The following is a 55,961-nucleotide window of genomic DNA, read 5'->3' on the forward strand; positions in this document are numbered from 1 at the left end:
CAGCAGGCGCTTGAGGGAAGCGAGGATATTCGGCTCGTCATCGACCAGCAGCAAGGTGCGCCGCTGCGCCGCAGGCTGCTGTACGGCATCCGCCGCCAGCACCGCAGTACCCGGCATACCATGCTCGTCGTGCAAATCCATCGGACCATCCTCTCATCGCCAAGGCGATATGGACGCTTGCCTGGAGCGGGAATCTGCCGCGCAGCATCATCTTGCGCGGCAATCGGCTTGCGCTAAAATTATACGACTAAATATTCCCGTATGACACTAATCCCGCACTTATCCGGCACTTATTCGGCACTTATTCGGCACTTATCCGTGCCGCGCCGGGCAAGGCGTGTCGCGGTAAAACACAAAGCCGCCCAGACCGATGGCCTTGGTGTCGGCATTCACGCCATAGACCAGCGTATTCTTGTCCGCCTCGATGCGCAGCAGATTCTGGTGCTGCACGATTTGCGCGTGCGACAGCTCCAACGAGGGCGTCGGCGCCAGCGCCAGGCGCAATTCGCCCCTGCCGGCGTCATACGCCCAACGGCCGGGGTTATAGAAAGCGAAGCCGCCGTCGAAACGCAGGCTGCCATCCTTGAACTGGGTCAGGCAAATACCGGGAAATTCGCTGGGCGGGTTGTACCAGGTGGCGGCCACGGCGGCATCAGCCGCTGTCTTGCCCGGCATCTGCATGCCGTTCGTGCCATTGTTCCCGCCCATGCCGGCGCAAGCAGTCAGCGCCAGCGCGCAAGCCAGTGCGCCCGCGCGCGTGATGAATGTCATGTGCATTCCCATCCCCTTGCTTTATAGAAACACAATCTTAGTCCGGGAAACCTGGCTGTTCAAGCGGCCAGCGCACATAAGGGGGATTTAATTGCCCCCGACCGCTTTTGCCGCCATGGCAGCCGCTTCGCGCAATTTATCCTTTTTGCTTTTGCGCGCGCCCTTCACGCCGCCGTTCACCGTGTCCGTGACGGCGCTTACCGGCGCGGGCAGTTCCGTCGGTTCGAAACCGGCCACCACTTCGCGCACGATGCGCAAGTCATTGCGGTTTTCGATCAGGCGGAAATGCGCTTCCGTATCGGCCGTGACGAAACTGATGGCCGTGCCGCTTTCGCCCGCGCGGCCCGTGCGGCCGATGCGGTGCGTGTAGTCGACGGCCGAGCGGGGCAAGTCGTAATTGACGACGGCCGGCAGGCCGGCGATGTCGATGCCGCGCGCGGCCACGTCGGTGGCGACCAGCACCTGCAAGCGTCCCGCCTTGAAGTCGGCCAGCAGCTGGCTGCGCGTACCCTGGCTGAATTCGCCGTGGAAGGCGCCCACATGCAGGCCCGCGCGCTGCAGCTTGTCGGCCACATGTTCGGCCGCATACTTGGTGGCGACGAACACCAGCACGCGATCCCACTGCTGCTGCAGGATCAGGTAGCGCAGCAGCTGCGTGCGGCGCGGCACGTCGACCGTGATGGCGCGCTGCACGATGTCGGGCTTGTCCTGCGGTTCGGACGCCACTTCGATGCGCACGGGTTCCTTGAGCAGGCTGTCGGCCAGCGCCTGCACACTGTCGGGAAAGGTGGCGGAAAAGAACAGGTTTTGCCGCTTCGCCGGCAGCAGCGCCAGGATGGCGTTGATTTCTTCGCTAAAACCCATGTCGAGCAAACGATCGGCCTCGTCGAGCACGCACAGCGACACACCGCCCAGTTTCACGGCATTTTGCCGCACCAGGTCCAGCAAGCGGCCCGGCGTAGCGACGACGATATCGGCGCCGCCGCGCAAGTCCATCATCTGCGGATTGATCGAGACGCCGCCGAACAGCACGGAAATCTTCAGTTTGATCGGCAACGGCTTGGCCAGCGCGTGCACCGTCTGCCCCACTTGCGCGGCCAGCTCGCGCGTGGGCACGAGGATCAGCGCGCGCACCTGGCGCGGGCCGGCAGCGGGTGCCATCAGCGCCTGCAGCAGCGGCAGCGCGTAGGCGGCCGTCTTGCCGGAACCCGTCTGCGCCGCGCCCAGCACGTCGCTGCCGCGCAGGATGGCGGGAATGGCGGCAGCCTGGATGGCCGTCGGCGCGGCATAGCCGGCCTTGTCAACGGCACGGACCAGGGCGGGAATCAGACCCAGTGAGGAAAATGGCATAGCGGGCCTTCTTTATTCGTAAAGTGAGACCGGCCGCGAAAGGCGGCCGGTCGGAATTGCGACAGTATAAGGCAGACCGCTACTGGCGTGGCATTTGCAGCTTCGGATGGCCCGTTTCATCGTAGCCCGGCATGCCACGGCGGATCGCGTGCGAAAAGTCCGCATCGTCATTCGCCGCCCGCGCACGCGCCGTGACGTGGCCCCCTGTACGCAGCTGCTCGAAGCTCTGGCCGGGCACCAGGCCCTTGACGTCGAACAGATAGCGGTCCAGGTAGCCCGAGGCCAGCAGGCGGTAGTCGAACGGCAGGCCCGGCACGATGCGGCGCACCATCTCGAAGACGATGGTGGTGCAGTTGGCCGTCAGGGTGTTGTAGAACTGCGGCTTGGCCTTCAGCGCCTGCGCTTCGTCCAGGTAGGCCAGGAACAGCGAACGCATGGCCGCTTTCGGCATCATCACGCGGTACAGATGCATGTCCTCGCCGCGCGCATTCGTGCGCACGCGCAGGATGTCGCGCTCGTCGGCGGCGATCAGACTCATCTCGAAATGCTTGAAGAAGCCGCCGATGGCGGAAAAGCTCTCGCCCTTTTCCTTGCGGATCTCGATGGAAAACGTCAAAAAGCGCCCGTCGGCAAAGCCGAAGGAAATCAGGGTATGCGCGATGTAGGGCCCCGTCCAGTACGACAGCGCCGTGTCCACCGTGCGCAGCTCGTCGAGGTCGTAGCTGCGCTGTTCCCACTTGACCGTGTAATCGTCATCGCTGCGCCAGTCGAAATTGCGCACATTGTCCAGCGTGACCCGATTGCCCGCCACCTTGCCCGTGACATTGCGCGCCACGTCGTCGGCCCACACGCGCTGCTGCTTCGGCGTGATCAGGCTCCACCACAGGAGCAGCAGGATAAAACCGGCCGCATACGGCAGCAGCACGCGCACATCGCCGCGCGTCCACCACAGCACCACGCTGGCCACGCCCAGCGCGCCCCACAGCAGCGCGCCGATGGCTTGCGCCGCCGTGCCGCCGGACAGCTGGTACCACAGCGCCAGCGCGCCCCACAGTGCGGTCAACAGAAGAATCAGGGAAACGGCCATTTTGCCGAGGGTGGCCAGCACGGAGCGGGCACGCAGTGATAAGAAAGTCATGCCCTGATTATAAGGGCTAGCGCAGGAACAGGTGCGTCCGAGCAAGTACTGCTGCAACAGGCCGTGGCAGCAAAAGCATTGCTTGCCTGTCAATTTACTTCATGAGAGCATGTTGTCCAAATAAATTGTATAGGCAAGGCGCCCTGTTACCACAGCGATGCCTTGCCATCCCAGGAGATGCCTTGCAGCCCCCTTCCCTCTACGCCCTCGCCGGCAGCCTCAATACCCTCTTCATCGTCGTCAGCTTGTACGGCTTGTGGTCGCAGTTGCAAAAGATCTGGCCTGCGCGCTGCTGCTGTGCGCCGGTGTGGCGGGGCTGGCGTTCGGCCCCACCTTCAGCGATGAAAAGCGCGTGATCTCGCAAAGCCTGATCGTCGCCGTCACCGTGCTGCTGGCGCAGGGCTATGCGCACCAGATCCGATTGATCTGGCGCTCGGGCAAGACGGGCGCCGTGTCGCTGAAAATGAGCCAGTTCATCCTGGCGATGGATGTCAGCACCATCTTCTTTGCCTGCGTCATGGGGCTGAAAACAGGCTGGCCCCTGCTGCTGCTGGCCTGCGTCAGCGCCACGACCAAATTGATCATCATGTGGCTGTTCCGCTGGGAGAAAATCAGTACTGCCGCGCGCATCAAGCGGCAGGCGCCGGCCTGACGCTAGAATGGCGGAATCGCCACCATGTTGAAAGCGCCGCCATGCATGCTCCCATCCCCATCCTGCGCAGCTTTTCCGAAGCCAAGACGCGCGAGTTCTACCTCGATTTTCTCGGTTTTACCCTGGACTGGGAACACCGCTTCGAGCCCACGGCGCCGCTGTACCTGCAGGTGACGCGGGGCGAGCTGGTGCTGCACCTGAGCGAGCACTACGGCGACGCCACGCCAGGTGCGGCGCTGCTGATCCCCGTCGACGACGTCGCCGCCCTGCACGCGGAGCTGCAGGCCAAGGATTACCCGTATGCGCGGCCCGGCATCCGCGACGAGGACTGGGGCCGCATCCTGGAAGTGGCGGACCCGTTCGGCAACCGGCTGCGCTTCTGGCAGCGCAGCGCATAACGCTTACTGATCGCTCAGCGCGCGCATTTCCGCATACAGATTCGCCTTGCCCTCGAAGCCGATGCCGACCAGATCGGGCATGGTGATGTGGCCGTTTTCCACGCGCACGCCATCGGGGAAGCCGCCGAACGGCTGGAATAAGTCCGGATACGATTCATTGCCGCCCAGGCCCAGGCCCGCCGCGATATTCAGGGACATCTGGTGGCCGCCGTGCGGGATGCAGCGGCTGCGCGACCAGCCGTGCTGGTGCAGCATGTCCAGCGTGCGCAGGTATTCCACCAGGCCGTAGCTGAGGGCGCAGTCGAACTGCAGCCAGTCGCGGTCGGCGCGCATGCCGCCGTAGCGGATCAGATTGCGCGCATCCTGCATGGAAAACAGGTTCTCGCCCGTCGCCATCGGCTTGTCGTAGTAGCTGCGCAGGGTGGCTTGCAACTCGAAATCGAGCGGATCGCCCGCCTCCTCGTACCAGAACAGGTCATATTCACGCAGCGCCTTGGCGTAGGCGATCGAGGTGTCGAGGTCGAAGCGGCCGTTGGCATCCACGCACAGCTTCTGCCCGTCCTGCAGCACTTCCATGATGGCGTCGATGCGGCGCAAGTCTTCGTCCAGCGAGGCGCCGCCGATCTTCTTCTTGACCACCGTATAGCCGCGGTCGATATAGCTGCGCATCTCATCCTGCAGCGCAGACAGGCTCTGGCCCGGATAGTAATAGCCGCCCGCCGCATACACGAAGACTTTTTTTTCCGGCGCACCCGCGCCATGGCGTTCGGCCAGCAACTGGAACAGCGGCTTGTTCTCGATCTTCGCCACGGCGTCCCAGATGGCCATGTCGATGGTGCCGATGGCCACCGAGCGCTCGCCGTGGCCGCCCGGCTTTTCATTGGTATACATGCAATCCCACACCTTGTGCGGGTCGAGGTTGCTGCCGTCCTCCGTCACGAGGCTGGCCGGATCGGCATCGAGGATGCGGGGAATGAAACGCTCGCGCATCAGCATGCCCTGGCCGTAGCGGCCATTCGAATTGAAACCATAGCCGACGACGGGCTTGCCGTCACGCATCACATCCGTGACGACAGCCACCAGGCTCAATGTCATCTTCGTGAAATCGATGTAGGCATTGCGGATGGGCGATGAGATGGGGATGGTCTTTTCGCGGATATCGACGATTTTCATGTGGCTCTCCTGTGGGTGAAAACAATGACGCCAGCTTACGCGCGATTTTGAGCCGTATAATCAATAGCAATTTAAACCATTCTTCACTTTAAGTTAATAATGAAAAGCGACGTCACCACGGAAATGGCCTTCTTTGTGCTGCTGGCCAAGCTGGGCAGCCTGTCGGCCACGGCGCGTGAGCTGGACATCACGCCACCCGCTGTCAGCAAGCGCCTGCAGTTGATGGAGCAGCGCCTGGGCGTGCGTTTGCTGAACCGCAGCACGCGGCGCATCAGCCTGACGGGCGACGGCGAAAGCTATCTGCAGCAGGCGCGGCAAATCCTCGACGATATCCGCGCCATGGAAGAATCCCTGGCCAGCGGCAGCGCGGCACCGCGCGGGCTGCTGCGCGTGAACGCCACCCTGGGCTTCGGGCGCACGGTGATCGCGCCCCTGCTGTCGCAATTCGCGCTGCGCCACCCGCAGCTGGAAGTGCAGCTGCAGCTGACGGACAGCCCCATCAACCTGGTCGAGCAGGCATATGACCTGGGCATCCGCTTCGGCGACTTGCCCGACACGCGCCTTTCCGCGCGCAAGATCATGTCGAACCGGCGTTTCCTGTGCGCTTCGCCCGCCTACCTGCAGGCGCATGGCACGCCGCAAACGCCCGACGACCTGGCGCGGCACCGCTGCATCGTGCACCGGCAGAACGACGACGCCTACGGCATCTGGCGTTTGAGTCGTGGCCGCGCCACGCACACGGTGAAGGTGCGCGGCACCGTGGCCAGCAACGATGGCGACGTGGTACTGGGCTGGGCGCTGGACGGGCACGGCATCCTGCTGCGCTCGGAATGGGATTTGACCCGCTACCTCGACAGTGGCCGCCTGCGCGTGGTGCTGGAAGACTACGCACTGGCGCCTGCCGACCTGTACGCCTACTACCCCAGCCGCCACCAGTTGCCCGCCAAAGTGCGCGCTTTTATCAATTTTCTCGGCCAGCAGTTGCAGCCGGAAGCGGCCACGGCGGCGGAATCAGGTTAAACTACAATATTGCGATATGGCAATATTATGAAGGAGTAAGTTTTGCTAGTCATACTCGGATTTCTCGTCGTGCTGTTTTCCGTCTTCGGCGGCTTCGCCATGCAGGGCGGCCACCTGGCGGCCCTGTTCCAGCCGCTGGAACTGCTGATGATCGGCGGCGCCGCGCTGGGCACTTTCTTTGTCGGCAACGACGCCAAGGCCATCCGCGCCACGTTCGCCGCCCTGCCCACCCTGTTCCACAGTTCGCAATACACGAAAGCGCGCTATATGGAGCTGATGGGGCTGATGTATGAAATCCTCAGCAAGATCCGCAAGGAAGGCCTGATGTCGGTCGAGGACGATATCGACGACCCGTACCGCAGCGCCATCTTCGTGAAATATCCGTACACGCTCGGTGACGAGCACATCCTGGAATTCATCACCGATTATTTGCGCCTGATGGTGTCGGGCAATATGGATGCTTACCAGATCGAAAACCTGATGGATAACGAGATCGAGACGCACCATGAAGATGCGGAAATGCCGATCCAGACGATTTCGCAGCTGGCCGACGCCATGCCCGCCTTCGGCATCGTGGCCGCCGTGATGGGCGTGGTGCATACCATGGCGTCCGTCGGCTTGCCGCCGGCCGAGCTGGGCGTGCTGATCGCGCAGGCGCTGGTGGGCACCTTCATCGGCATCCTGCTGGCCTATGGCTTCATCGCCCCGCTGGCCAGTCTGCTGCGCCGCAAGCACCATGAAACGGCGAAGATGTACCAGTGCGTGAAAGTGACCCTGCTGGCCAGCCTGAACGGCTATGCGCCGGCGCTGGCCGTGGAATTCGGCCGCAAGGTCATTTCCGCCACGGAACGCCCTTCGTTCAGCGAACTGGAAAACCACGTACGCCAGGTGCGCACGAAGAACTGATCCGGCCTGTTTCGCTTGCCCGGCGCGTCAGGCTTCCGGCGACGCCAGCGGATACGCCTGTGCGCTTCTGGCGGCTTGCTGTCATTGGCGCGATGACCTTGTAACCAGCAGCCCGCGTAGCAGCAATTCCAAGGCAGCAATTCCCTCGCTCAATCGCGCCGCGCCTTCGTCACCGTCTGCGATCCAGAACGCCGCTTCTGCCAGACTGCCATAAATCAGCGAAGCCAGTGCCCTCGGGCTGGCGTCCGCCACGATGCCTTGATGAATCAGCTCCTGAATAATGCCCTGCATCGACGCGACGCAATGGCGCTGCGAGTCCGGTGAGGCACCGCCGAGGACCGCCCTGGCATCGCGTAAAACGATGCGCTGAATTTCCGGCTCCAGGGCCATCTCCAGATAGGCACGGCAGCGGCTGCGAAAACCGTCCCACAGATCGTCGGCGCGTTCGGAGATGGTTTGCAGGCGGTCATCCATTTCCGCGTCGATCTGTTCCACCACCGCGAGCAGCAAGCCCTTCTTGTCGCCAAAGTGGTGATACAGCGCACCACGCGTCAGCCCTGCCTGCGCGGTGAGGTCATCCATTGATGTGTCGGCATAACCGCGCTCGCTGAACACTTTGCGAGCAGTGGCCAGCAGCGATGCACGGGTTTCTTCCATTTCGGCACGGGTGCGGCGAACCATTGTTTCCTCCTTACATACGTAGCGCATGATTATTTACATACAGTGCGTATGAATATATACTTATTCATACGCACTGTATGTATTATCACTGCGACGTGTCTCCATTGCAAGCTGGGTATGCCATTACATCACAGCGACCCGACGCCGCATGATGCCGGCACAAGCCATTTATCGAATGAAGGATATGAAGCATGAATACGTCTCCCTGCGCTGCAGCAGAAACCGCTGTCCGTCACCCATGGCTGGCGGTCACCGCCGTAGGCATGGCCACCTTTTCAGTCGTGACGACGGAAATGCTGCCGGTCGGCCTGTTGACGCCGATTGCTGACACCCTGGACACCTCCACCGGAACCGCCGGCCTGATGATCTCGCTGCCAGCATTGCTGGCGGCCTTGTTCGCTCCGCTGCTGGTGATCGCAGCGGGAAGCCTGGACAGGCGCAAAATTCTCTGTGGTTTGCTGAGTCTATTGGTGATCGCGAACATTGCCTCGGCATTGGCACAAAACATGGCGTGGATGCTGGCTGCACGTGTTCTCGTCGGTTTTTGCATGGGCGGCATCTGGGCCATTGCCGGTGGTCTGGCTGCCCGCCTTGTTCCGGCTCCCTCCATCGGCATGGCAACGTCGATTATCTTCGGCGGAGTAGCGATCGCTTCCGTGCTGGGCGTGCCGCTAGGCGCACAAATCGGCGACGTTGCAGGATGGCGCTGGGCCTTTGGCGCCATGGCGCTGTTGAGCGGCCTGGTGCTGGCACTGCATCTGGCCGTCATGCCAGCGCTGCCTGCTGCCAGTGCGGCGACCTTGCGCCAATTCGGCAAGCAGTTGCGCAACCGGCAATTGCAAGCGGGGCTGCTACTGACCCTGTTGCTGGTGACGAGCCATTTCATGGCCTTCACCTTTGTGCGTCCGTTGTTGCTGTCAGTATCGGGGTTTGATGCGCAATGGCTGGGCGCACTGCTGTTTTTCTATGGCTTCGCTGGCATCATTGGAAACTTCCTGGCCGGTGCCGTTGCGGTGCGGCGCACGGTGCCAACCATCATCGCTATCTCGATTGGCTTGCTGCTCACGCCGCTACTCTTCCTGGCAGTCGGCGACTCCAGCATCGGCGGCGGCGTGGTGTTGCTGGCCTGGGGACTAGCCTACGGTGGCGTATCGGTCGGCCTGATGACCTTGATGATGAAGGCGGCGCCCCGGGCCGTGGAGATAGTCGCCGCGCTGTATGTGGGCGTATTCAACGTTGCCATTGCGCTCGGGGCATGGGCCGGTGGACAGGCCGTCGACGGGCTAGGCCTCTGCGCCAACCTCTGGCTCGCCGCAGGATTCGCCGCTGCTGCCTTGCTGCTGTCGTTGAAGATCGGCTTTGTTGAACACGCCATGAAGGCTGCCGACAAGCAGCTTGGCTCGGCAACGGATTGAGGCAATACAGTCTGTCATGAAAGCTTCTGGCTGCTTGCAGTCGTTGACCGATTGAATCCGCAGCAGAAAGCAGATCAGGCCTTCTTCAATTTCAACGGAGTTCAATAGATCCTGGCCAAAACCGTCGCCGGCGCGGGCGGTTCGGCCGCGCCGGAAGCAATCGCCGGGTTCTAGGCGAAATCGCTTAAAATGAGGGTTCAATTGTGCCGAGTGATTATGTCCAAAGATCCCAAAGACCGACCCTACCTGACCCCCACCGAAGTGGCCAACTGGATGATGGTGTCGCCCATCACCGTGCGCGGCTGGGCGCAACGCAATCTGTTGCAGGCCGAGGTGACGCCGGGCGGCCACCGCCGGTTCCGCCGCGAAGAAGTCGAGCGCTTCGCGCGCCAGTGGAATCCGGCTGGCAACAAGGGGCCGCTGCGCGTACTGATCGTCGACGACGACATGGGCGTGGTGGGTTTCCTGCGCGAACTGATCGGCGGTGGTGACTACGACGTCGTGGTCGAGACGGCGCACAACGGTTTCGACGCCGGCTGCCTGGCGCAGAGTTTCATCCCAGACGTGATGTTGCTGGACCTGATGATGCCGGGCCTGAGCGGCACCGAGGTGTGCCGCCAGATCAAGCAAAGCGCGGGGCTGGACAGTGTGCGCGTGATCGCCATGAGCGGTTACTTGACGGCCGAGAACGAAGGCGAGCTGTTGGCGGCCGGGGCCGAGCACTGCATCGCCAAACCCATAGACGGGGTGGCCTTGCTCAAGGCAATGGGCCTGGAGGTCTGACCGTCCAGCACCGCACGGCGCCCGCCGTGCTGTCGGCAGACCAGACGCAACGATGAATGGCGCGATAGGAGAACATGGTTAAGTACATCAGGCCGGCGCCGGCTCGGCACGATGGCCTCGCCGTGGCGCTGGCGCTGCTGGTGGCGCTGCTGATGCTGCTGCCCTGGGGCCAGGTTGACATTCCCTTCCGTCACTACCTGCCCCTGCATACGCTGCTTGAGTTCGCCTCCATCGTCGTCGCCTTTCTCGTCTTCGCCACGCTCTGGTACACCCCGTCCAACGCCGTTTCGGCTTCCTGGCTGCTGATCGCCGTCGCGCTATTTTCGGCCGGCTGGCTGGACCTGGCCCATGCGCTGTCGTTCCGCGGCATGCCGGACCTGATCACGCCGTCGACGGCGAAAAAATCCACGGCGTTCTGGCTGGCGGCCCGCCTCATCGTGGCGCTGACGCTGCTGGGCGTGAGTTTTTATCCGCATCTGCGGCGTCCCAGCCGGCTTGGCCGCTACGGCTTGCTGGCCGGCGCTGCCGCGCTCAACCTGCTGTTGCTGTGGGGCGTGTTCTGGCACGAGGCCAAGCTGCCCGGCGGAGGCGGCGCGATGGACTATTTCAGCCTGAAAAATATCCTGGAAGGCCTGGCGGCGGCGCTGCTGCTGCACAGTGCCTGGCGCTACCGGCGGCTGGCGCGCGGCGCCGGCGCCGACAGCCTGCGGCCGTTGTTCCTCGCCGCGTTGGCAGGGGCGCTAAGCGGGTTGCTGCTGATCAATCATGAAATCATGGCCGACCTGCGCAATCTGTTCGGCCACCTGTACAAGCTGCTCAGCTACGGCTTGCTGTTCCAGGCCATGTTCGTCGCCAGCGTGCGCAAGCCCTACCACCAGTTGTCGCTGCAGGCCCATGCCCTGACCGAGACCAACGCCCAATTGCGCACACGCTCGCTGGCCTTGTCCTCGACAGCGATGCCGGTCTTCGTGACTGACCTGGCCGGCCGGGTGCAATGGCGCAACCGCGCCGCCTACGCACTGCTGCGCCAGGCCTTTCCAGGGCGCGCCGCGCGCCAGCAGTTCAAGTCGGCCTTGCTGGACAGTGATCCAGCCGCGCTGGCTGGCATGCGCGCTGCGCTCGCCAACGGCGTGCTCTGGCGCGGCCAAGTGCGGCTGGGCCAGGACGGCGGGCCGCGCCTGATCCTGGACTGTACGGCGACGCCGCTGCGCAACGACGGGGGCGCGGTGTACGGCTCGGTCATTACCGCCGAGGACGTCACCGAGCGCATCGCGGCGCGGCAGCGCTACAAGCGCGTGCTCGACACTGCCTTGGACGGCTTCTGGATTATCGGCGCGGACGGCTGGCTGCTGGAGGTCAACCAGGGTTACGCCAAGATGTCGGGCTACACGGTGGCGCAGCTTCTGCGGATGAACGTGGACCAACTGGAAGCGGCCGCCTTCACCCGCGACATCCCGCTGCGCATGACGCATCTCGCCAGCCAGGGGCAGTTGCGCTTGCAGAGCCGTCACCGCCACGCCGACGGCCACGAGTTCGTCGTCGAGATGTCGGCCACCCACGACCCCGCGACGGGCCACGTCTTCGTGTTCCTGCACGACCGCAGCGAGTACGAGGCGGCCGCCGCCGCCCGCTACGACCTGGAGCGGCAGCTGCTGCAGTCGCAGAAGATGCAGTCGCTCGGCCAGTTGACCGGCGGCATCGCGCATGATTTCAACAACGCGCTGACGGCCATTCTCGGCTACGCCAACCTGGCCCTGCGCCGCTGCCTGCCGGCCCAGCCAGGCAAGCTCGGCCCCTACCTGCGCGAAATCGTCGGCGCCAGCGAACGGGCCAGCGAACTGGTGGCCAAGATGCTGACCTTCGCGCGCATGCAGCCGGGCGCGCCAGCCGGACCGCTGGCGCCAGCCGGGGTGATCGCCGAGGTGCTGGCGATGCTGCGCCCGTCCATCCCGTCCGGCATCGCCCTGCACAGCCGCGTCGACGATCCGGCCTGCGTGCTGATGGCGGCCGGCGAGCTGCATCAGGTGCTGGTCAACCTGATCATCAATGCGCGCGACGCGATCGGCGAGCACGGCAGTATCGAGGTGCGGGTGCGCCGCCGCCTTCTCGACGGCCAGTTGTGCGCCGTCAGCCGGCGCCGGCTGGTGGGGGACTACCTGGCCATCGAGGTGCGCGACGACGGCTGCGGCATCGCCGCCGAGCATGTCGGGCGCCTGTTCGACCCCTTCTTCACCACCAAGGAGGTGGGCAAGGGCACCGGGCTGGGCCTGGCCATGCTGCAAAGCATACTGCGGCGCGCAGGCGGCCACGTGCTGGTCGAGACGGCGCCCGGCCGGGGCAGTTGCTTCCAGCTATTGTTTCCGGTCGCGGCGGCCACCGCCGGCGAGGCCGCCGTGGCCGGGCCGGCCGCCGTGTTCGACGGCGTGGCCGGGGCCGGCCAGCAGATATGGGTGGTCGACGACACGCCGGCCGTGGCCCGCTACATCGCCGAACTGCTGGGCGACTGGGGCTACCGGGTGCGCCGTTTCGACGATCCGCTGCAGTTGCTGGCCGCCTTCCAAGCCACGCCGATGGCGGTCGACCTGGTGCTGACCGACCAGACGATGCCGGGCATCGGCGGCTTGGCGCTGGCCGCCGCGCTGCACCGCCTGCGTCCCGGCCTGCCGATCTTCCTGTGCACTGGCCAGTGCGCTGGCCTGGACGAGGCGGCGCTGTCGCGCTGCGGGATCCAGCGCTGCTTCGACAAGCCCATTTCCGGCGGCGCGCTGCTTCGGGCGGTCGCGCTGGCGCTGGTTTGAACGGCGGTGGCGCGCTGTCGCATCGGCGGGACATTAGTGATTAAACCGATTAAACCGCTCAAAACGATTGACTTGCCTCAAGCTCCGCTATATATTTCCATCGGGAATCAAGTTGTTCCGTGCCTCATTTCGTGATGCCCGCGCGACCTGTATTGCCCGCGCCGCCAGTCCAGGCCGCCGGCGTCGCCTTCCCTCCCGCTGCGCCCGCGCGCCGACTACCGGTCGATGCCGGCAAACTGGCGGGACCCCACCGCAACTGGAGAGCTTGAATGAATATGAATGTGGGTACCCGGCTGAGCGCCGCCTTCTTGCTGGTGATTGTTTTGCTGCTGGGCATCACCCTGCAGGGGATCGCCGGCATGAGTTCCGTCAACGACAGCAGCGAATTGATCGTCAATGACCGCTACCGCAAGGTGACGATCGCCAACGCCGTCCTCGACGGCATCAACAGCACTGCGGTGGAGATGCGCAACCTGCTGATCCTCGAGGACAAGGCGCAGGCTGCCCAGGCGCTGGAACGGATGGCGCTCGCGCGCAAGCAGGTCACGGGCCAGTTGGCCACGCTGGAACGGGAACTGTCGACCGAGCAGGGCCGCCAGAGCCTCAAACGCATCCTCGACGCGCGGGCCCGCTACGCCGCCGGGCAACAGCGCTTCCTCGCGCTGCTGGCGGCGGACGACAAGGCGCAGGCCAGCGCCTTGCTGCTGTCGAGCGTGATGCGCGACCAGCAAGCCTACTTCGACGAGGTGCGCAGCCTGGTCAACCTGGTCGGTCAGCTGATGGAGAAGGCCGGCGAGCACTCGGTGCTGACCTACCACGCCAGCCGCAACTGGATGCTCGGCCTGGCGGCGCTGGCCACGCTGCTGGCCTGCGGCCTGGGCGTCTGGATCACGCGCGGCATCACCGGCCCGCTGCGCGGTGCCATGGCCGTCGCCCAAGCCATCGCCGGCGGCGACCTGCGCAGCCACATCAGGGTCAGCGGCGACGATGAGACGGCGCGCCTGCTCAAGGCGCTGCAGGAAATGAACGACAGCCTGCAACGCATCGTCGGGCAGGTGCGCAGCGGCACCGACACCATCAACGCCGCCGCCAGCGAGATCGCCGACGGCAACCTGGACCTGTCGGCGCGCACCGAGCAGCAGGCCAGTTCGCTGGAGGAGACGGCAGCCGCGATGGAGCAGCTGACCAGCACGGTGCAGCAAAACGCCGACAGCGCGCGCCAGGCGAGCGCGCTGGCCGCCGGCGCCAGCGCGGTGGCCAGCAAGGGCGGCGCCGAGGTGGCCCGGGTGGTCGACACGATGGCTTCGATCAACGCCTCGTCGCAGAAGATCGTCGACATCATCAGCGTCATCGAGGCGATTGCCTTCCAGACCAACATCCTGGCGCTGAACGCCGCTGTCGAGGCGGCGCGCGCCGGCGAACAGGGCCGCGGCTTCGCCGTGGTGGCAGCGGAGGTGCGCGGCCTGGCCCAGCGCAGCACGGCGGCGGCCAAGGAGATCGAGTTGCTGATCCGCGACTCGGTCGAGCAGGTCGAATGCGGCAACCGCCTGGTCAGCGACGCCGGCCGCACCATGGCCGAGGTGGTGGCCAGCGTGCACCGGGTCAGCGACATTATGGGCAAGATCAGCGCCGCCGGCGTCGAACAAAGCGCCGGCATCGCCCAAGTCAACGAGGCGATCGCCCAGATGGATGCGGTGACCCAGCAGAACGCCGCGCTGGTGGAGGAGGCGGCTGCCGCCGCCGCCAGCCTGCAGCAACAGGCGCGCGGCCTGTCCGCGACGGTTGGCGTGTTCCGCACCGAGGACGGTACGCTGGCGCCCCTTGCCACAGCCCCGGTTCCGGCGCGCCGCCACAGCACAGGGTTCGCGCCGGCCGCCGTCAAGGCCCGTTTGCGCCGGTCCGCCGCCGTCGACGAGTGGGAAGCATTCTGAGTCCGGTCTGAACGGATCGCCTGCGGCGCCGGTGCCGGCGCGGCCAACTGGAACAATGGGAACGAGCATGGTCGCTAGGGGCGCCATCAATCAATCGGGGATGCCGGCTGCGCCGGCCATGGACTGGCTCGGCTGCGCCGCGAGCATACTCGACCAACTGTGTGTGGGCGTGGTCGTGACCGACGGTGCGCTGCGGGTGCTGGCCATCAACGGGCGCGGCCGCGCCATCTGCGGCCTGGCCGGCGCGCTGGAGCCGGCCGGCCTGGCGCTGGCCACCCTGCTGCCCAGCGCACCGCTGTGCGCGCGCGCGCAGGTTTTGCTGGCCGGCGGTGCCGCGCCGTCTGCCATGGCCGTGGTCGTCGGCGGGCGCTGCCTGAACGCCAGCTTCGCCGTGGTCGATATCGGCGCCATCGGCGCGCGACTGCTGCTCAGCTTGGACGACGGCATCCGTGGCGAGGAGCAGTGCCAGGAGTCGTGTTCGCCGGCGGCGCATTACCGCAACCAGGCCGCACTACTCGACAAGGCCACCGACGCCATCATAGTGCGCGACATGGACGACCGCGTGGTGTTCTGGAACATGGGCGCGCAGCGCCTGTACGGTTGGCGCGCCGCCGAGGTGCTGGGCGCGCCGGGCGCCGCCGCGATGTACGACGATCCGGCCGAGCTGCAGGAGATCAAGCGGCAAGTGCTGGCGCAGGGCAGCTGGCGTGGCGAGCTGGTGCAACTGCGCCGCGACGGCGGCCGCTTCACCGTCGAGAGCCAGCGCACGCTGGTGCGCGACGGCGCCGGCCGGGCCCAGTCCGTGTTCATCATCAACACCGACATCAGCCAGCGCAAGGAGCAGGAGGCGCGGATCCGCACGATGGCCCTGTACGACAGTATGACCGGGCTACCCAACCGGCGCATGTTCATGCAGCACATGCGCCAGGCCCTGGCCGATGGCGCGCGCAACGACGATACCCTGGCCCTGTTGTTCCTGGACCTGAACCGCTTCAAGGAAATCAACGACACGCTGGGCCACGACGTCGGCGACCAGGTGCTGATCGGCGTGGCGCAGCGCTTCCAGGCGGCCCTGCCGGGCGAGCAGTTGCTGGCCCGGCTGGCCGGCGACGAGTTCGTCGTCATCGCCGGCTCGGCCAACGCGGCCACAGCGGCCCGCCTGGCCGGCCGCCTGCTCGACGCCTTGCGCCTGCCGGTGGCGGCGAGGGGCCACAGCTTCCCGCTCAGCGTGAGCATCGGCACCGCCCTGTTCCCCGAGGACGGGCGCAGCGTGGAGGAACTGCTCAAGCACGCCGACCTGGCGATGTACCGCGCCAAGGCCCAGGGCGGCGGCCACCAGGCTTACCGGCCCGACATGAGCGCCGGCCTGGACAAGCGCATTGAAATGGCCAGGCGGCTCGGCCTGGCCATTGAGGCCGGCACGCTGGAACTGTACTACCAGCCCAAGGTACGGCTCAACAGCGGCGCCGTCGACGGCGCCGAGGCGCTGCTGCGGTGGCACGACGCGGACTGGGGCGCGGTCAGTCCGGCCACCTTCATCCCCATCGCCGAGGCGCGCGGTATGATAGTGGCGCTGGGCAATTGGGTGTTGCGCGCCGCCTGCCGCCAGATGGCCGCCTGGCGTGCTGCCGGCCTGGTGTTTCCGGGCCGCTTGGCGGTCAACCTGGCGGCCCGGCAGCTGGCCGGCGCCGACGCGGCCGGGCAGATCCTGGCCATCGTCGAGCAGGCCGGCCTGAGTCCCGACTGCTTCGAACTGGAACTGACCGAAAGCGGCCTGATGGACAACGTCGAGCACGCCATCGGCGTGATGGCGACCCTGAAGGCGGCCGGATTCACCGTGTCGATCGACGATTTCGGCACCGGCTACTCCTCGCTATCCTACCTGAAGCGGCTGCCGGCCGACACGCTCAAGATCGACATCTCTTTCGTGCGCGACATGCTCAGCGACCGCCAGGACTACACCATCGTCACTACCATCATCGGCATGGCCCGCAACCTGCAACTGCGCACCGTGGCCGAGGGCGTGGAGCACGCGGCCCAGGCCGAGGCGCTGCTGGCGCTGGGCTGCGACGATGCGCAGGGCTACTATTTTTGCCGGCCGCTGCCGGCCGCCGCGTTCGCCGAGCAGTGGTTGGGGCACCCCCGCGCCTGAGCGGTGCCACGCCGGTGCCTCCGCCGTCGACGCCTAAATAAGCAGATTCTGGAGGAAGGGAGGACCTAGCATGGGCGCCGGCTCCGCTCCTTGACTTTTGCACCTGCCTGCCACGAAGCGGTGGCGAGCGCACCGCCACTATTTACTCGCTGATCGGTACGGCCAAGTTCTACGGGGGTTGACTCCGAGGCTTGGCTGCGCCACGTGCTGACTAATTTCGCTGATTCCCCGGTCAATCGGGTTGGCGACTTCCTGGCCTGGAACTGCGCCGCGCAGCTTTCCTCGTCTTAAACAACACGCAGCATCCCATAGTTGTGATGCCATCGTCTAGCAAATCAAGGCGAGGCTCGAGATGGCTTTGGCTTTACACTTACCAGGATCACGCTTGTCATCATTGTTCCTGGTCGACGATGGTGCTGCGATCAATGTCGCGTCGACGCTGGTTTCTTGGCTTCGTCTAGTATCCATTGAGCAAACGCTTTTATTGGCTCCCCGCTCAATCCGATCGACTCAGGAAGCACGAGACAGAAGGTTTTGGAAATTGCTTTTCCCTCTGGCCATGGAGCGACCAACCGTCCTTGAGCAAGTTCGGTTTCAACGTAGAGGCGCGGTACTAACGCAACACCGAGGCCAGCCAACGCTGCTTCGATCAACATCGCATGAAGATCGTAGCGTGCACCAATCGCTGGATTGGTCAGAGGGATTCCAGTCTCTTCGGAGTAGCGTTGCCAAGCCTCGGGGTTCTGTCGCCGGTGCAGGCGCGGCAGGTTATCCAGTACGGTTGTGCCTTCGTTTTCTGTCAGAATTTCTGGATGGCAAATCGGAACCAACACCTCATCCAAAAGGTGGTGAGTCCTCATTCCCGTCCAGGCCGGATGCTCGAAATGGATTGCGGCATCGAACCCGCTGCCGGCAAGTACGAAGGGTTCCATGCGTTCGGCAAGATGCACAGTGATGTTCGGATGCTTCTGCTGGAATTGTGACAAGCGAGGAATGAGCCACCGCATCGCGAAAGTCGGGATGACGGCTATGTCGAGGCTTGCACCATCGACTGGCTGGCCCATCAGGTACTGGCTGTCTCGTTCCAGCCGGTCAAGCGACTCGCGCACTTGCGCCGCATAGCGTTCCCCGTTGGGCAACAGCCGGACGCGATTTCCGACTCGCTCAAACAACAGCACGCCGAGAAAGGCTTCCAGTCGGCCAATCTGACGGCTGATGGCCCCTTCCGTCAGTGACAACTCCGCCGCCGCTCGGGCGAAACTGCCATGGCGGGCGGCGGCCTCGAATGCCATCAGTGCAGCGTTGCTGGGGATCTTCCTGCGCATGAGAGTTCCTGATACAGAGCCAGGCATTGGCTCACCTTGATTTTTAATCATGGAAGCATACCAAAAAATCGATTTATACGGCGAAATTCAAGTCGCATAATGACTGAACATCAACAAGGAACACCGGCGCGCAACGCTGCCGGTCACGAATGATCTTATGATTTATACAGTCGAATGCAGCTTTGCCGATCCAGCCAGTGAAGCAGAGTGGAATCATTTCTACAGTCTGGAAAAACTGCCCGCGCTCATTTCAGTGAGCGGGTTCCATACCTCGCAGCGCTTCAAGGCCTTGAGCGCCGGATGCCCTGTCTACCTCGCCATGCATACGATCGACGATCTCGATGTACTTCATGGAGATGAGTATCGCCGGAAAGGCGGTGGCAATTTCGCGCGCTGGCAGCAGCACATCAGCGACTGGCACCGCAATCTCTATGGCGGCCTTGACCGCGCACCGGCCATCGGTCAAGACGAACATCTGGTGACGAGTACAGTCGGCCCGGCGCCGCTTATCGAAATGGGCCTCATTCCTTATCGGATGCAAGCTGTCGCATTGGACAGGTTCCCTGAACATCGATGGATCGCGAAGATGGGGCCCTCTGTTGACCTCGGCACGGAACATCTTCCGAAAGGCGTCCATCTGTATGCGCCTATGACCGGCCAATTGACGAGTGGCAGTGACATCGTTCTCCAAATCTCGCGGTAGAGCCAAATGCCCAACGTTACGATTTTCATACCAAGCGAAAAGATGCCGTCGGATGGAAATCTGGAGGAACTCACCGATCAATGCACCCAGCTTTGCACAGAGATGCTTCAAGCTGCGCTGGCGAACGTACACATCATCTATGTTGGAGTCCGTCATGGCCGGGGGAATTATCAGGCATATGCAGAAATCAAATACCGCCTTGAGCCGTTCAGGACGAAACCCGTCATGGATTTCTTTATGAAAAAACTGGATGGCATCATCAAAGGAAATACCGGCCTTACTGCACGCATCCGTTGCTTTGGCTACGCGGCCCCGGCCATTCATGCACGCAACTGATTATTAGTAGATAGGAGTACGGCAATGAATCACACGCAATTTCCAAGCCAGCAGATTGGGGAGTTTTCGATCACGGCCATCAGTGACGGATACCTTTCCGCCAGTCTCGATTTACTCTCCAATATCGATTTATTGGATGCGTCAAAGTTGCAGCAAGACGCAGGTGTGAACGACCCCTCTTCCATTCATATCAACTGCTATTTGGTTCGCGGCCGGGGCCGCACAATTTTGATTGATGCAGGTGCAGGTGGATTCAAGCAATGGGGTGGCAAGCTGAAAGTGAATCTTGCACTGGCTGGTGTACAACCCTCCGACATCGACACGATTCTTCTGACACATGCACATCCCGATCACGTCGGGGGGCTGCTTGATTCGTCAGGAGAAGCAGCCTTTCCCGATGCGGAGTTAGTGATCCACCAGCATGAGGTTTCTTTCTGGGAAGACGATAGCAATCTCAGCCGAGCCAGTGAGCGTGCTCGCGGAAACTTTCTGTTTGCTCGGAAGGTGTTTGACCAGTATAGGGAAAAAATGCGCCTGTTTACCGATAATGAAGTTCTCCCAGGTATTATTGCCATGCCCCTACTGGGGCATACCGCAGGGCATTCTGGTTATCGCATCGAATCCGCTGATCGCAGCCTGTTGATCTGGGGGGATATTGTTCATTTCCCTCAAATCCAGATTGCGCGTCCCGACGTATCCATTGCATTCGATCAAGATCCGCTTCTTTCAGCCAAAACACGTTCAAAACTGCTGGATGTGGTCAGCTCGGACAACATCCTCATCGCCGGCATGCACCTTGGCGAACTCGGCTTCGCGCGCATTCAACGCAAAGGCAATCTCTACAGGATAGCCTACGAAGCTTAGCGGCCAGTACAGATGCCTGCGATGCGCCAAGCCGTCCATTGTCAAAATACAATGTCCATTCCACATTCAGCGGCCAGAAAAGATATCTTGTGACAATGGGCACAGTACGGGGTAGAAGTTTGCGGAGCGCATCGCTTATCGTTCCCGCTATCGGTTCCTCAGTAAGCCGCATGCCGCGCTCTGGCAGGAACGTCATTTGCCAGTCGAGAAAACCTTGCGACAGCATTTCACAACCTCCTTTAATGAGGCCAAATTGCTTACCAAATGTTCCAAATTGACGTACATGCATCAGGCGGCTCTCAAGAGCGGTTATGGAATCATGCAAAAGGTCCGCTTTTGGCCGGTAGTGGCCTATTGACGTTGCTTCAAATTGTCAGCCGATACCAGTTAGCAATATTTTTTAACTCGTTAGCAGCTCCAAATTTCTTTGCTGCTGGTTGCAGTGAAATCAACACTTCCGCCACACCCGATGGAGGCTCGGTCGTATCACTGAGTCTCACCAAATCCATCGCAAACCAACAGCAGGATACGAAAGCATATTCGTCTGGCTGCTTGCCTGCTAAATTCAAAACCCCGGAAATGCTACCGAATGCGTCGTTTGGGGCCACGCCAATAAGCGCGCGCTCTCTGATCTTCGTGACAGACCACTCATCATCGCTGAGTTCGGCCATCCCCCTATCCAGTGCCTTGCAAAACTCATCTGCGACTGACACACCACCTCCTTATTTCAATTGACTTGGTCCGCTTTTGGCTGCGGACTGTCGGAATGGCTCAGCGCACAAAATTGTTGCCCTCATGGCAGGATGAAGGTTTTGTTCGCCGCGCCAAGTCTTCTCTCTGCCGTTTACGGTGACGGCACCGTCTCATCCGGGCAGCTGACCTCATCCTCTGGCGTATATAAAGTCATCGGCACGCGCTGGCCGTCGACTTCCAGTTCGCGCACCTTCGGCGGCACCAGCTGGAACTCGCCGGCCTGCAGTTTCTCGCGCAGCGGTTTGCAGCGCAGGGCATCGGTGGGGATTTGCCCGCGCGCGGTCCAGCTGCCGTCTTCCTTTTCCGCCAGCAATACCGACGAGGCGCGCGGGTCATTGCTGATCAGCAACACGTCCTCTTTGCCATCGCCGTCGAAATCAAGCAGGTAGGCATCGCACTGGGGCCCTGCCCGCTTCAAGCAGGCGGGCAGGCGCCAGGCCGGGCTCACTTGTGTCCAGTCCTGGCGCAGGAAACTGTCCGGCAACTTCGCCGTGCCCGGGCGCAGGGTCAGGTTGATCGACACGTCGCTCAGCGCGCCCGTCTCGTCGAGGCGGTTCTGGCGCTTGAGCATGGCCTCGGCGCGGGCCCGCACGATGGCCGCATCCGGCCCCGTCGTGCGTTTCGTCAATTCCTGCAGGGCCGCCTGGCCATAGCGCGCGCCCTGGAAGCGCAGGTATTCGAAATCGAACTTGTCCACGCTCACTTTACCGCTGTCGAGGCGCGCCATCTGGCTGGCCACGGAAATGCGCGCCGGGTCCGCCAGCGGCGAGAACAGGGCGAACAGCACCAGCAGGGTGACAAAGGCGGTGGCCACGTTGACGTTGGCGATCAGGTGCAGCCAGTCGCCATACTTGCTGGCCGCCCAGGCATAGCCGGCGGCGTAGCAGGTGGCCACCAGCAGGCAGGCGGCAGCGATCAGGCGGTCGGCCGTCCAGCCATGCGACATCACGCGCAGCGTCAGTGCATAGATGGCGATGCCCACCACCCACGGCAGCAGCAGACAGGCCAGGCGCGTGCCCAGGCGGATGCCGCGCGCCACGCCATGGCCCACTTCGCCATTCTGGAAGGCGGCATTGATCAGCACCACCAGCACGCCGGCCATGCCCAGCAGCACGGACGCCGCATGGCGCGTGGCCCACAGGCGCTCGAAGCCGATGAAGGGCAGGGTCAGCAGGAAACCGGAAACGAGCACGGCGGCAATCGGCATCAGCCACGACAGCAGCACCAGCAGCAGGGTGCGGATGCCGCGCACGATGGATGGGCGCACGTCGGTGATGTGGATGGCGAACGAGAACGCGAAGCAGATGACGGGAATCACGAACCAGGCCTGGCCCAGTAATTTTTTCAGGAAACTGAGCTTGATCAGCAGGAACAACTGTCCGCCCAGCCACAGCACCAGCCACAGACCCAGCACGAACAGCAGGGAAAACAGCAACTGGATGCCCAGCTTCCAGGCGATTTCAAAATACGTGGGATAGCGGGCGATGCGCTGGCCATCCTGGGCGCTGGCCAGCACCAGCGCGTGGGCGATATAGAAACCGACCACGCAAAAACCGAACAGCTGGGCGGAAATGACGCGCAGCGGCGCACCGGGCTTGTAATTGCCCCAGATCACGTGCTCGGCGCCGCGCGCCACGTCATGCCAGGCCAGCACGGCCAGCACGACGGCCGCGCCGGCCATCCACAGGCCGATGCGCTTCGCCGACATGTGGCCCAGGCTGGACACCAGCAGGATGGGCAACAGCAGGCTGATCAGCATCAACGGGCCCAGCAGGTAGGCTTCCGTGGCAGGCCACACCTTGTCTTGCGCCGTGCTGTACAGCCAGTACAGCAGCAAGCCTTGCAGCAGGCCCGTCACCAGGCGCGTCACCGCGATGCGCGGCGCCACCACCGGATCGAGCAACGCCATGTTTTTTCCTGCGGCATCCTGCTGCATAGTCATCCCTTAGAGTCGTTTATTGCTGTAAAGCACGGCCATTATTGCATTTCGTTATAGTCATCTCAACAGCGATTCGTGCGGCCGCCCTCCCCCCGTGCCTACGCCGGGGTGCAATGGCAGGCTTTGCGCCAGGCCCCAGGCCAGTTCCGGCACGATGAACAGCCACAGCACGGGCTGGCCCGTGACCAGCAACGCCCACGCCATCCAGGTGGAAAACAGGTAGCGCGCCGCCGCGTCATAGCGGCCGAAGCGCGGCTGCGGGTCGAGCATGCGCAGCACCGACCAGACCATCACCACGCTGCCAAACAAGCTGCTGATGAGCAGATGAAACGGTCCGAAGACGGGTAACGGCACGCCGCCCAGGTCCACGTTGAGGGCGCTCAAGTGCTCGCGCAGCAGCAAAAACGTCCACGGCGTGGTAAACGGGGCCGTCATGAGCACATCATAAATGGCGCTGGCGCGCACCAGGCGGCGGAAAGCGGAAACGGACAACATGGCAACTCCTATCGATGGAAAGCGCCCATGATCAAGGTTGGAGTACACTCCATGGTCAAGCATTTTATGAAAGAAAATCCATGCAGATCGGCGAGATGGCGCAGGCGACGGGCTTGAGCCGCGATACCCTGCGCTTCTATGAAAAACGGGGCTTGCTGCGCGCGCGGCGCGGCGCGAATGGCTACCGCGACTACCCGCCCGAGGCGGCCGACTGGCTGCGCTACCTGCGCACGGCGCAGCAGCTGGGCTTTACCCTGGCCGAAATCGAAGCGGACATGCCGCTGCTGGCGGCCGCCGGCGATCCCGCCACAGCGGAACTGCTGCGTGCGGCGCTGGCGCGCAAGCTGGGTGAAATCGATGCGCGCATCGCGGGATTGACGCAGTTGCGCAGCGAATTGGCGCGGCGGCTGGAGCCGGAGGCGGCGGCGTGTCCGTTGCGGGGAGAGGCCGATGCAGCGCAACTAAACCTGGCGTAAAAAAACCGCCTGTGCATGGCAGCAGGCGGTTTGATCTCGGACAAAACCAGGCTTACTTGGCGGCCTTGCGGCGGCGCAGGAAACCCATCAGGCCCAGGCCAGCGAGCAGCATGGCGTAGGTTTCCGGTTCCGGCACGGCGGCCATCACGGACACGTTGTCGATCACGGCGCCCGAGAAATTGTCGAACGGCGTGCCGGCCTTGGCGGCGCTGGCAAACGACAGGGTCGCCAGGCCGGTGGAAGCGGCCGTGAAGCTCAGCGTGTTGCTGGACAAGGTGTTCGAGGCGGCAGCCGTCGAGTAGAAATTACCGGCCACGCCACCGAAGCTGACCGCCACGCCCTGGCCTGCGGGGCCGCTGGAATTGCGCGCCATGTCAAAGCTCAGGTTATACCTCTGACCGGCAACGACACTGAAACTTTGCGAGAGGAAACCTGGACCAGGTGTGCCCAGCATGTCGATGCTGTAACCATCGATGGCATTGTAGGCATTGCGGATAAGGTCGACGGAACTGGCGCCCACAGTCCAGCCCGTAAGGGCCGACGAACCGTTGTTGATGACTTTAAAACCGCTGTTAAAGGTATAGCCGTCAGCGACCGTTTCAAAATTGCCATTCGTGATCAGGTTGACGGGGCCGGCGCTGGCGGTGCCTGCTGCAAACAGAGCGACAACTGCTGCGATGGTGGCGATTTTCATGGTCTGATTTCCTTGCTCTGTTGATATTAAAGTTACCTTAAGTGAAATCATATCTCAGTCATGATGAAAAACAAAGAACTTTGCAAAAATATATTTAACGTGGACAATATGCAACATTTTCAACACACGCCCCCCTCCCGGAAGAGAACAGTTCAATCGAGTTCCTGGCGCGCCACCAGGATGCCATCCGCGTCGGCGTAGATCCAGTCGCCCGGATGCACGGCCACGCCGCTGAGCTGCACGCGCACGTCGCGCTGGCCGGCGCCCGTCTTGTTGCTCTTGCGCGGATGCGTGCCCAGCGCGCGTACGCCAATTTGGCAGACATTGATTTCTTCGCTGTCGCGGATGCAACCATCGACGACGATGCCTGCCCAGCCGTTGCTCTCCGCCAGCACGCCCAGCTGGCCGCCCACCAGCGCGCGGCGCAGGCTGCCGCCGCCATCGATCACCAGCACATGGCCCTGGCCCGGCGTTTCCAGGGTGCTGCGCACGAGGGCATTGTCTTCGAACACTTGCAAGGTGGTGGCCGGGCCGCTGAAGCGCACGCGCTGGCCGAAAGCGCGGTACACGGGCGGCAGCACGGCCAGGGTGCCATCGTCCAGCATGGCTGCATGGTCGTCGCACAAATCGGTGGTGGCAAAGGTCATGGGAACTCCTTGAGTGGCAGATGGCAACGATTCTATGCCTTTTGCAGCGCCGCGGCGCGTGTTTTACCGCCCACGCCAACGGCCGTGGCAATCGCCAGCGCCTGGAACACGCCGATGAAGACGAACAGCAAGGCCGGATGGTCGCCATCCATCAGCGTGCCAAAGAACAGTGGCCCCACGGCCAGGCCGCTGTCGAGGCCCGAATACACGACGCCATACACGCGCCCGGTGGCATTCTTCGGCGCCGCCGCGCGTATCATCAGGTCGCGCGACGGTCCCGCCACACCCGACGTCAGGCCGATGGCGCCCATCAGCACCACCGCGCCCCAGGCCGGCACGACTGCCATGGCCAGCAGCACGGCCAGCAGAGCGGCGGCGGAAAAGGCGATCGCCACGTTGCGGTCCGGCTGCGTGCTGCGCGCGCCCACCACGCCGCCGGCCAGCATGCCCACGGCCGAAGCCAGCATGTAGGCCGTGTAGGCGCTGGTGGCCAGCGCCAGGCTCATGCCGTACAGCTTGACCAGAGCCACGCTGGCAAAGCTCTGGATGCCACCCAGGGCGATGGCGGTAATGAAGAAGAAGGCAAAACACATCCACACGGCCGGCAAACGCAAAAAGTCCAGCGTGCCTTCGCCGCCGCCCGCCTGGCCCGGCGCGGCCTGCTTGACAGGCTCGGGACGGATGGCGTGGCGGTTCAAAAACAGGATCAGCAGCACGCCGAACGGCAGCACGGCCGCGCATTGCAGCGCGATTCTCCAGTCATACTGGGTGGCAACGTACGTCATGAACAGAGGCGCCAGAGCCCAGCCGATGTTGCCGCTGATGCCATGCACGGAAAAGCCGTAGGCCACGCGGGCCGCCGAGACGCGCTGGTTGAGGATCGTATAGTCGGCCGGATGGAACACGCTGTTACCCATGCCGGCGAGCATGGCGCCCAGCATCAGCGCAGCATAGCTGTGCGCGGTGGACAGGGCCAGCGCCGACACACCCAGCAAGAATATGCCGGAAAACAGCACGGCACGCGCGCCGAAGCGGTCGACGACAAAGCCGGCCAGCGCCTGCCCCACGCCCGAGATGATGAAAAACACCGTCATCAGCAGGCCCAGTTCCGCATACGACAGGCCGAAGGCGGGCTTCAGCCAGACGAACAGGGCCGCGAGGATCAGGTGGTAGAAGTGCGAAATGCCATGCGCCAGCCCCACCAGGGCGATGACGCGCGCGTCGCTGCGCAAGGTTGGCGGGGACTGCGGTGGCAAGTGCCTTGCCGAGTTAGTTGTTATCATGTCATACCCTGTCTTATACTGGTGAAGCTCAAGTGTATGCAAAATACCATCGTCTGTTTTCCGACAGAACGACATAATTTATCGAATTAAGGCCAAGCTGATGGGTGTACCTATCCTCCACCATACCCGCATGTGTCCGCCAAGGGAGGCGCCCAGTGCGACCATCCCCGTGACCATGGTCGCGCGCGACCTGCAACCCGATGAATTTTTATTACCGCACAGCCACCCCTGGGGCCAGGTCACCATGGCGCTCGAAGGCGTGCTGCGCATTACCGCCAACAACAGCAGCTGGGTGCTGCCGCCCATGCGCGCGATCTGGATCGCGCCGAACGTGGAGCATGCCGTCACGATACTGGAAAAAACCCGCTTGCGCCCCCTGTGCATCCATGCCGCGCGCGCGCCGTTCGCGGGCCGCGATTGCAAGGTGCTGGAAGTGTCGAACCTGCTGCGCCAGCTGATCATGGCGCTGGAACAGCTGGACCCGGGCCAGGAGCCGGCGCGCGAGGCGCTGCTGGCCGAACTGATCCTTGACGAGCTGAAACGCTCGGACACGCGTCCCATCCGCGTGCCCTTGCCCAGCGACAAGCGCCTGAAGACCCTGTGCGACAGCCTGATCGACAAGCCCGGCTTGAACCAGACGCTGGAACACTGGGCGCAGCAGGTCGGCGCCTCGGAGCGTACCCTGGCGCGACTGTTCGAACGGGAATTGGGCATGAGTTTTGGCCAGTGGCGCCAGCAGGTGCGCCTGGCGCACGCGGCGCCCCTGATCGCGCGCGGCGTGCCGCTGTCGCAGGTGGCCGAAGAACTGGGCTACGCCAGCCAGTCGGCCTTTTCCGCCATGTTCAAGAAGACTTTCGGCAGTTCGCCATCGGCCTTCTTTGCGCAGGGCGACAGAATCTAGCCAACTGGAAAGCACGCCGATACAGCGCTCAGGGCAAGGCGCAGCGCCGCAGGCAGTACGCTAGTACGGCAAGGCGGTGCAACGCCGCCATGGGCGCTGTAGCGGTGCGCTCTTAAGCCATGAAGTCGAAGAGGGAATTCTTGCCCGTATAGCCCGGAAGGGCCGAGTTCGTGCCCATCTGCTCCTGAGCCGAATACGCCTTCACCAGTGCCTGCGCCTGCGCCGTCAGCGCCTTGGCCAGCACGGCTTTCTTGTTGTTCAGCGTCGTGATGTCCTTGCCCACCGATTGCACTTCCTTGCGGATGATGCTCGTTTCGCCCGTCAGTTCACCGATCTTGCTGGAAAACTGGTCCGCCACGCCCTTGCCGTTATTCGTAAACAGCTTGCTGACGGCGTCCGGATCGGCGGCGATGGCGGCCTTGAGTTTTTTATCGTCGAGTACCAGCTCGCCGCCCTTGCCCAGGGTCACGCCAGCGCTGGCCAGGATGGAAGCGGGCACGCCCGTGCTGGCAGTGCGCAGCACTTGCTCCATCTGCGAACGCACCTGGCCCAGGGCCGTATCGGATTTCAAATCGCCCTGCTGCAGGCTCTGCAGCTTGCTGTTGAGCTCATTGTAAGACGTGACGAAGCTGGCCACGTTGCTGGCGATCTGGCTGCTGTCCTTGGCGATGACGAGGTCCGTCGTGCCTGTTTTCTTCAATTCGATGGTGACGCCCTCGACGGCAGTCGTCAGGGTATTCGTGGCGCTTTTGATTTCCTTGCCGTCGACGGTGAGCAGCGCATCCTGCGCGGCGGCCGTCTGTTGCAGGCCCTTGCCGGCACCTGGCGCATAGCTGAGCAGGTTGCTGACGGCTGCGTCGCCGGACACGCTGATGCGCATGCTGCTGTCGGCGCCGCTCTTGCCGTTCAGGGCCAGCGCATAGCCATCCGGACCCTTCACCACGCTGGCGTCGATGCCCTGCTGCTTGAGCGCGTCGGCGATGCCGTCGAGGCTATTGTTGCTGCTGTCAATCGTCAGCGAAATGACCTTGCCGCTGCCGGGGGTAAATTGCTTGCCGTCGGTCGCGCCCACTTCGATCTTGACCAGCGCGGGCGCCCCCGTGCCGATCGCCGCGCTCGAGGTTTTCTGCGCGCCGCTCTGCAGGGTCTGTCCCTGTGCCAGCTGCTTGACGTCCAAGGCATGGCTGCCGCTGACAGCCTTGTCGGTGGTGGTGGCGCTCAGCACATCCTTGCTGCTGGACGTGGCCGAGGTGGCCAGGCCGCTGCCGGCCATGTTCTTGGCCACGGTCTGGAATTTCGCCAGCGCCGATTGCAACTGGCCCAGGCCGGAGAATTTGGCCTGGTCGCGCGCCAGGCTGGCATTGAGCTTGACGACACCCGTGTTCTGCGACTGCATCTGGCGCTCCACCTTCGCATACACATCGGCCGAGATACTGCCCTGCGTCGTCTGCTGCGCGTTGTTGGTGTAAGCCTTGCTGTTGATGGTCGAATTAAACATGGTGGGCATTCCCGTCGGGTGTAAGGTCATGGCACACGGTTCAGGTCATGACCGCGCGCTGCGCTGGAAACGGACGGCAAGCGCGCGTGGCGCGGCAAGGTCCTTCTTCTGGTTGATAATTATGCAGTATTACCGGAATATCAAAACAGCGAACAGAACAAGTTTTTCCTGACTGCAAACCCATATGCACCATGATAGCGCATTTCATGTGCCGCCCCTCTGCGGGCATGCCTCAACGCATAAATTTCGAAATGGCACTGCTGACAGCCATGTCCAGCTGCGGGAAAGTGAGTCCCACCTTGAAACCTGCACTGCTGAAAATGCAGTGCGAGACGGACACGCGCGCCTCGATAATGTGTGCCGAGCCATCGTAAAACAACTCGAACAGCACCTTGCCCTGCTTGCCTGTCGGCACCGGTTCCGCGATGACGGCCGCCATGCCGCCCGGCCCCACATCGAGGGTGCGCGCCGCTACAGGCCCCGCGCCATCCATTACCAACATTGCCTTGGCACGCAATATCTTGCGTGCGCCCTGCCTTTGCTCAACTGACACTGTATTCCGCTTCTCTCGCTATGCATTGTCGATGCGGATTCATGAGACGAATCCATCGGACAAATATTATAGTTCTAAACGGAAATTCTGTTTGACTTGTCTCAAAATTGGCATTTACACCATACCAACTCTTACTCCAGATCGCGCAACTTGTTAAACGCTTCGTCAATGCGCTCGACGCCGATGACCTTGAGACCCTCGATCGCTTGCTTGGGCAGGTTGGACTTCGGCACCACGGCCAGGGTAAAGCCCAGCTTGGCCGCTTCGCGCAAGCGTTCCTGGCCCCTTGGCGCAGGGCGGATTTCGCCGGCCAGGCCCACTTCGCCAAACACCACGAGTCCCCGCGGCAAGGGCTTGTTGCGCATCGACGAGTTAATCGCCAACAACACGGCCAGGTCGGCCGCCGGTTCCGTAATTTTGACGCCGCCGACGGCATTGATGAACACGTCCTGGTCAAACGCGGCGATGCCCGCGTGGCGGTGCGCCACGGCCAGCAGCATGGCCAGGCGGTTCTGCTCCAGGCCGACAGACAGGCGGCGCGCATTCGGCAAGTGGCTGGTATCGACCAGGGCCTGGATTTCCACCAGCAGCGGACGCGTGCCTTCCTGCGTCACCATCACGCAGGAACCGGGCACCTGGTTGTCATGCTGCGACAGGAACAGCGCCGACGGGTTCGACACCCCTTTCAGCCCCTTTTCCGTCATGGCGAACACGCCCAGTTCGTTGACGGCGCCGAAACGGTTCTTGATGGCGCGCACCAGGCGGAAGCTGGAATGAGCGTCGCCCTCGAAATACAGCACCGTGTCGACGATGTGTTCGAGCACGCGGGGGCCGGCCAGCGCGCCCTCTTTCGTCACGTGACCCACCAGGATGATGGTCACGCCGGTCTGCTTGGCCGCGCGCGTCAGCTGCGCCGCGCACTCGCGCACTTGCGCCACCGAACCGGGCGCCGAACTGAGCGCGTCCGAATACACGGTCTGGATCGAATCGATCACCACCACTTCCGGCTTCAGGTCGGCCAGGGTGCCGAGGATTTTTTCCAGCTGGATCTCGGCCTGCAATTTGAGTTCCTTGGCATCGATGAGGAGACGCTTGGCCCGCAGGGCGATCTGCGCGCCGGACTCTTCACCACTGACATACAGCACGCGCTTGTGGTGCGACATGTTGGCCAGCGCCTGCAGCAGCAGGGTCGACTTGCCGATGCCGGGATCGCCGCCGATCAGCACCACGCCGCCCGCCACCATGCCGCCGCCCAGCACGCGGTCGAATTCTTCGATGCCCGTGCCGAAGCGGGGCACGTCGATGGCATCGATATCGTCGAGCGACAGCACGGGCGCCGTCTGCGCCAGCGACATGTGCTGCGGGTTCGAATAGCGGTTGTTGCCGCCCGTTTCGGGCAGTGTTTCCACCATGGTGTTCCACTGGTTGCACGAGGTACATTGCCCCATCCATTTATTACTGATGGCGCCGCAATCGCTGCAGGTATAGATGGTCTTGACTTTTGCCATGGTGTACTTTGCTCAGGTAAAATGAAACAGCTGGTTATATATACAGTATATACAAACCGCGCTGCCGCGTCACCCTACGCTTCGTTCACCGGTACGCGCGGCGCCAATGCGCACATCAGCTCGTAGCCGATGGTGCCGGCGGCCAGCGCCACCTCGTCGATCGGCAGGCCCTGGCCCCACAAGGTCACACTGCTGCCGACCCGCGCACCGGGCACGTGCGTCAAATCGACCATCAGCATGTCCATCGAGACCCGGCCGATGAGCCCCGTGCGCACGCCGTCGACCAGCACGGGCGTGCCTTCGGGCGCATGGCGCGGATAGCCATCCGCATAGCCGCACGCCACCACGCCCACCTTGATATTGCCGGCCGCTTCATAGCGGCTGCCATAGCCCACCACTTCGCCAGCGGCGACATCCTGGATGCCAATGATGCTGCTGCGCAAGGTCATGGTGGGCAGCAAGCCGAACGCCTGCGCCGACGTGCCGCTGGGCGTGCCGCCATACAGCATGATGCCGGGGCGCACCCAGTCGCTGTCCAGATGGTGCAGCAGCAAGCCGGCCGAATTGCACAGGCTGCGCGGCAAGGCCGCATCGATACTGGCCGCGCCCGCTTCAAAACGCAGCATCTGCTGGGCCAGTGGCAAGCGCGTGGGCGCCGCCTCGTCCGCATTGGCGAAATGCGTCATCAGGGTGATCGTGCCGATATGCGGCATGGCGCGCAGGCGCGCATACGCAGCCGCCACGGCATCTGGCGTAAAGCCCAGGCGGTTCATGCCCGTATTCATTTTCAGATGCACATCGATAGCGTGCGGCAAGCGCGCCGCTGCCAGCATGGCGATCTGTTCTTCGCAATGCACGCTGCCATTCAAGCCATATTGCGCCATGACCGGCAAATCGCTGGCGTCGAAAAAACCTTCCAGCAGCAAGATGGGCTTGCTCCAGCCCAGTTCGCGCAAGCGCACGGCGTAATCGACCTCAACCAGCGCCAGGCCATCGGCGTCGGCAAAGCCCCGCATGGCCCGTTCCAGGCCGTGGCCATAGGCATTCGCCTTGACGACGGCCCACACCTTGGCGCCGCGGGCGCAGGCACGCGCGCGCGCCAGATTCTGTTGCATGGCATCCAGATGGATGGTGGCGATGAGGGGCCTGGGCATATGCGTCGTTCACGGCGGGTGGGAAAGCCGTATTTTACCGGATGCACAGTAAGCGGACACTGCAGACGCCCAGGATCGTGTGCAGAGGACATCATTTATAAAATGCTCACATCTATGTGTATTTTTCTACGGCAGAAAAATTAAGCTTCGCTTAGGCAAGACTATGCAAAGCGACCCCGCCCAAACTTGGGGTTTGCCGTTTTTTCGTGGTATAAAGCAAGCCAGATATGATTTCAGGCAATCCAGAATGAATCGTGGTTTTTATACCATCATGGCGGCGCAGTTCTTTTCCTCGCTGGCAGATAACGCCCTCTTTTTTGTCGCCGTCGATTTATTGGTGTCCATGAAATCCCCGGCGTGGATCACGCCGCTGCTCAAATTGTCGTTCGTGCTGTTTTACGTGCTGTTGGCCGCTTTTGTCGGCGCCTTCGCGGATGCATTGCCGAAAGGCAAGGTCATGTTCATCGCCAACATGGTCAAGATCTTCGGCTGCGCCCTCGTCTTCTTCCATGTGCATCCCTTGCTGGCCTACGCGGTCGTCGGCTTCGGAGCGGCCGTGTATTCGCCCGCCAAGTACGGCATCCTGACGGAATTGCTGCCGCCGGAAAAGCTGGTGGCGGCGAATGGCTGGATCGAAGGCCTGACCGTCACCTCCATCATCCTCGGCACCGTCATGGGCGGCGCGCTTGTCAGCGGCCACGTGTCCGACATGCTGCTATCGATCGACATCCCGCTGATCGACACGGGCATCGCCAACAAAACGGAAGCGGCCCTGTGCGTGGTGGTGGGCATTTATGTGCTGGCGACCCTGGCCAACCTGAAGATTCCCGACACGGGCTGCGTGTATGCGCACCAGGAACGCAATCCTATCAAACTGATCACCGATTTTGCCAATTGCTATTCCATCCTGTGGAAAGACAAGCTGGGCCAGATCACTCTGGCCGTGACGACCCTGTTCTGGGGCGCTGGCGCCACCTTGCAACTGATCGTGCTGGAATGGGCCAAGCAGTCGCTGAACATGCCGTTCGACAAGGCGACCAGCCTGGTGGGCGTGGTCGCCATCGGCGTAGCCGCCGGCGCCGTGCTGTCGGCGCGTTTCATTCCGCTGCGCAAGTCGCTGACCGTCATTCCGCTGGGCATCGCCATGGGCGTCATCGTCATGATGATGACGCAAGTGCACTCCGTGTGGATCGCTTACCCGCTGCTGATACTGATCGGCGCCCTGTCCGGCTTCTTCGTCGTGCCCATGAATGCCCTGCTGCAACACCGCGGCCACGTCCTGATGAGTGCGGGCCATTCCATCGCCGTGCAGAACTTCAATGAAAACCTGTCGATTCTCACCATGCTGGCCGTATATTCCATCATGATCCGCCTGCACCTGCCGCTCAATATCATCATCACCCTGTTCGGCCTGTTCGTCGCCGGCACCATGTACATGATCATGCGCCGGCACAAGCTGAACCAGGCCGAGCATGACAATATGTCGTTGATTGGCGAGCACAAGCATTAACGGTGGTGTCGGATTACGCGCTAGGCGCCTCGGCGGCCCCGCTCATCCGACCTACCCGACCTACGCAGGTAGCGCGCCTGTTACTCGCCGCGCGGCAGCCTGCTGCGTCCAGTCATGGGGCACGACAAAACCGCGCGTGCGCTCCACTTCCCAGCCTTCGACATGGTCCACCGTGGCCACCATCACCGGTTGCGCCAGATCAGACAACTGCGCGCGCAAGGCATCGTCGTCCAGCACTGCCACCTCGCGCCCCTTGAACGGCGCCAGCCATTGCAATCGCGGCAGCACGACATAGCGCTGCGCCGGCAATTGTGTTGGCGTGCACCAGAAGCCGTGTCCATGTTCATGGGAAATACCGTCCACGGCGGGCGTGGCGTCCGGAGCATAAAACAGCCAGCCCTTGACCAGCGCCTGCGCCGCGCGCACGGGCTGGGCCAGCAAGCTTTGCGCAGCCGGGTGGCGAGACAAGGCCAGTTGCTTGTCGATAATTTTGCGCATTTTCAAGCCCAAAGTATCGGCCAGGTTGGGGCCGATCAAGTGGTTGAAAATGCCGGGATCGGGCGCGCCTTCCAGCAGGTAGAACTTGGTGGCGAATTCCCAGTGCAGCAGATCGTTCCCGTCACGCAGCAGGAAATCGAACTCGCCCACCGTATCGTTGCGGTTCACCTGCACTTGCAAGCCATGCGCAGCGAGCACGCCGTGCTGCTCAAAATAAAAGGCCAGCAGCTTTTCAGCGTACAGGCCCAGGCGGGAATAGAATTTCGGCCCCAGCGCCGCATCGAGCGGCGACGGATCATCTTGCAGCGCCCCCAGCCATGCCGCCACGGCAGGCGTGACGGGAGGCAAGCTGGCGATGCGCCCACCCCAGTGGGCGCTGGCAGGGTCCAGCAAGTCTGGCGAGTCGAGCAGCCAGGCCAGTGCACGCACGCGGGGGTGCGTCAGATGGCCCCAGCGGCGCTCGAAGCGGACCTGAAAGGTAGCGACAGCCGTATCAACCACCGTCCGTGCTTTTCGCCAGACACAGGTCGGCCCAGGCACGCGCCTTGGCCTTGCCCGTCGCATCCTGCAGCAACATTTCCGGGTGGAAGGTGGCCACGACGGAGGCGCTGCCCAGCTGGCGCACCTTGCCCCGTACGGGTTTTTCACCGGGCTTGATTCCGGCAGCGGCCATGGAACCCAGGGTGACGATGGTGCGCGGTTGCAGCAGGGCCAGTTCGCGCTCGAAATACGGGCGGCAGGCGGCCGACTCTGATTCGGTGGGCAAGCGTTCCTGCCCCGCCTCGTCGAGCGGACGGCATTTCAGCAAGTGCGTGATGTACACGTCGCGGCCCGCCTCGAGGTCGATGGCTTTGAGCATATTGTCGAGCAATTTTCCCTGTTCGCCCGGCAAGGCGAGCCCTTCCCGTTCTTCCAAGCGCGACGGACTGCTGGCCAGCATCAGCCAGGCGCCCTGGCGGTCGCCACGGCCCATGACGACGCCCTTGCGCGTCTTGCACAAGTCGCAGCGCGCGCATTTGGCGACGGCGGCCGTCAAGCCTTCCCAGTCGAGGGTGGCGATGTCGGTGTCGCTGAGCTGCTTCACTGGCGCGGGCGCGGGCGCATCGTCGAACCAGGCCGTGTCGTCCGACTCGGCGGCAGGAGCTGGCGTAGCGACAACGGCGACGGGTATTTCGACCTGCACCTCGGTGACCACCTCAGTGACCACTGCGGTCACGGCTTCAACGGCTTCGGCCACGGGCGCCGCCACGGCGACATCCATCTCCACGGCAGCCTCGACGGCGACATCAAGCGCCTCGGGCGCGGCACCCTGGCGCAAACGCCACAGGGGACCGACGCCCATTTCATCGAGGAAAACGGCGCTGCGGCTCATAAGGTATAACGCATCACGATGGCGTCCTCACGTTGCGAGTTGGCCGCCGGATAGTATCCCTTGCGCCGGCCGATCTGTTCAAATCCATAGCGCTGGTAAATATCGAGCGCGCGCAGGTTCGACGGGCGCACTTCCAGCAGCATCGATTCCATGCCAAGCTGGCGCGCGCAGGCGCAGGATTGGTTCAGCAGGAAGCGACCCAGCCCCTGGCCCTGGATGGCGCCCTCGACGGCCACATTGAGCAGGTGTGCCTCATCGACCACCAGCATCAATAAAAAGTAGCCAAGCAGGGTGCCGTCCACGTCGCGCAGCACCCAGGCCGGGTAGCCGCTCTTGAGCGAATCGACGAAGTTGCCATGCGTCCAGGGATGCGGATACACGCGCTGCTCCAGCGCCAGCACCTCAATCAGGTCAGCTTCGACCATCGGCTGGTAGTCGAGGCGCAGCAAGTCCCAGCCTGCCGCGCTGTCGTCCTGCGTCACTGCATCCTTGCCCTCCTCCATCATTGCGCCGACTCCGCAGCGGCCTTGGCCAGTTGCATCTCCTGCCGTTCCGCGCTCGTAAAGGCGATCTTGTTGCGCAAATACAAAGGCTGCGCCTCGGCCGCCGTTACAAACTGGCCGGCGGCAAAAGCGATGCGCGCCAATTGCGCCACTTGCACGGCGTGCGGCATGATGGCGGCGTCGGCCGTGGCCGCGCACGGCAGTGCGGCCAGCGCTTCGGCGTAGGCGCCAAAACCGTTGCCGCAGCCGACCACGTCGCCTTGCGGCGCCACGCCGGCCGGCGCGCTCAGGGCCGGTGGCAACACGGTCCGCAAGCCATCCTGGTAATCATATTGCGCCCAGTACACTTCGCCCATGCGGGCGTCGAGCACGGTCACGATGTGCTGCGCGCCATGCTGCTGGTGGCACGCGAGCGCCATGGCGTCGAGTGTCACGACGGGCACGACAGGCAGCTTGGCGCCGTAGGCCAGGCCTTGCGCAATGCCGCAGGCCGTGCGCACGCCCGTAAACGAGCCGGGACCGGAGCCGTAGGCGATGGCGTCCACGTCCGCCAGGGTCACGCCCGCTTCGGCCAGCAATTCCTGCACCATCGGCAAGATCGACTGGGAATGGGTGCGCACGCCCGACGAGGCGCGGGACAGGATGACATCGCCGCGCAGCAAGGCGCAGGAGGCGAGTTCGGACGAAGTTTCAATAGCAAGCAGGGTGGGAAGTAAGATAGGCATGGCGTATTTTACCTTGCCGCGCCATGGCGCGGCACTCCCCGCTGCGGCAGGCATGGAGCAGCCGGACAGCGATCAGGCCGATGCGGCTTGCACAGCGGGCCCGCGAGGACGGCTATAATGAAAGACGCAGCTTATTATTTGACCGGCATCACGTCTGCCGTGCCAAGCAATCGCTCAGCCCGTTCAGCCATTACTAAGCAAAATTACCAAGCAACATCGCTCAGCAACATCGTCTTTCCACTCTTGCCCTGGTCCGCTCCGTGAATCCACTTCTTGCCAAACTGCAACCATATCCATTCGAAAAGCTGCGCCAGCTGTTTGCCGGCGTGACGGTCAACCCCGAGTATGCGCCCATCAGCCTGGGCATGGGCGAACCCAAGCATCCGACGCCAAGCTTCATCGAGCAAGCCTTGGTCGACAATATCCACGGCCTGGCCAGCTATCCGACCACCATCGGTTCGGAAGCCTTGCGTACCGCCATCGCCGGCTGGCTGGAGCGCCGCTATGGCATCCCCAAGCTCAATCCTGCCACGCAAATCCTGCCCGTGAACGGTTCGCGCGAAGCGCTGTTTGCGCTGGCGCAAACGGTGATCGATCCGTCGGCCGGTTCGCTCGTGATCAGTCCGAACCCGTTTTATCAGATCTATGAAGGCGCAGCCTACCTGGCCGGCGCCGAACCGTATTTCGTCAATTCCGACCCGGCACGCAATTTCGGCTGCGACTACGACGCGGTGCCCGCGTCCGTGTGGGAAAAGGTCAAGCTGCTGTTCCTGTGCTCGCCCGGCAACCCGACGGGCGCCGTGCTCACCCTGACGGATTGGGAACACCTGTTCGCCCTGTCCGAGCGCTACGACTTCGTCATCGCCGCCGACGAGTGCTATTCCGAAATTTATCACGGCGACACGCCCCCGCTGGGCGCGCTGCAGGCGGCGCACATGCTGGGCCTGTCCACGATCGAACGTCCGTATGCGCGCCTGGTGGTGTTTTCCAGCCTGTCGAAGCGCTCGAACGTGCCAGGCATGCGCTCGGGCTTCGTCGCCGGCGACGCGGAAGTGCTGAAAAAATTCCTGCTCTACCGAACCTACCACGGCGGCGCCATGAGCCCTGCCGTGCAGGCGGCCTCCGTCGCGGCCTGGAACGACGAAACCCATGTCGAGGAAAATCGCGCCAAGTACCGCGCCAAGTTCGACGCCATTACGCCGCTGCTGCAAGCGGTGATGGACGTGCAATTGCCGGACGCCGGTTTCTACCTGTGGGCCGACGTCAGCCGCACGGGACTGTCCGACACCGAATTCGCGCAACGCCTGTACGCCGAATATAATGTCACGGTATTGCCTGGCAGCTACCTGGCGCGCGACGCGCACGGCATCAATCCGGGCCGCAACCGCATCCGCATGGCCCTGGTGGCCGAAACGGCCGAAGGGCTGGAAGCGGCATTGCGCATAGTAAAATTCTGCCAGCAGCTTTCCGCATCCGCATCAACCAACTAAATAAACAAGACATCATCATGAGCCAACAACTGCAAACCATCATCGACCAGGCCTGGGAAAACCGCGCCGAGATCAATCCGCGCAACGGCACCGCCGAACTGCGCGATGCCGTCTCCCACGTCATCAATGGCCTGGACAACGGCAGCATCCGCGTGGCGGAAAAAACCACGGGCGACTGGGTTGTCAACCAGTGGGTCAAAAAAGCCGTGCTGCTGTCGTTCCGCCTGGAAGACAACGTCGTCCTGCCATCGGATGGCACGATGCAGTTCTATGACAAGGTGCCGACCAAGTTCGCCAACTACACCGCCGAAGACTTCGCCAAGGGCGGTTTCCGCGTGGTACCGCCAGCCGTCGCCCGCCGCGGCAGCTTCATCGCCAAGAACGTCGTGCTGATGCCGTCCTACGTCAACATCGGCGCCTACGTCGATGAAGGCGCCATGGTCGATACCTGGGCCACCGTCGGCTCCTGCGCCCAGATCGGCAAGAACGTCCACCTGTCCGGCGGCGTCGGCATCGGCGGCGTGCTGGAACCAATGCAAGCGAACCCGACCATCATCGAAGACAACTGCTTCATCGGCGCCCGCTCGGAAATCGTCGAAGGCGTGATCGTCGAAGAAAACTCGGTCATCTCGATGGGCGTGTACATCGGCCAGTCGACCAAGATCTACGACCGCGCCACGGGCGAAGTGACCTACGGCCGCGTGCCAGCCGGTTCCGTCGTGGTCTCGGGCAACCTGCCTTCGGAAGACGGCAAGTACTCGCTGTACTGCGCCGTCATCGTCAAGCGCGTGGATGCAAAAACCCGCGCGAAAACAGGTATCAACGAACTGCTGCGCGGCATCTAATTACTGCGCCGCAAGGCGCACGCCGCACCCTGAATGTCCCGCTTCGGCGGGACATTTTCATTTCTGGCGAGCAACTTCAATCGTCCCGCCCCCGCTTCTCATCCTGTCCTATACTGGATGGCATGAATACTCCTCCCGTATTGATCGTCGGCGCCGGTCCTACCGGCCTCATGCTTGCGCTGCGCCTGACGCGCCATGGCGTAGCTTGCCGCATCATCGATAAAAACAGCGGCCCCGGGCAGGCGTCGCGGGCCATGGCCGTGCATGCGCGCACCCTGGAGTTTTACCAGCAGTTGGGCTTTGCCGACGAGCTGGTCAGCCTGGGCATCAAGATCAATGCCATGCACATCCACGAAGGCGGCGAGGAGCTGGTAAAACTGGCGCTGGGCGAGATCGGCGAAGGCCTGAGCCCCTACCCTTTCGTGCTGAGCCTGCCGCAGGACGAGCATGAGCGCTTCCTGATCAGCAAGCTGGCGGCGGCCGGCGTGCACGTGGAATGGAACGTCACTTTGGACCTGTGGACGCAGGACGATAGCGAAGTGCAAGCCATTCTGCTGAAAGATGGCGAACGCCAATATTGCACGTTTGACTATATCTGCGGCTGCGACGGCGCCCGCAGCAAGGTCCGCGAGATCGCCGGCTTTGAGTTCTCTGGCGGCACCTACGACCATCTGTACTATGTGGCCGATGCGCAAGTGGCCGGCAACAATACGGATTTGCACGCCCACCTGGGCGCGAACTCTTTCGCCCTGATGCTGCCCGTGCGCACCAGCGGCATGCAGCGCCTGATCGGCATCCTGCCCGACCGTCCCGATGGCGCGCCGGCGCCCGTCTTCGACGATGTGCGCGAACAGGTACAAACCTTGCTGGGCATCCAGGTCGAGCATGTGAACTGGTTTTCCACGTATAAAGTGCATCACCGCGTGGCGGCGCAATTCCGCGAACGGCGCTGCTTCATCCTCGGCGACGCGGCCCATTTGCACAGCCCCGTGGGCGGCCAGGGCATGAACACGGGCCTGGGCGACGCCGTCAACCTGGCCTGGAAACTGGCGCAAAAGCTGCACGGCCAGAGCAGCGATGCCCTGCTCGACACCTATGAAAGCGAGCGCATCGTGTTTGCCCGCAAGCTCGTCGCCACCACCGACCGTGCCTTCCAGGCCATCGTCGCGCAAGGAATCGCCGGGCAATTCCTGCGCCGCTGGCTGGTGCCCCACGCGCTGCCCTTCCTCTCGGGCTTCGGGCGGGCGCGCCGTTTGCTGTTCCAGACCGTGTCGCAAATCCAGATCAGCTATGAAGACAGCGCCCTGTCCGCGGGCCATGCGGAATATCTGCGCGGCGGCGACCGCCTGCCGTGGTTCTCGGACGGCACGCAAGACAACTTTACGGCCCTGCGCAGCATGGATTGGCAATTGCACATCTATGGCGAGCCGGCGCCCGAACTGCTGAACGAGGCGCGCGTGCTGAAACTGCCCGTGCATTGCTACACCTATAACGTGGCCGCCAAGCTGGCCGGCCTTGGGCGCGACGCGGCCTACCTGGTGCGCCCCGACGGCCACATCGCGCTGGCCCTGCACCTGCAGGAAAGCGGCGCCCTGCGCGCGCTGGCCTTGCGGCTGGGCCTGCATTTCGGTCCGGCGGAGACAGGCAAGGCGGCGCCACGGCCCGTGTAGGGGAAATCACCAGGCCGTGTTGCACTGCCGCATCGACTGCGCATCGACTGTATAATGGCGGCTACCATCGCATTTTGTCCTGGCGCAAGCGCCGCGATCAAGCGAACCGCATTCATTCCCCTTGGCCCTACCCATGACGACCATTACACTCTACGGTATCCCCAATTGCGATACCGTCAAAAAGGCCCGCACCTGGCTGGCTGCGCAGCAACTCGATTTCACCTTCCACGACTTCAAGAAGCAGGGCCTGGAACGCGCCACCGTCGAGGCATGGCTGCGGCAATTGCCGTGGGATGTGCTGGTCAACAGGAAAGGCACGACCTGGCGCGCCCTGTCCGACGAGCGCAAGGCATCGATCACCGATGCGGCCAGCGCCATGGAACTGATGCTGGAAAACCCGTCCATCATCAAGCGCCCCGTACTGGACAAGGATGGCAAGTTCAGCGTGGCGTTTTCAGATGCACAGTACGCAGCCATTTTTGGGCTGTAATTTTTACTTAGACAGAAGCACCCCGCTCTACACCATGACCACCTCCAAAACCCTCGCCCTGACCGAAAAACTGATCGCCCTGTCCTCGGTCACGCCCGATGACAAGGGCTGCCAGCAGCACCTGATCGACATCCTCACGCCGCTGGGCTTTGTCTGCGAGACGATACAGTCGAACGACGTCACCAATCTGTGGGCACGGCGTGGCACGACGTCCCCCGTGTTCGTCTTTGCCGGCCATACGGACGTGGTGCCGACCGGTCCCGTCGAGCAATGGCGCTCGCTGCCGTTCATTCCCACGCAGCGCGACGGCAAGCTGTACGGCCGTGGCGCGGCCGACATGAAGACCTCGATCGCCGCCATGGTGGTGGCTTGCGAGGAATTCATCGCCGCCACACCCGAGCACACAGGTTCGATCGCCTTCTTGATCACCAGCGACGAGGAAGGCCCGGCCACGGACGGCACCGTCATCGTCTGCGACAAGTTGAAAGAGCGCGGCGAGCAGATCGATTATTGCCTGGTGGGCGAGCCGACGTCGAGCGCGCAGCTGGGCGACATGATCAAGAACGGGCGCCGCGGTTCGCTGTCGGGGCGCTTGACGATCAAGGGCGTGCAAGGCCATATCGCCTACCCGCACCTGGCGCAAAACCCGATCCACGAAGCGGCGCAGGCGCTGGCCGACCTGGTCGAGGAAAAATGGGATGCGGGCAACGAGTACTACCTGCCGACCTCGTGGCAAATGTCGAATATCAACGCCGGCACGGGCGCCAACAACGTGATTCCGGGCGACATGGTGATCGATTTCAATTTCCGCTTTTCCACGGCCAGCACGGCGGAAAGCTTGCAAGCGCGCGTGCATGCCATCCTCGACAGGCATGACTTGCAATACGATATGCAGTGGACCCTGAGCGGCCTGCCCTTCCTCACGCCGCGCGGCACCCTCTCCGATGCGCTGTCGTCCGCGATTCACGCGGAAACGGGCATTATGACGCAGCTGTCGACCACGGGCGGCACCTCGGATGGCCGGTTTATCGCGCAAATCTGCCCCCAAGTGATAGAATTCGGGCCGCCCAATGCAAGTATTCACAAGATCGACGAGCACATCGAACTGCGCCACATCGATCCCCTGAAGAATATTTACCGGCGCACGCTGGAGCATTTGCTGCCCGTCTGAACCAGCACCGAGGCCCGTCACGGCGGGCCAGAACACCGTCTTTTCGAGAATGCCATGACCCCGAACCCGTTTTCCACGCCACGCGACCTGCTGCGCTACGCCGTTACCCGTTTCAACACCGCCAAGCTGTTTTTCGGCCACGGCAGCGCCGAAGCGTTCGACGAAGCGGCCTATCTGATCCTGCACACTTTGAAGTTGCCGCTCGACAAGCTCGAACCGTTCCTCGACGCCAAGCTGCTGCCGTCGGAAATCGCCAGCGTCATGACGGTCATCGACCGCCGCAGCATCGACCGCGTACCGGCAGCCTACATCACCAAGGAAGGCTGGCTGGGCACCTATAACTTCTACGTCGACGAACGCGTGATCGTGCCCCGTTCCTTCATCGCCGAGCTGATCCCTGAATACTTTTCGCCATGGGTGGCGGAACCGGAAGCGGTGGAAAACATCCTGGAACTGTGCACCGGCTCGGGTTGCCTGTCCATCATGATGGCCGACGCCTTCCCCAACGCCAGCGTCGACGCGGTGGACATTTCCGCCGACGCCCTGGCCGTCGCCAAGCGCAACGTCGACACGTATAAATTGCAAGACCGCGTCAAGCTGATCGAATCGGACCTGTACACCAATGTGCCGGCCAAGAAATATGATTTGATCATCAGCAACCCGCCATACGTGAATTCCGCGTCGATGGGCACGCTGCCCCAGGAATACCTGGCCGAACCGCAAATCGCCCTCGACGGCGGCAGCGACGGCATGGACCTGGTGCGCAAGATCATCGCCGGCGCGGCCGAACGCCTGACGGACGACGGCATCCTGATGATTGAAATCGGCAACGAACGCGCCTACGCGGAAGCGGCCTTCGGCGAGCTGGGCCTGACCTGGCTGACAACCAGCGCCGGCGACGACATGGTATTCCTGCTGACGGCCGAACAGCTCAAGCTGGTGTGATCGACTTGGTAGGTCGGATTAGCGTAGCGTAATCCGACAAATGTGCATGCTGCCCGTCGGATTACGCCCTTCGGGCTAATCCGACCTACCTGAATTTTACGGCGCGGGTTCATTCCCAGCCTTTACAAAGAAAAAAATGATACGTTTCCTACAAGTAAGCCTGATGCGCGGCATCAAACCGTTGCTCGAACAAGTCGATGTCACGCTCAATCCGGGCGACAAGATCGGCCTGATCGGCGCCAATGGCGCGGGCAAATCGAGCCTGTTCGCCATGATGCGTGGCGAATTGCACCCTGACCAGGGCGAGATCGATTTCCCGGCCAAATGGCGCGTGGCTTACGTGGCGCAGGAAACGCCGCCGCTGGACCGTGCCGCGCTCGACTACGCGATCGATGGCGACATCACCCTGCGCAAACTGGAAGCGGAGCTGGCGCATCTCGAGTCGCAACCGGAAAGCACGGAAAACGGCATCGCCATCGGCAACATGTACAGCGCGCTGGCCGATGCAGACGCCTACACGGTGCAGTCGCGCGGCGAACAGTTGCTGCTGGGTCTGGGCTTCACGCTGGACCAGATGCAGCAACCGGTGGCGAGTTTTTCCGGCGGCTGGCGCATGCGCTTGAACCTGGCGCAAGCGCTGATGTGCCCGTCCGACCTGCTGCTGCTCGATGAACCGACCAATCACCTGGATCTGGACGCCATCATCTGGCTGGAAGACTGGCTCAAGCGCTATGCCGGCACCTTGCTGATCATTTCGCATGACCGCGACTTCCTCGATGAAGTGGTCAACGTGGTCGTGCATATCGACGAACGCAAGCTGAAACGCTACTCGGGCAACTATTCGAGCTTCGAGCGCCAGCGTGCGGCGCAGATGATCCTGGCCGCCGGCGCGCTGGAAAAGCAGCAGCGCAAGCGTGCCCACCTGGAATCGTTCGTGAACCGCTTCAAGGCGCAAGCCTCGAAGGCGCGCCAGGCGCAAAGCCGCATGAAGGCGCTGGCGAAGATGGAAGAGCTGGCGCCATTGCGCGCCGCCGCCGAATTCTCGTTCGAATTCCGCGAGCCACTCTCCGCGCCGAACCCGCTGATGGTGATGGAAGACGTCGACGCGGGCTACAAGATCGAAAACGAAGCGACGGGCGAAATCACGCATAAAACCATCGTCAACGGCATCAAGTTTTCGCTGCAGATCGGCCAGCGTATCGGCTTGCTGGGCCAGAACGGCGCCGGCAAGTCGACCCTGATCAAGACCATCGCCGGCGAACTGATGCCGCTGACGGGCGACGCCACCATGGGCAAGGGCCTCAACATCGGCTACTTCGCCCAGCACCAGGTGGAAATGCTGCGCCACGACGAATCGCCGCTGTGGCATCTGTCGAAGATCGCCCCTACCGTGCGCGAGCAGGAACTGCGCAACTTCCTGGGCGGCTTCAACTTCCCCGGCAACATGGTCACCGCCTCGATCGCCCCATTCTCGGGCGGCGAAAAAGCCCGTTTGGCGCTGGCCCTGATCGTCTGGCAACGTCCGAACCTGCTGCTGCTCGATGAACCGACCAACCACTTGGATCTGGAAACGCGCGAAGCGCTGACGGAAGCGCTGGCGCAGTTCGAAGGCACCCTGGTCGTCGTTTCCCATGATCGCCATTTGCTGCGCGCCACCACCGACGAATTCATCATCGTGGCCGACGGCAAGCTGCAACCGTTCGACGGCGACCTGGACGATTACAAGGATTGGCTGTTCAAGACTAAGCTGGGCAAGGGCACGGACGTGCTGCCGGCCGCCGGCAAGGCCAACAAGACGGACTTCCCAGTCGTCTCACCGGTAGCTGTAGCCGCCGCCCCTGCCGCGCCCGTGCGCGACAAGCGCCAGGAAGCGGAAGACCGCCAGAAGGCCGCCGCCCTGCGCAAGCCGATCGAAAACAAGATCAAGCGCCAGGAAGAGCAGATTGCCAAGCGCAACGCGCAAAAGGCGGAAACGGAAGCCAAGCTGGGCGAGCCGACCATCTACGACGCCGCCAACAAGGCCAAGCTGAAGCAACTGCTGGCCGATCAGACCTTCTTCACCAAGGACCTGGCGCAGCTGGAAGCGGAATGGCTCGATCTGCAGGATCAGTTAGAGAAACTCGGCTAACGCACAACACAAAGACGACCTCCGGGTCGTCTTTTTTTTCAGGCCGCCTGCATGGGGCCGGGGCTGCGGATGGCCATCAGGCGGTCGATGTCGACGAGGATCAATCTGCGTCCCGCCAGCGTACCCAGGCCCAGCAGATAATCGGCTTCCGCCGCGCCCAGGCCGGGCACGGCGGCGATGTCGCTGGCGGCCAGGCTGACGATGTCTGTGACGCCATCGACCACCATGCCCATCACGCCATTGCTCAGCTGCAAGATGATCACGTCAGTGGACGGGTCGGGCGTACCCTGGGCGCTGCCGAACGCGGCGCGCATGTCGACGATGGGGATGATCACGCCGCGCGAGACGGCCACGCTGCGCAGCACCTCCCCTTCCGAGGAAAAGCGGTCGAGTTCCTTCAGCGGGCGCAATTCCCGCACGCAGCGGTAGTCGAGGCCGTATTCCAGGCCGCCCAGCCGGAAGCTCAAGTATTGGGCCGTTGCGGCGCCAGGCGTGGTCGTCGGCTGCATGGTGTTCCTTTCATCCGGTAAGCGCTGCCAGGATGCGCAGTGGCGCAACGTTAGCCCCATGCTAACCAGCATCGCCGCACCCGGCGTTGAGAAACATCAACTTTCCCGGAAGACATCATCGACTGGCCGCTCCGGCCTTGCGCCGGCGCAGCCATCTTCCCTTACAATACCCCCATCGTTTCCCCACAGGCAGGCCATGCAACACCTCGTCAATCCCGCTGAAGTTGAATTTTCCGCCATCCGCGCTCAGGGGCCGGGCGGGCAGAACGTCAACAAGGTGTCCAGCGCCATCCATTTGCGCTTCCCCATCGCCGCCTCGTCGCTGCCGGAAGCGTACAAGGAGCGGCTGCTGGCCCTGCGCGACAGCCGCATCAGCAAGGATGGCGTGCTGGTGCTCAAGGCGCAGCAGTCGCGCAGCCAGGAGCAGAACAAGGAAGAAGCCTTGCGGCGCTTGCAGGAAATCATCGACAGCGTCACCTTCCTGCCCGCCGTGCGCCGCGCCACCAAGCCCACGCGCAGCTCGCAGCGGCGCCGCCTCGACAGCAAAAGCACGCACAGCGTGCTGAAACAGTCGCGCGGCAAGGTGATCGACTGATTACGGCGGCGGCTGGTAAGTCCAGTCCAGGCTGCCTGTGCTGTCCGCAAACACGCTCTGCGTGGCCGGCGTGGCGCTGCGCAACAGCGCCTTGATCTCCTTCGGCGGCCGGTCGTAGACCTTGGCCGGCCCAGGCGGCACGACCATGGCGCGCACGACCGTTTCACCGTCGACCAGTCCCAGGCTGCAGCGCGACTGGCCGGCCGTCGCTTGCCGCTGCTGGCGCACTTGCGCCACCAGGGCCAGCATTTGCCCGTGCAGGATTTCCGACTGTTTCACTTCCACGCGCAGGCGCGCCACTTCCTTCAATACGGGAGCGATGCGCGCCGCCAGCTTGTCGTACTGCAATTGCTGCGCCGGCTGCAGCTGCAGCTCGCCGCGCCGCAGCTGGCCCGCCAGCGTCAGGTAGTTGCGCACCTCGGGCAAATGCGCGATGGCATCGATTTCCTGCTGGCGCTTATGCTGCAACTGCTGATAGTGCGCGGCCTTCGCCAGGCTTTCCGCGATCTGTTGGTCCAGGGCGCTCAAATCGGGCACCAGCGGGAACAGCAGCATCTCCACCTGCTTGCGCGGACCGGCGCTGCCGATGCGGATGGTGCGTGCCGCCACGGCGCAGCCTTCGGCCAGCTCGATGACGACCTCGTCGGCGATGATCTCGCAATTGCTGGCATGCTCGATCACCACGCGCGTGCCGGCGATGACGCAGCTTTCCGCCCGCTTCACGTGGACTTCGCCGCTCAGCGCCTGCAGCACGGAACCGGAAGCGACGCCCTCGACGCGCACGTCGCCGTGCTCGTTGAAGGCCGTGCCGCCCACCAGATTGCGCTGGAGCCATATCAGCCCGCCATGCGAGTGCAGGTGGCCGTACACGTCGCCATGGATGGTGATGTCGCTGCCGTCGAGCTGGCGCTGCTCCTGCACTTCGCCATATTCCTCGTACGCGGCGCGCAGCTTCAAGTTGCCCGTGGTACGGCTGCTGACGCCTTCGCGGCTGACGATCTTGTTTTCGATGGAGAGCTTGCCGAGCGCATCGACATTCACATAGCCATCCTGGGTGGCCACCACGTAATCGCCATCGCTGAAGCGTTCGACCGCCGTGCCCGCCCCTGCCACCGCCGCCGGGTCCAGCTCCAGCGGCGCGGGCGGCGGCAGCAGCGTACCGTCCAGGTCGTAGCCGGGCAAGCCGGGCGCACCGGGCAGCAGCCGCAGCAGGCGCGCGTGTTTTTTCACTTGCGGAAAACGGTTCTTGAAACTGAGCAAATCCAGGCGGCCATCGGAGCGTTCGCGCGGCGCATCGTCGCGGTGGATGCCTTGCGACACTTCGACCAGCTGCGCGTCGCGGCCCGGCTGCGGCGGCAGCGCGCGCGCCACGGTAATGCGCTCGGCCTTGCCGCTGCCGAGAATGGCGCGCACGGCCGCGCCATCGATGCCATAGCGCACGCCCTTGCACCACAGGTCAGCCACCAGCTCGTCAAACTCGCGGCGCGCCGGCACCTGGCCATCCGCGTCAGGCGACAGCGCTTCAAAGTAGAACTCGGCGCTGTCGCCGCGGATCTTGATTTGTTTATACAGTGCGCGGCGCTGGGCCGGGAATGGCGCCACGCGGGCGGCAATGCGCAGCAAGGCATCGCTCTTGGGCGCGGCGCGGGGCGCGGGGGCATGGAACAGGGTCAGCAGGAATAAAGCGTAGTCGAGACCGGCCAGCAGTTGCCCCGACTGGAACAGCTGGTCGACGGCGGCGCGCAACTGCGCTGGCGCCAGCGACAGGTCGAGACACACGCCCTCGTCGCGCTGGACCAGGCCGCGCGGCAAGGCGCCTGCGGGGACCGCCTCAGGAACGGGTGTGTCGTCGTCGCTCACGCCTTGTCTCCCCCAGCAACACATTCAGAGAATTGCCTCAATGCACTAGAACAATATCACGGGGCGTGGCGGTGTGCCTGACTCGGCAAAAATGTGCTTGCCAGATGCCAACAGGGCCATGTCTTGCGAGATGGCCCTGTGGGATGGGGTGCGCGATGTCTAAATAATTAGCGGCGCGGCGGGTTGGAGTAAATATCTTGCCCTACTTCGTTGATCTGGCGGCGCAGGTCGCGCCGCTCGTCGGGCGTCATGCGGCCCGTGCGGCGCGAGGCGTCGGCGCCTTCGCTGGCGCGGCGCTGCTCTTCGGCGCGCGTGTCGAAACTGCGTGCGTCACGCTGTTCGCGCAGTCGCGTATCATTGCTACTGGTGCGCTGTACCTGTTCATAGCGCTGGGCCTGTACTTGCGGCTGGTCGTCACGGCGTGGCGGCGGCTGGTTTTGTGCCAGCGCCAGGCTGGCGGCAAACACGGAGCAAACGGCAAATGCGGACAGCACAGTCGTACGTGCAGCAATAGCTGCGCTGGGAGCGGTGTGAATTTTTTTAGTAAAGATATTCATTGAGTTCCTCTTCCGCGATGCCGTATAAACTTAAAGCTGATTTCCACTGTGGCCCCAGTGTATGATGCTTTACACGGTGCAGTAAGAGTAATTGGGTAAAGTTTGTAACACTTTGTAATGGGTCGCCCTACCCCCTTGCCGACGCCACGCGAGGCGTTACTATAGCAACTAATATAAGATAACACGACACCTTAAATGACCACAACCTCCACTTCCGGCAGCAACACGCCTACGCAATCGATCCACGGCCACCAGGCGAAAATCATGGTGGTCGATGACGATGTGCGCCTGCGCGACCTGCTGCGCCGCTACCTGACCGAACAGGGTTTCAATGTCTTCACGGCAGAGAGCGCGACGGCCATGAACAAGCTGTGGCTGCGCGAACGCTACGACTTGCTGGTGCTCGATTTGATGCTGCCCGGCGAAGACGGCCTGTCGATCTGCCGCCGCCTGCGCGGCGCGGGTGACCAGACGCCGATCATCATGCTGACGGCCAAGGGCGAAGATGTGGACCGTATCGTGGGCCTGGAAATGGGCGCCGACGACTACCTGCCGAAACCGTTCAACCCGCGCGAACTGGTGGCCCGCATCGGCGCCGTGCTGCGCCGCAAGGGTCCCGATGAAATCCCGGGCGCACCGTCGGAAACACCGCAAACCTTCGAATTCGGCGACTTCGTGCTGGACCTGGGCACGCGCACATTGAAAAAGAGTGGCGAAACGGTGCCGCTGACCACCGGCGAGTTTTCTGTGCTGAAAGTGTTTGCCCGCCATGCGCGCCAGCCGCTGTCGCGTGAAAAACTGATGGAACTGGCGCGTGGACGCGAATACGAAGTGTTCGACCGCAGCCTGGACGTGCAAATCTCGCGCCTGCGCAAACTGATCGAACCCGATCCGTCGAGCCCGCTGTTCATCCAGACCGTGTGGGGCCTCGGTTACGTCTTCATCCCGGACGGACAGCCGCGCTGATCGCAGGCGAGGCATGATGAAGCTTGTTCCCGATATCAGCCTGGCGCGGCTGAAAAGCGGCCTGTTCTGGCGCACCTTTTTGCTGCTCGGCACCTTGACCACGGTCAGCATGATCACCTGGATCGGCATGATTTCCGTCATCCAGCGTGAGCCGCAGGCGCAGCAGATTTCCGCCCAGATCATTTCCGTCGTTACCATCACGCATGCGGCACTGACGCACTCGGCGCCCGAGCTGCGGCGCGAGCTGCTGTTCGACCTCGTCAGCAATGAAGGCATCCGCATCTTCTCGCTGGAAGAGGACGACCGCATCGAGCCGCCGCCCGACAATTACCTGATGCCCGAGATCGAGGCACAGGTGAAAGCCAAGCTGGGCAAGGACACGCGCTTTTCCGCGCGCGTCAACGGCGTGGCCGGTTTCTGGGTCAGCTTCAAGATCGACGACGACGAGTACTGGCTGATGCTGGACCGCGAGCGCCTGCGCGGCCTGACGGGCTTCCAGTGGCTGGGCTGGGCCAGCCTGGTGTCCCTGCTGTCCCTGCTGGGCGCGGCCATCATTTCCAGCCTGATCAATCTGCCGCTGTCGCGCTTGACGGCGGCCGCGCGCGACATCGCCAAGGGCAAGCAGCCGGCGCCGCTGCCGGAAAAAGGCCCGATCGAAATCCTCGAGGCGAACCGCAGCTTCAACCAGATGGTCGATGACTTGAAACAGGTGGAATCGGACCGCGCCGTGATTTTGGCCGGCATCTCGCACGACTTGCGCACGCCGCTGGCGCGCATGCAGCTGGAAGTGGAAATGGCCAACCTGTCGGACGAGGCACGCGAAGGCATCCAGTCCGATATCGGGCAAATGGACGCCATCATCGGCCAGTTCCTCGACTATGCCAAGCCGACGGAAACGTCGAGCTTTACGGACGTGGACCTGAGCGGCTTGCTGCTCGACATGACGCGCGAAGCGATGCGCCTGCCGGACGTGAAGATCAACGCCAGCATCGCCGAAGGCGCGCATGCGATGGGCAACCCCACCGACTTGCGCCGCGTGCTGAACAACCTGATCGAGAATGCGCGCCGCTATGGCAAGACGCCGGGCAGCGACGTCACGGAAATCGATATCGCCTGCCATCTGCGCACCAGCCACGGCGCGAAAAAGGTGATTATCGAGGTGCAAGACCACGGCACAGGCGTGCCGGCGGAAAAGATCGAGCAACTGATGAAACCGTTCACCCGCCTCGACACGGCGCGCGGGCAAGCCAACGGTGCGGGCCTGGGCCTGGCCATCGTCGACCGCGTGCTGCTGCGCCATGGCGCCGAATTGCAGGTACGCAACCGCGAAGGCGGCGGCCTGGCGTTTCAGATCAGCTTGCCAGCGGCGTAAACCGACACCACCAGCGGCCTTGGCCAACAATGTTGTCGGATTACGCGAGGCAAGGCCTCGCTAATCCGACCTACGCTGCCCCACAACGGTCAAACCGACGCCGCTTCCTGCGCCAGCAATTTATCCATCAACAATTCCGTCGCCCCGTAGCCGTAGAGGGAATCGCTTTCCATGCCCGGCGTATCGAAGGGGATCGATTCCTCACGGTTCAGCTTGGCAGGGTCGGCATCCGCATAGCTGGCGCGCCAGGCGCGTTGCAAGGACTCATTGCGGCGGATAAAGGCCGGCATGGGCCAGGCATTGCGCTCCCAGTGGAGGCTGTCGCCCAGCAGGGGCCAGCGTTCGTTGAGCAGGGCCATGTCGCCCGTGCGCAGGCGGCGCACGGCCTGTTCTGGCCGCAAGCCTTCCAGCTCTTCCAGCGCAGGCAGGCTGTCGCGCTTCGGCCCGAACATATACGCCAGCATGATGCGCCCGGCAGGCGCCCGGCGCGCCACCACGCCGGCGGCATAGCCGCCGCCCGGCAAGGGCACAGCAAACCAGCTGCCTTCCCGGTATGGTAATGATTTCATTTCTGCAAACTCCCCCAAAATCGTGTTCGGGGCACAGTCTACGCGAAGCAAGGGCTATGTGGCGCATGGTACGCCACAGCAACAGACCAATAGTTACACTATTTTCTCGTCATAGTGATACTGAGCAACAATCGGCCCCGCCTTGAACAGCGCTTCCTTCATGGCCGTATCCAGGCGCGCGTCGCGGCGGCGCATCCATTCGAGCAGCATGGCCGCTTCCTTGCGGCTGGTGTCGCCCGCATGCGCGAGCACGCGGCGCAATTCCGGGTCCGTGCACGCCTCGAAACGCTGGCTGTTCAAGTCCAGCGCGTGCAGCGCGGCGATGGTGGCGCCGATGGCGCGGTGCATGTCGAGTGCCGTGGCCGGCAAGCCCGATTCTTCCAGTGGGACGGTGGTCATGCGCATTCCTTTTCGCGTGGTGGAGACATCGGCTGCATTCTCCACCGCGCGGGCGAAAAGCTCAAGCGTCCACGACACGTTTCCACCCGTTCGGCCATAATCATGACTCAGCAACAGCCTAAACCTCAGCGGCAGGAGCCCCATGTTCAATTTCGACTTTTACAATCCGACGCAAATCCTCTTCGGCCAGGGCCAGATCGCCGCCATCGCCGGCCTGATCCCGCCGCAGGCGCGGGTCCTGATGACCTACGGCGGCGGCAGCATCAAGCGCAACGGCGTCTACGATGAAGTCAGGGCGGCGCTGGCTGGCCACACGGTGCTGGAATTTGCCGGTATCGAACCCAATCCCAGCTATGAAACCCTGATGCAGGCCGTGGCCCTCGTGAAAAGCGAGCGCATCGATTTCCTGCTGGCCGTCGGCGGCGGCTCCGTGGTCGATGGCACGAAATTCATCGCCGCCGCCGCCCTGCATGAGGGCGAGGCGTGGGACATCCTGGCGAAAGGCGGCAAGATCGTCGAGGCCGCCCTGCCCTTCGGCACGGTGCTCACCTTGCCGGCCACCGGTTCCGAGATGAATGGCTCGGCCGTGATCACGCGCAAGGCCACGCAGGAAAAGCGCTCGTTCATGAGTCGCAAGGTGTATCCGAAATTTTCCGTGCTGGACCCGTCGAAAACGTTCACCTTGCCGCTGCGCCAGGTAGGCAATGGCGTCGTCGATGCGTTTGCGCATGTCATGGAACAGTATCTGACCACCCCCGTGAATGCATCGGTGCAGGACCGCTTCGCCGAAGGCATTTTATTGACCCTGATCGAGGAAGGCCCGAAAGCCCTGTCGCACCCGGACGACTACGACGTGCGCGCCAACGTGATGTGGAGCGCCACCCTGGCCTTGAACGGCCTGATCGGCGTGGGCGTGCCGCAAGACTGGTCCACGCACGCCATCGGCCACGAATTGACAGCCCTGTACGAGCTCGATCATGCGCAAACCCTGGCCATCATCCTGCCCAGCATGCTGCGCGTGCGCAAGCAGGCCAAGCGCGCCAAGCTGCTGCAATACGCGGCCCGCGTCTGGGGCCTCGACGGCGGCGACGAGGATGGCCGCATCGAGGCAGCCATCGCACGCACGGAATTCTTCTTCCGCCACATGGGCGTCAAGACGCGCCTGGCCGACTACGGACTGAACCATGCCAGCGTGGACGCCGTCGTCGCCGCCCTGGAAGCGCACGGCATGACGGCGCTGGGCGAACAGCGCGAAGTGACGCCCGCCGTCAGCCGCAAGGTGCTCGAACTCAGTTTGTAGATTCGCACCACACTGTTGTAAAACGGTCAGCCAGCGGGACAGCTGGCCGTGCTTCATGCTAAGCTGTCATTTCGCTAGGGGTCCTGGAGCAGTCATCCGGGTGAGAGATACCCTTCGTACCTGATCTGGATAATGCCAGCGAAGGAAAGCGCAAAGTACCTCCCTCCTTTGATAGCTCCTGCGTTGGCGCCAGCCGAACAAGCAGCCTGCCGTGCTCCCTCCCGAGACGGCTTGAACCACGAGCAATCTATGTCCACACCGAATTTATCTATTTCCGTTTTGACCCTGGCCATCCTGCACGCGTTTGCCGCGCCCGCCCTGGCCGCGAATGACACCGCCGAAGCGCCGGCCGACACGCAAAGCATGGCTGAAGTCGTCGTCACGGCCAGCAAGGCGCCTGCCGCCAAGCGCGCCTCCGTGGGCGGTTTTTCCGACGCGCCGCTGCTGCAGACACCCGCGTCCGTCACCGTCATTTCGCAAAAAGACATGCAGGACTTGCAAATCCGCAATCTCAGCGACGCCGTCAAGCTCGACACCAGCATCAACGATGCCTACAACGCCGTCGGCTATGCGGAGCAATTTTCCATCCGTGGCTTCAAGCTCGATAACAATTCCAGCTACCGCAAGGATGGCGTGGCCATTCCTGGCGACACGCAAATTCCGCTGGAAAACAAGGAACGCATCGAAGTGCTGAAGGGCCTGGCCGGCTTGCAGGCAGGCGTGGCCGCGCCCGGTGGCGTGATCGACTTCATCGTCAAACGCCCGACCAACGCGCCGCTGCGCACCGTCACCGTGGAAACGCGCGAACGGGGCACCCTGTACGGCGCCGTCGACCTGGGCGGCCGCCTGGAAGACACGCGCTTCGGTTACCGTGTCAACGTGGCGGCCGAGCGTCTGCGCTCCTACATCAAGGGTGCGGACGGCAACCGCAAGTTCATTTCCGGCGCCTTCGACTGGCAGATTTCGCCGCAAGCGCTGCTGCAGCTCGATGCCGACTACCAGGACAAGGCGCAGGCCACGGCGCCCGGCTTCCAGCTGCTGAATAACACGAGCTTGCCGACCGGCATCAGCGCCGACGCCATGCTCAACCGGCAGCCGTGGACGCGCCCCGTGGAAACCGTCACCAGCAACCTCGGCCTGCGCTTCCAGTACGCGTTCAATGACAACTGGCACGCCACCCTGTCGGCCAACCAGCACTCGTTCAAGCGCGATGACTACACCGCCTTCCCGTACGGCTGCAGCGGACAGGACCTGTACCCTGGCTTCTGCGGCAATGGCGACTACGACGTGTATGACTACCGCAGCCTGGGCGAGACGAAAAAGCCGCTGAGCGCGCAAGCCATGATCCAGGGCAAGTTCGCCACCGGTAGCCTGCGCCATGAATTCACGGCCGGCGTCTCGACCTTCCGCCGCAAGGACCGCGCCGGCCTGTACGTGTACGACTGGGCTGGCGTGAGCAATATCTACCGCCCGCAAATCGTCGATATGTCGACGGGAGTGCAAGGCCCCGTGCGCCTGGTACGCAAGGATACGGAAAACTCCGTCTTCGTGCAGGACATCATCAGTCTGACGCCGAACTGGAAACTGCATGGCGGCTTGCGCCATATCGATGTCGACGGCTACCAGTATGTGCTCAAGGCCGACACGGAGATCCGCGCCAGGCACGACTTCCTGCTGCCCAACGTCGCGCTCGTCTACACCCCACTCGACAATGTCTCCGTGTATGCGGCCTACTCGCAGGGCATGGAACATGGCGGCACGGCCGACCGCAAGGCGGAAAACGCCAACGTGGAATTGTCGCCCAGCCGTTCGAAGCAGATCGAATTGGGCGTGAAGATGGATGTAACGCCCGACTTCATGCTGGCGGCCAGCCTGTTCCAGATCCGCAAGGGCCTGGAATTCAACCAGCCACTGGCATTGCAGCCCAAAAAATATAACTTCGTGCGCGCAGGCCAGGCGCAGCACCGGGGCCTGGAATTGTCGGCCCAGGGCAAGGCGTCGGCCAACCTGAGCCTGGGTGCCTCCGTGACGGCCCTGAACAGCCAGCAGTCGGGCACGGGCAATGCGGACCTCGATGGCAAGCGCGTACCCAACGTGCCCGCCTTCAAGGCGGCCGTGCATGCGGACTATGCCGTGCAACAGGTGGCGGGCTTGAGCGTGAATGGCAACTGGGAATATGCGGGCAAGAAA

At 63.0% G+C, this 55,961-nt stretch carries 53 protein-coding genes and 1 riboswitch (2 of these 54 running past the window's edge); of the genes, 27 read left to right on the forward strand and 26 right to left on the reverse strand.

Annotated elements, in window-relative coordinates; genetic code table 11:
• The 4 genes from FJQ89_RS09970 to FJQ89_RS09985 form a co-directional block, all read right to left on the reverse strand.
• Window positions 1–117 carry the start of a response regulator gene (locus FJQ89_RS09970; RefSeq protein ID WP_243136500.1) on the reverse strand. Its footprint begins 726 nt before the window's first position, so only the first 117 of its 843 coding nucleotides appear in the window; its start codon is at window positions 115–117; its stop codon lies off the left edge, out of view.
• A 195-nt stretch (window positions 118–312) separates the two neighbouring features.
• Window positions 313–771 (reverse strand): hypothetical protein, encoded by a 459-nt coding sequence (locus FJQ89_RS09975; protein ID WP_141170066.1) that lies wholly within the window; start codon window positions 769–771, stop codon window positions 313–315.
• An 87-nt stretch (window positions 772–858) separates the two neighbouring features.
• On the reverse strand, window positions 859–2,121 hold the full coding sequence (locus tag FJQ89_RS09980) for a DEAD/DEAH box helicase (protein ID WP_141170067.1): 1,263 nt from the start codon (window positions 2,119–2,121) through the stop codon (window positions 859–861).
• A 79-nt stretch (window positions 2,122–2,200) separates the two neighbouring features.
• On the reverse strand, window positions 2,201–3,259 hold the full coding sequence (locus FJQ89_RS09985) for an Lnb N-terminal periplasmic domain-containing protein (protein WP_168208428.1): 1,059 nt from the start codon (window positions 3,257–3,259) through the stop codon (window positions 2,201–2,203).
• A gap of 256 nt (window positions 3,260–3,515) precedes the next feature.
• Here FJQ89_RS09985 and FJQ89_RS09990 point away from each other — a divergent pair, with 256 nt between their 5' ends.
• Together FJQ89_RS09990 and FJQ89_RS09995 are read left to right on the forward strand one after the other, a co-directional pair.
• A complete protein-coding gene (locus FJQ89_RS09990; protein ID WP_205704594.1) occupies window positions 3,516–3,911 on the forward strand; it encodes a hypothetical protein in 396 nt (131 codons plus the stop codon).
• Window positions 3,912–3,952: 41 nt separating this feature from the next.
• On the forward strand, window positions 3,953–4,309 hold the full coding sequence (locus FJQ89_RS09995; protein WP_141170068.1) for a glyoxalase superfamily protein: 357 nt from the start codon (window positions 3,953–3,955) through the stop codon (window positions 4,307–4,309).
• A 3-nt stretch (window positions 4,310–4,312) separates the two neighbouring features.
• Here the strand turns inward: FJQ89_RS09995 and FJQ89_RS10000 are convergent, their stop codons facing one another.
• On the reverse strand, window positions 4,313–5,482 hold the full coding sequence (locus FJQ89_RS10000; RefSeq protein WP_141170069.1) for a mandelate racemase/muconate lactonizing enzyme family protein: 1,170 nt from the start codon (window positions 5,480–5,482) through the stop codon (window positions 4,313–4,315).
• A gap of 99 nt (window positions 5,483–5,581) precedes the next feature.
• On the opposite strand from FJQ89_RS10000, the gene FJQ89_RS10005 reads away from it, so the two are divergent.
• Complete coding sequence (locus FJQ89_RS10005) at window positions 5,582–6,502, forward strand: LysR family transcriptional regulator (protein ID WP_141170070.1); 921 nt, start codon at window positions 5,582–5,584, stop codon at window positions 6,500–6,502.
• A 42-nt stretch (window positions 6,503–6,544) separates the two neighbouring features.
• Entirely contained in the window at window positions 6,545–7,408 is an 864-nt protein-coding gene (motA, locus tag FJQ89_RS10010; RefSeq protein WP_141170071.1) for a flagellar motor stator protein MotA, read from the forward strand.
• Window positions 7,409–7,489: 81 nt separating this feature from the next.
• Here the strand turns inward: motA and FJQ89_RS10015 are convergent, their stop codons facing one another.
• Entirely contained in the window at window positions 7,490–8,089 is a 600-nt protein-coding gene (locus tag FJQ89_RS10015; protein WP_141170072.1) for a TetR/AcrR family transcriptional regulator, read from the reverse strand.
• A gap of 191 nt (window positions 8,090–8,280) precedes the next feature.
• Here FJQ89_RS10015 and FJQ89_RS10020 point away from each other — a divergent pair, with 191 nt between their 5' ends.
• From FJQ89_RS10020 to FJQ89_RS10040, 5 genes are all read left to right on the forward strand, one after another.
• The gene (locus FJQ89_RS10020; protein WP_141170073.1) at window positions 8,281–9,504 is read left to right on the forward strand and encodes an MFS transporter; all 1,224 of its coding nucleotides are present in this window, start codon (window positions 8,281–8,283) and stop codon (window positions 9,502–9,504) included.
• Window positions 9,505–9,720: 216 nt separating this feature from the next.
• The gene (locus FJQ89_RS28040; protein WP_168208429.1) at window positions 9,721–10,287 is read left to right on the forward strand and encodes a response regulator; all 567 of its coding nucleotides are present in this window, start codon (window positions 9,721–9,723) and stop codon (window positions 10,285–10,287) included.
• Between the two features lie 74 nt (window positions 10,288–10,361).
• Entirely contained in the window at window positions 10,362–13,085 is a 2,724-nt protein-coding gene (locus tag FJQ89_RS10030; protein ID WP_141170074.1) for a hybrid sensor histidine kinase/response regulator, read from the forward strand.
• Window positions 13,086–13,354: 269 nt separating this feature from the next.
• Window positions 13,355–15,016, forward strand: a complete 1,662-nt coding sequence (locus FJQ89_RS28605) for a methyl-accepting chemotaxis protein (RefSeq protein WP_168208430.1) — start codon at window positions 13,355–13,357, stop codon at window positions 15,014–15,016.
• Window positions 15,017–15,083: 67 nt separating this feature from the next.
• The gene (locus FJQ89_RS10040) at window positions 15,084–17,168 is read left to right on the forward strand and encodes a putative bifunctional diguanylate cyclase/phosphodiesterase (RefSeq protein ID WP_168208431.1); all 2,085 of its coding nucleotides are present in this window, start codon (window positions 15,084–15,086) and stop codon (window positions 17,166–17,168) included.
• Between the two features lie 422 nt (window positions 17,169–17,590).
• On the opposite strand, the gene FJQ89_RS10050 is transcribed toward FJQ89_RS10040, so the two are convergent.
• Entirely contained in the window at window positions 17,591–18,493 is a 903-nt protein-coding gene (locus tag FJQ89_RS10050) for a LysR substrate-binding domain-containing protein (RefSeq protein WP_141170076.1), read from the reverse strand.
• A gap of 157 nt (window positions 18,494–18,650) precedes the next feature.
• On the opposite strand from FJQ89_RS10050, the gene FJQ89_RS10055 reads away from it, so the two are divergent.
• From FJQ89_RS10055 to FJQ89_RS10065, 3 genes are read left to right on the forward strand one after another with little or no spacing between them, the layout of a single operon-like run.
• Window positions 18,651–19,196: a sugar ABC transporter gene (locus FJQ89_RS10055; protein WP_141170077.1), complete on the forward strand. Its 546-nt coding sequence runs from the start codon at window positions 18,651–18,653 to the stop codon at window positions 19,194–19,196.
• 6 nt (window positions 19,197–19,202) lie between these two features.
• Window positions 19,203–19,532: a hypothetical protein gene (locus tag FJQ89_RS10060; RefSeq protein ID WP_141170078.1), complete on the forward strand. Its 330-nt coding sequence runs from the start codon at window positions 19,203–19,205 to the stop codon at window positions 19,530–19,532.
• Between the two features lie 24 nt (window positions 19,533–19,556).
• On the forward strand, window positions 19,557–20,396 hold the full coding sequence (locus tag FJQ89_RS10065) for an MBL fold metallo-hydrolase (RefSeq protein ID WP_141170079.1): 840 nt from the start codon (window positions 19,557–19,559) through the stop codon (window positions 20,394–20,396).
• 365 nt (window positions 20,397–20,761) lie between these two features.
• Here the strand turns inward: FJQ89_RS10065 and FJQ89_RS10070 are convergent, their stop codons facing one another.
• The 3 genes from FJQ89_RS10070 to FJQ89_RS10080 all read right to left on the reverse strand — a co-directional run bounded on the left by FJQ89_RS10070 (window position 20,762) and on the right by FJQ89_RS10080 (window position 23,583).
• A complete protein-coding gene (locus FJQ89_RS10070) occupies window positions 20,762–21,067 on the reverse strand; it encodes a hypothetical protein (protein ID WP_141170080.1) in 306 nt (101 codons plus the stop codon).
• A 173-nt stretch (window positions 21,068–21,240) separates the two neighbouring features.
• Window positions 21,241–22,812 carry a DUF4153 domain-containing protein gene (locus FJQ89_RS10075; protein ID WP_479723895.1) on the reverse strand — a complete coding sequence of 524 codons (1,572 nt, stop codon included), beginning with the start codon at window positions 22,810–22,812 and terminating at the stop codon, window positions 21,241–21,243.
• 333 nt (window positions 22,813–23,145) lie between these two features.
• Window positions 23,146–23,583, reverse strand: coding sequence for a hypothetical protein (locus FJQ89_RS10080; protein ID WP_141170082.1), 438 nt, complete (start codon window positions 23,581–23,583; stop codon window positions 23,146–23,148).
• Between the two features lie 80 nt (window positions 23,584–23,663).
• Here FJQ89_RS10080 and FJQ89_RS10085 point away from each other — a divergent pair, with 80 nt between their 5' ends.
• On the forward strand, window positions 23,664–24,059 hold the full coding sequence (locus FJQ89_RS10085) for a MerR family transcriptional regulator (protein WP_141170083.1): 396 nt from the start codon (window positions 23,664–23,666) through the stop codon (window positions 24,057–24,059).
• A 52-nt stretch (window positions 24,060–24,111) separates the two neighbouring features.
• Here FJQ89_RS10085 and FJQ89_RS10090 read toward each other — a convergent pair whose 3' ends face one another.
• From FJQ89_RS10090 to FJQ89_RS10100, 3 genes are all read right to left on the reverse strand, one after another.
• The gene (locus tag FJQ89_RS10090; RefSeq protein ID WP_141170084.1) at window positions 24,112–24,753 is read right to left on the reverse strand and encodes a choice-of-anchor C family PEP-CTERM protein; all 642 of its coding nucleotides are present in this window, start codon (window positions 24,751–24,753) and stop codon (window positions 24,112–24,114) included.
• A gap of 152 nt (window positions 24,754–24,905) precedes the next feature.
• The gene (gene rraA, locus FJQ89_RS10095; protein ID WP_141170085.1) at window positions 24,906–25,400 is read right to left on the reverse strand and encodes a ribonuclease E activity regulator RraA; all 495 of its coding nucleotides are present in this window, start codon (window positions 25,398–25,400) and stop codon (window positions 24,906–24,908) included.
• Between the two features lie 32 nt (window positions 25,401–25,432).
• Window positions 25,433–26,683 (reverse strand): MFS transporter, encoded by a 1,251-nt coding sequence (locus FJQ89_RS10100; RefSeq protein ID WP_141170086.1) that lies wholly within the window; start codon window positions 26,681–26,683, stop codon window positions 25,433–25,435.
• A gap of 100 nt (window positions 26,684–26,783) precedes the next feature.
• On the opposite strand from FJQ89_RS10100, the gene FJQ89_RS10105 reads away from it, so the two are divergent.
• A complete protein-coding gene (locus FJQ89_RS10105; RefSeq protein WP_168208432.1) occupies window positions 26,784–27,584 on the forward strand; it encodes an AraC family transcriptional regulator in 801 nt (266 codons plus the stop codon).
• A 112-nt stretch (window positions 27,585–27,696) separates the two neighbouring features.
• Here the strand turns inward: FJQ89_RS10105 and fliD are convergent, their stop codons facing one another.
• The 4 genes from fliD to alr all read right to left on the reverse strand — a co-directional run bounded on the left by fliD (window position 27,697) and on the right by alr (window position 32,297).
• Entirely contained in the window at window positions 27,697–29,082 is a 1,386-nt protein-coding gene (gene fliD / locus FJQ89_RS10110; protein ID WP_141170087.1) for a flagellar filament capping protein FliD, read from the reverse strand.
• A 232-nt stretch (window positions 29,083–29,314) separates the two neighbouring features.
• Entirely contained in the window at window positions 29,315–29,584 is a 270-nt protein-coding gene (locus tag FJQ89_RS10115) for a PilZ domain-containing protein (RefSeq protein ID WP_141170088.1), read from the reverse strand.
• 182 nt (window positions 29,585–29,766) lie between these two features.
• Entirely contained in the window at window positions 29,767–31,143 is a 1,377-nt protein-coding gene (radA, locus tag FJQ89_RS10120; RefSeq protein WP_141170089.1) for a DNA repair protein RadA, read from the reverse strand.
• A 74-nt stretch (window positions 31,144–31,217) separates the two neighbouring features.
• Complete coding sequence (gene alr / locus FJQ89_RS10125; RefSeq protein ID WP_141170090.1) at window positions 31,218–32,297, reverse strand: alanine racemase; 1,080 nt, start codon at window positions 32,295–32,297, stop codon at window positions 31,218–31,220.
• Between the two features lie 247 nt (window positions 32,298–32,544).
• Between alr and lplT the strand changes: the two genes are divergently transcribed.
• A complete protein-coding gene (gene lplT, locus FJQ89_RS10130; protein WP_141170091.1) occupies window positions 32,545–33,807 on the forward strand; it encodes a lysophospholipid transporter LplT in 1,263 nt (420 codons plus the stop codon).
• A gap of 60 nt (window positions 33,808–33,867) precedes the next feature.
• On the opposite strand, the gene FJQ89_RS10135 is transcribed toward lplT, so the two are convergent.
• The 4 genes from FJQ89_RS10135 to tsaB are packed head-to-tail and all read right to left on the reverse strand — an operon-like array spanning window position 33,868 to window position 36,905.
• The gene (locus FJQ89_RS10135; RefSeq protein WP_243136502.1) at window positions 33,868–34,806 is read right to left on the reverse strand and encodes a DUF1853 family protein; all 939 of its coding nucleotides are present in this window, start codon (window positions 34,804–34,806) and stop codon (window positions 33,868–33,870) included.
• Window positions 34,799–35,677, reverse strand: a complete 879-nt coding sequence (locus FJQ89_RS10140; RefSeq protein ID WP_141170093.1) for a uracil-DNA glycosylase — start codon at window positions 35,675–35,677, stop codon at window positions 34,799–34,801. Before FJQ89_RS10140 ends, FJQ89_RS10135 begins: the two co-directional genes overlap by 8 nt.
• Window positions 35,674–36,183, reverse strand: coding sequence for a ribosomal protein S18-alanine N-acetyltransferase (gene rimI, locus FJQ89_RS10145; protein WP_141170094.1), 510 nt, complete (start codon window positions 36,181–36,183; stop codon window positions 35,674–35,676). The genes FJQ89_RS10140 and rimI overlap by 4 nt, the downstream gene beginning before the upstream one ends.
• Window positions 36,180–36,905 carry a tRNA (adenosine(37)-N6)-threonylcarbamoyltransferase complex dimerization subunit type 1 TsaB gene (gene tsaB, locus FJQ89_RS10150; protein WP_168208433.1) on the reverse strand — a complete coding sequence of 242 codons (726 nt, stop codon included), beginning with the start codon at window positions 36,903–36,905 and terminating at the stop codon, window positions 36,180–36,182. Before tsaB ends, rimI begins: the two co-directional genes overlap by 4 nt.
• Window positions 36,906–37,165: 260 nt before the next feature.
• Here tsaB and dapC point away from each other — a divergent pair, with 260 nt between their 5' ends.
• From dapC to FJQ89_RS10185, 7 genes are all read left to right on the forward strand, one after another.
• Window positions 37,166–38,395, forward strand: a complete 1,230-nt coding sequence (gene dapC / locus FJQ89_RS10155; RefSeq protein WP_141170095.1) for a succinyldiaminopimelate transaminase — start codon at window positions 37,166–37,168, stop codon at window positions 38,393–38,395.
• Window positions 38,396–38,412: 17 nt separating this feature from the next.
• Window positions 38,413–39,240 carry a 2,3,4,5-tetrahydropyridine-2,6-dicarboxylate N-succinyltransferase gene (gene dapD, locus FJQ89_RS10160; protein WP_086145961.1) on the forward strand — a complete coding sequence of 276 codons (828 nt, stop codon included), beginning with the start codon at window positions 38,413–38,415 and terminating at the stop codon, window positions 39,238–39,240.
• Between the two features lie 122 nt (window positions 39,241–39,362).
• Window positions 39,363–40,910, forward strand: a complete 1,548-nt coding sequence (locus FJQ89_RS10165; RefSeq protein ID WP_141170096.1) for an FAD-dependent monooxygenase — start codon at window positions 39,363–39,365, stop codon at window positions 40,908–40,910.
• Window positions 40,911–41,043: 133 nt separating this feature from the next.
• Window positions 41,044–41,400 (forward strand): ArsC family reductase, encoded by a 357-nt coding sequence (locus FJQ89_RS10170; RefSeq protein ID WP_141170097.1) that lies wholly within the window; start codon window positions 41,044–41,046, stop codon window positions 41,398–41,400.
• Between the two features lie 34 nt (window positions 41,401–41,434).
• On the forward strand, window positions 41,435–42,571 hold the full coding sequence (dapE, locus tag FJQ89_RS10175) for a succinyl-diaminopimelate desuccinylase (protein ID WP_141170098.1): 1,137 nt from the start codon (window positions 41,435–41,437) through the stop codon (window positions 42,569–42,571).
• Window positions 42,572–42,625: 54 nt separating this feature from the next.
• Window positions 42,626–43,516: a 50S ribosomal protein L3 N(5)-glutamine methyltransferase gene (prmB, locus tag FJQ89_RS10180; RefSeq protein ID WP_141170099.1), complete on the forward strand. Its 891-nt coding sequence runs from the start codon at window positions 42,626–42,628 to the stop codon at window positions 43,514–43,516.
• Window positions 43,517–43,652: 136 nt separating this feature from the next.
• Complete coding sequence (locus FJQ89_RS10185; RefSeq protein ID WP_141170100.1) at window positions 43,653–45,644, forward strand: ATP-binding cassette domain-containing protein; 1,992 nt, start codon at window positions 43,653–43,655, stop codon at window positions 45,642–45,644.
• Window positions 45,645–45,682: 38 nt separating this feature from the next.
• Here the strand turns inward: FJQ89_RS10185 and FJQ89_RS10190 are convergent, their stop codons facing one another.
• Window positions 45,683–46,153, reverse strand: a complete 471-nt coding sequence (locus FJQ89_RS10190; RefSeq protein WP_141170101.1) for a chemotaxis protein CheW — start codon at window positions 46,151–46,153, stop codon at window positions 45,683–45,685.
• A gap of 196 nt (window positions 46,154–46,349) precedes the next feature.
• Between FJQ89_RS10190 and arfB the strand changes: the two genes are divergently transcribed.
• Window positions 46,350–46,748, forward strand: a complete 399-nt coding sequence (gene arfB, locus FJQ89_RS10195) for an alternative ribosome rescue aminoacyl-tRNA hydrolase ArfB (RefSeq protein ID WP_034779396.1) — start codon at window positions 46,350–46,352, stop codon at window positions 46,746–46,748.
• Here arfB and FJQ89_RS10200 read toward each other — a convergent pair whose 3' ends face one another.
• The gene (locus tag FJQ89_RS10200; RefSeq protein WP_168208434.1) at window positions 46,749–48,608 is read right to left on the reverse strand and encodes a flagellar assembly protein A; all 1,860 of its coding nucleotides are present in this window, start codon (window positions 48,606–48,608) and stop codon (window positions 46,749–46,751) included.
• 167 nt (window positions 48,609–48,775) lie between these two features.
• Complete coding sequence (locus FJQ89_RS10205) at window positions 48,776–49,165, reverse strand: hypothetical protein (RefSeq protein ID WP_141170103.1); 390 nt, start codon at window positions 49,163–49,165, stop codon at window positions 48,776–48,778.
• Window positions 49,166–49,429: 264 nt separating this feature from the next.
• Between FJQ89_RS10205 and ompR the strand changes: the two genes are divergently transcribed.
• Window positions 49,430–50,131 (forward strand): osmolarity response regulator transcription factor OmpR, encoded by a 702-nt coding sequence (ompR, locus tag FJQ89_RS10210; RefSeq protein WP_232730910.1) that lies wholly within the window; start codon window positions 49,430–49,432, stop codon window positions 50,129–50,131.
• 13 nt (window positions 50,132–50,144) lie between these two features.
• Window positions 50,145–51,503 carry a sensor histidine kinase gene (locus tag FJQ89_RS10215; protein WP_141170104.1) on the forward strand — a complete coding sequence of 453 codons (1,359 nt, stop codon included), beginning with the start codon at window positions 50,145–50,147 and terminating at the stop codon, window positions 51,501–51,503.
• Window positions 51,504–51,592: 89 nt separating this feature from the next.
• On the opposite strand, the gene FJQ89_RS10220 is transcribed toward FJQ89_RS10215, so the two are convergent.
• Together FJQ89_RS10220 and FJQ89_RS10225 are read right to left on the reverse strand one after the other, a co-directional pair.
• Complete coding sequence (locus FJQ89_RS10220; RefSeq protein ID WP_141170105.1) at window positions 51,593–52,072, reverse strand: Imm26 family immunity protein; 480 nt, start codon at window positions 52,070–52,072, stop codon at window positions 51,593–51,595.
• A 93-nt stretch (window positions 52,073–52,165) separates the two neighbouring features.
• Entirely contained in the window at window positions 52,166–52,471 is a 306-nt protein-coding gene (locus tag FJQ89_RS10225) for a ferritin family protein (protein ID WP_243136503.1), read from the reverse strand.
• 142 nt (window positions 52,472–52,613) lie between these two features.
• Here FJQ89_RS10225 and FJQ89_RS10230 point away from each other — a divergent pair, with 142 nt between their 5' ends.
• Together FJQ89_RS10230 and FJQ89_RS10235 are read left to right on the forward strand one after the other, a co-directional pair.
• A complete protein-coding gene (locus FJQ89_RS10230; RefSeq protein ID WP_096236574.1) occupies window positions 52,614–53,771 on the forward strand; it encodes an iron-containing alcohol dehydrogenase in 1,158 nt (385 codons plus the stop codon).
• A 66-nt stretch (window positions 53,772–53,837) separates the two neighbouring features.
• A riboswitch (TPP riboswitch) is annotated at window positions 53,838–53,935 on the forward strand.
• Between the two features lie 85 nt (window positions 53,936–54,020).
• Window positions 54,021–55,961 carry the 5' portion of a TonB-dependent siderophore receptor gene (locus tag FJQ89_RS10235; RefSeq protein WP_141170107.1) on the forward strand. The gene runs 222 nt beyond the window's last position, so the window shows 1,941 of its 2,163 coding nt (coding positions 1–1,941); it begins with the start codon at window positions 54,021–54,023; its stop codon lies off the right edge, out of view.

The sequence above is a fragment of the Janthinobacterium tructae genome (genome assembly GCF_006517255.1).
Lineage (GTDB): Bacteria > Pseudomonadota > Gammaproteobacteria > Burkholderiales > Burkholderiaceae_D > Janthinobacterium > Janthinobacterium tructae.

Bases quoted from the DNA above. Each gene is read 5' to 3' on its own strand.
- FJQ89_RS09975 (WP_141170066.1), bottom strand. From the start codon at position 771: ATGACATTCATCACGCGCGCGGGCGCACTGGCTTGCGCGCTGGCGCTG.
- FJQ89_RS09980 (WP_141170067.1), bottom strand. From the start codon at position 2,121: ATGCCATTTTCCTCACTGGGTCTGATTCCCGCCCTGGTCCGTGCCGTT.
- FJQ89_RS09985 (WP_168208428.1), bottom strand. From the start codon at position 3,259: ATGACTTTCTTATCACTGCGTGCCCGCTCCGTGCTGGCCACCCTCGGC.
- FJQ89_RS09995 (WP_141170068.1), top strand. From the start codon at position 3,953: ATGCATGCTCCCATCCCCATCCTGCGCAGCTTTTCCGAAGCCAAGACG.
- FJQ89_RS10000 (WP_141170069.1), bottom strand. From the start codon at position 5,482: ATGAAAATCGTCGATATCCGCGAAAAGACCATCCCCATCTCATCGCCC.
- FJQ89_RS10005 (WP_141170070.1), top strand. From the start codon at position 5,582: ATGAAAAGCGACGTCACCACGGAAATGGCCTTCTTTGTGCTGCTGGCC.
- FJQ89_RS10015 (WP_141170072.1), bottom strand. From the start codon at position 8,089: ATGGTTCGCCGCACCCGTGCCGAAATGGAAGAAACCCGTGCATCGCTG.
- FJQ89_RS10020 (WP_141170073.1), top strand. From the start codon at position 8,281: ATGAATACGTCTCCCTGCGCTGCAGCAGAAACCGCTGTCCGTCACCCA.
- FJQ89_RS28040 (WP_168208429.1), top strand. From the start codon at position 9,721: ATGTCCAAAGATCCCAAAGACCGACCCTACCTGACCCCCACCGAAGTG.
- FJQ89_RS10030 (WP_141170074.1), top strand. From the start codon at position 10,362: ATGGTTAAGTACATCAGGCCGGCGCCGGCTCGGCACGATGGCCTCGCC.
- FJQ89_RS28605 (WP_168208430.1), top strand. From the start codon at position 13,355: ATGAATATGAATGTGGGTACCCGGCTGAGCGCCGCCTTCTTGCTGGTG.
- FJQ89_RS10040 (WP_168208431.1), top strand. From the start codon at position 15,084: ATGGTCGCTAGGGGCGCCATCAATCAATCGGGGATGCCGGCTGCGCCG.
- FJQ89_RS10050 (WP_141170076.1), bottom strand. From the start codon at position 18,493: ATGCGCAGGAAGATCCCCAGCAACGCTGCACTGATGGCATTCGAGGCC.
- FJQ89_RS10055 (WP_141170077.1), top strand. From the start codon at position 18,651: ATGATTTATACAGTCGAATGCAGCTTTGCCGATCCAGCCAGTGAAGCA.
- FJQ89_RS10060 (WP_141170078.1), top strand. From the start codon at position 19,203: ATGCCCAACGTTACGATTTTCATACCAAGCGAAAAGATGCCGTCGGAT.
- FJQ89_RS10065 (WP_141170079.1), top strand. From the start codon at position 19,557: ATGAATCACACGCAATTTCCAAGCCAGCAGATTGGGGAGTTTTCGATC.
- FJQ89_RS10070 (WP_141170080.1), bottom strand. From the start codon at position 21,067: ATGGCCGAACTCAGCGATGATGAGTGGTCTGTCACGAAGATCAGAGAG.
- FJQ89_RS10080 (WP_141170082.1), bottom strand. From the start codon at position 23,583: ATGTTGTCCGTTTCCGCTTTCCGCCGCCTGGTGCGCGCCAGCGCCATT.
- FJQ89_RS10085 (WP_141170083.1), top strand. From the start codon at position 23,664: ATGCAGATCGGCGAGATGGCGCAGGCGACGGGCTTGAGCCGCGATACC.
- FJQ89_RS10090 (WP_141170084.1), bottom strand. From the start codon at position 24,753: ATGAAAATCGCCACCATCGCAGCAGTTGTCGCTCTGTTTGCAGCAGGC.
- rraA (WP_141170085.1), bottom strand. From the start codon at position 25,400: ATGACCTTTGCCACCACCGATTTGTGCGACGACCATGCAGCCATGCTG.
- FJQ89_RS10100 (WP_141170086.1), bottom strand. From the start codon at position 26,683: ATGATAACAACTAACTCGGCAAGGCACTTGCCACCGCAGTCCCCGCCA.
- FJQ89_RS10105 (WP_168208432.1), top strand. From the start codon at position 26,784: ATGGGTGTACCTATCCTCCACCATACCCGCATGTGTCCGCCAAGGGAG.
- fliD (WP_141170087.1), bottom strand. From the start codon at position 29,082: ATGTTTAATTCGACCATCAACAGCAAGGCTTACACCAACAACGCGCAG.
- FJQ89_RS10115 (WP_141170088.1), bottom strand. From the start codon at position 29,584: ATGTTGGTAATGGATGGCGCGGGGCCTGTAGCGGCGCGCACCCTCGAT.
- radA (WP_141170089.1), bottom strand. From the start codon at position 31,143: ATGGCAAAAGTCAAGACCATCTATACCTGCAGCGATTGCGGCGCCATC.
- alr (WP_141170090.1), bottom strand. From the start codon at position 32,297: ATGCCCAGGCCCCTCATCGCCACCATCCATCTGGATGCCATGCAACAG.
- lplT (WP_141170091.1), top strand. From the start codon at position 32,545: ATGAATCGTGGTTTTTATACCATCATGGCGGCGCAGTTCTTTTCCTCG.
- FJQ89_RS10140 (WP_141170093.1), bottom strand. From the start codon at position 35,677: ATGAGCCGCAGCGCCGTTTTCCTCGATGAAATGGGCGTCGGTCCCCTG.
- rimI (WP_141170094.1), bottom strand. From the start codon at position 36,183: ATGATGGAGGAGGGCAAGGATGCAGTGACGCAGGACGACAGCGCGGCA.
- tsaB (WP_168208433.1), bottom strand. From the start codon at position 36,905: ATGCCTATCTTACTTCCCACCCTGCTTGCTATTGAAACTTCGTCCGAA.
- dapD (WP_086145961.1), top strand. From the start codon at position 38,413: ATGAGCCAACAACTGCAAACCATCATCGACCAGGCCTGGGAAAACCGC.
- FJQ89_RS10165 (WP_141170096.1), top strand. From the start codon at position 39,363: ATGAATACTCCTCCCGTATTGATCGTCGGCGCCGGTCCTACCGGCCTC.
- FJQ89_RS10170 (WP_141170097.1), top strand. From the start codon at position 41,044: ATGACGACCATTACACTCTACGGTATCCCCAATTGCGATACCGTCAAA.
- dapE (WP_141170098.1), top strand. From the start codon at position 41,435: ATGACCACCTCCAAAACCCTCGCCCTGACCGAAAAACTGATCGCCCTG.
- prmB (WP_141170099.1), top strand. From the start codon at position 42,626: ATGACCCCGAACCCGTTTTCCACGCCACGCGACCTGCTGCGCTACGCC.
- FJQ89_RS10185 (WP_141170100.1), top strand. From the start codon at position 43,653: ATGATACGTTTCCTACAAGTAAGCCTGATGCGCGGCATCAAACCGTTG.
- FJQ89_RS10190 (WP_141170101.1), bottom strand. From the start codon at position 46,153: ATGCAGCCGACGACCACGCCTGGCGCCGCAACGGCCCAATACTTGAGC.
- arfB (WP_034779396.1), top strand. From the start codon at position 46,350: ATGCAACACCTCGTCAATCCCGCTGAAGTTGAATTTTCCGCCATCCGC.
- FJQ89_RS10205 (WP_141170103.1), bottom strand. From the start codon at position 49,165: ATGAATATCTTTACTAAAAAAATTCACACCGCTCCCAGCGCAGCTATT.
- ompR (WP_232730910.1), top strand. From the start codon at position 49,430: ATGGTGGTCGATGACGATGTGCGCCTGCGCGACCTGCTGCGCCGCTAC.
- FJQ89_RS10215 (WP_141170104.1), top strand. From the start codon at position 50,145: ATGATGAAGCTTGTTCCCGATATCAGCCTGGCGCGGCTGAAAAGCGGC.
- FJQ89_RS10220 (WP_141170105.1), bottom strand. From the start codon at position 52,072: ATGAAATCATTACCATACCGGGAAGGCAGCTGGTTTGCTGTGCCCTTG.
- FJQ89_RS10225 (WP_243136503.1), bottom strand. From the start codon at position 52,471: ATGACCACCGTCCCACTGGAAGAATCGGGCTTGCCGGCCACGGCACTC.
- FJQ89_RS10230 (WP_096236574.1), top strand. From the start codon at position 52,614: ATGTTCAATTTCGACTTTTACAATCCGACGCAAATCCTCTTCGGCCAG.